This window comes from Allocoprococcus comes (genome assembly GCF_013300725.1).
Classification (GTDB): domain Bacteria; phylum Bacillota; class Clostridia; order Lachnospirales; family Lachnospiraceae; genus Allocoprococcus; species Allocoprococcus comes_A.
Genome location: NZ_JAAIMM010000030.1, coordinates 1 through 42,810 on the forward strand (window position 1 = coordinate 1; position 42,810 = coordinate 42,810).

General features: G+C 42.3%; 39 protein-coding genes, 1 tRNA gene and 1 other annotated feature. Of the genes, 32 read left to right on the plus strand and 8 right to left on the minus strand.

The annotated features are described in order from the left end of the window. Window positions 1-51 precede the first annotated feature (51 nt). Complete coding sequence (locus G4407_RS17190) at window positions 52-537, minus strand: helix-turn-helix domain-containing protein (RefSeq protein ID WP_420315005.1); 486 nt, start codon at window positions 535-537, stop codon at window positions 52-54. A gap of 199 nt (window positions 538-736) precedes the next feature. On the opposite strand from G4407_RS17190, the gene G4407_RS13740 reads away from it, so the two are divergent. The 12 genes from G4407_RS13740 (at window position 737) to G4407_RS13795 (ending at window position 13,041) form a co-directional block, all read left to right on the plus strand. Then, a tRNA-Gly gene (locus tag G4407_RS13740) sits at window positions 737-807 on the plus strand. 245 nt (window positions 808-1,052) lie between these two features. Then, window positions 1,053-1,937 (plus strand): ketopantoate reductase family protein, encoded by an 885-nt coding sequence (locus G4407_RS13745; RefSeq protein ID WP_173689327.1) that lies wholly within the window; start codon window positions 1,053-1,055, stop codon window positions 1,935-1,937. Window positions 1,938-1,982: 45 nt separating this feature from the next. Beyond that, on the plus strand, window positions 1,983-2,783 hold the full coding sequence (locus tag G4407_RS13750) for a class I SAM-dependent methyltransferase (protein ID WP_173689328.1): 801 nt from the start codon (window positions 1,983-1,985) through the stop codon (window positions 2,781-2,783). Between the two features lie 19 nt (window positions 2,784-2,802). Beyond that, on the plus strand, window positions 2,803-3,738 hold the full coding sequence (locus G4407_RS13755; RefSeq protein ID WP_173689329.1) for an acyl-CoA thioester hydrolase/BAAT C-terminal domain-containing protein: 936 nt from the start codon (window positions 2,803-2,805) through the stop codon (window positions 3,736-3,738). Between the two features lie 28 nt (window positions 3,739-3,766). After that, on the plus strand, window positions 3,767-4,537 hold the full coding sequence (locus tag G4407_RS13760) for a hypothetical protein (protein ID WP_173689330.1): 771 nt from the start codon (window positions 3,767-3,769) through the stop codon (window positions 4,535-4,537). A 342-nt stretch (window positions 4,538-4,879) separates the two neighbouring features. Further along, the gene (locus tag G4407_RS13765; protein ID WP_173689331.1) at window positions 4,880-5,305 is read left to right on the plus strand and encodes an Hsp20/alpha crystallin family protein; all 426 of its coding nucleotides are present in this window, start codon (window positions 4,880-4,882) and stop codon (window positions 5,303-5,305) included. A 106-nt stretch (window positions 5,306-5,411) separates the two neighbouring features. Next, complete coding sequence (locus G4407_RS13770; RefSeq protein ID WP_173689332.1) at window positions 5,412-5,873, plus strand: Hsp20/alpha crystallin family protein; 462 nt, start codon at window positions 5,412-5,414, stop codon at window positions 5,871-5,873. A 238-nt stretch (window positions 5,874-6,111) separates the two neighbouring features. Next, window positions 6,112-6,726, plus strand: a complete 615-nt coding sequence (locus G4407_RS13775) for a recombinase family protein (protein WP_173689333.1) — start codon at window positions 6,112-6,114, stop codon at window positions 6,724-6,726. Window positions 6,727-6,816: 90 nt separating this feature from the next. After that, on the plus strand, window positions 6,817-7,143 hold the full coding sequence (locus tag G4407_RS13780; protein WP_173689334.1) for a hypothetical protein: 327 nt from the start codon (window positions 6,817-6,819) through the stop codon (window positions 7,141-7,143). A 32-nt stretch (window positions 7,144-7,175) separates the two neighbouring features. Continuing rightward, window positions 7,176-10,154, plus strand: a complete 2,979-nt coding sequence (gene grpE, locus G4407_RS13785; RefSeq protein ID WP_173689335.1) for a nucleotide exchange factor GrpE — start codon at window positions 7,176-7,178, stop codon at window positions 10,152-10,154. Between the two features lie 449 nt (window positions 10,155-10,603). Further along, on the plus strand, window positions 10,604-11,419 hold the full coding sequence (locus G4407_RS13790) for an Rpn family recombination-promoting nuclease/putative transposase (protein ID WP_173689336.1): 816 nt from the start codon (window positions 10,604-10,606) through the stop codon (window positions 11,417-11,419). Between the two features lie 38 nt (window positions 11,420-11,457). Then, window positions 11,458-13,041: a P-loop NTPase family protein gene (locus G4407_RS13795; protein WP_173689337.1), complete on the plus strand. Its 1,584-nt coding sequence runs from the start codon at window positions 11,458-11,460 to the stop codon at window positions 13,039-13,041. 104 nt (window positions 13,042-13,145) lie between these two features. On the opposite strand, the gene G4407_RS13800 is transcribed toward G4407_RS13795, so the two are convergent. Continuing rightward, window positions 13,146-14,174 carry a YeiH family protein gene (locus G4407_RS13800; RefSeq protein WP_173689338.1) on the minus strand — a complete coding sequence of 343 codons (1,029 nt, stop codon included), beginning with the start codon at window positions 14,172-14,174 and terminating at the stop codon, window positions 13,146-13,148. Between the two features lie 229 nt (window positions 14,175-14,403). Here G4407_RS13800 and G4407_RS13805 point away from each other — a divergent pair, with 229 nt between their 5' ends. Further along, window positions 14,404-16,128, plus strand: a complete 1,725-nt coding sequence (locus G4407_RS13805) for an ABC transporter ATP-binding protein (RefSeq protein WP_173689339.1) — start codon at window positions 14,404-14,406, stop codon at window positions 16,126-16,128. A gap of 166 nt (window positions 16,129-16,294) precedes the next feature. Here the strand turns inward: G4407_RS13805 and sdaAA are convergent, their stop codons facing one another. Continuing rightward, window positions 16,295-17,164, minus strand: coding sequence for an L-serine ammonia-lyase, iron-sulfur-dependent, subunit alpha (sdaAA, locus tag G4407_RS13810; RefSeq protein ID WP_173689340.1), 870 nt, complete (start codon window positions 17,162-17,164; stop codon window positions 16,295-16,297). 20 nt (window positions 17,165-17,184) lie between these two features. Further along, window positions 17,185-17,853, minus strand: coding sequence for an L-serine ammonia-lyase, iron-sulfur-dependent subunit beta (gene sdaAB / locus G4407_RS13815; protein ID WP_173689341.1), 669 nt, complete (start codon window positions 17,851-17,853; stop codon window positions 17,185-17,187). A 143-nt stretch (window positions 17,854-17,996) separates the two neighbouring features. On the opposite strand from sdaAB, the gene G4407_RS13820 reads away from it, so the two are divergent. The 10 genes from G4407_RS13820 to G4407_RS13865 all read left to right on the plus strand — a co-directional run bounded on the left by G4407_RS13820 (window position 17,997) and on the right by G4407_RS13865 (window position 29,453). Then, window positions 17,997-18,878, plus strand: a complete 882-nt coding sequence (locus G4407_RS13820; protein ID WP_173689342.1) for a LysR family transcriptional regulator — start codon at window positions 17,997-17,999, stop codon at window positions 18,876-18,878. A gap of 14 nt (window positions 18,879-18,892) precedes the next feature. Next, a complete protein-coding gene (locus tag G4407_RS13825) occupies window positions 18,893-20,953 on the plus strand; it encodes an ATP-binding protein (protein ID WP_173689343.1) in 2,061 nt (686 codons plus the stop codon). 53 nt (window positions 20,954-21,006) lie between these two features. Next, window positions 21,007-21,264, plus strand: a binding site (T-box leader). Between the two features lie 246 nt (window positions 21,265-21,510). Beyond that, entirely contained in the window at window positions 21,511-22,971 is a 1,461-nt protein-coding gene (gene trpE / locus G4407_RS13830) for an anthranilate synthase component I (RefSeq protein WP_173689360.1), read from the plus strand. Continuing rightward, entirely contained in the window at window positions 22,971-23,537 is a 567-nt protein-coding gene (locus tag G4407_RS13835) for an anthranilate synthase component II (protein ID WP_173689344.1), read from the plus strand. The genes trpE and G4407_RS13835 overlap by 1 nt, the downstream gene beginning before the upstream one ends. Before the next feature lie 141 nt (window positions 23,538-23,678). Then, entirely contained in the window at window positions 23,679-24,701 is a 1,023-nt protein-coding gene (gene trpD / locus G4407_RS13840; RefSeq protein ID WP_173689345.1) for an anthranilate phosphoribosyltransferase, read from the plus strand. Between the two features lie 9 nt (window positions 24,702-24,710). Further along, a complete protein-coding gene (gene trpC / locus G4407_RS13845; RefSeq protein ID WP_173689346.1) occupies window positions 24,711-25,496 on the plus strand; it encodes an indole-3-glycerol phosphate synthase TrpC in 786 nt (261 codons plus the stop codon). Continuing rightward, window positions 25,497-26,120 (plus strand): phosphoribosylanthranilate isomerase, encoded by a 624-nt coding sequence (locus G4407_RS13850; protein ID WP_173689347.1) that lies wholly within the window; start codon window positions 25,497-25,499, stop codon window positions 26,118-26,120. Then, window positions 26,113-27,297, plus strand: coding sequence for a tryptophan synthase subunit beta (gene trpB, locus G4407_RS13855; RefSeq protein ID WP_173689348.1), 1,185 nt, complete (start codon window positions 26,113-26,115; stop codon window positions 27,295-27,297). Before G4407_RS13850 ends, trpB begins: the two co-directional genes overlap by 8 nt. Further along, the gene (trpA, locus tag G4407_RS13860; protein ID WP_173689349.1) at window positions 27,290-28,072 is read left to right on the plus strand and encodes a tryptophan synthase subunit alpha; all 783 of its coding nucleotides are present in this window, start codon (window positions 27,290-27,292) and stop codon (window positions 28,070-28,072) included. The genes trpB and trpA overlap by 8 nt, the downstream gene beginning before the upstream one ends. Window positions 28,073-28,274: 202 nt before the next feature. Continuing rightward, on the plus strand, window positions 28,275-29,453 hold the full coding sequence (locus G4407_RS13865) for an iron-containing alcohol dehydrogenase (protein WP_173689350.1): 1,179 nt from the start codon (window positions 28,275-28,277) through the stop codon (window positions 29,451-29,453). 99 nt (window positions 29,454-29,552) lie between these two features. Here G4407_RS13865 and G4407_RS13870 read toward each other — a convergent pair whose 3' ends face one another. Beyond that, window positions 29,553-30,176: a flavin reductase gene (locus G4407_RS13870; RefSeq protein ID WP_173689351.1), complete on the minus strand. Its 624-nt coding sequence runs from the start codon at window positions 30,174-30,176 to the stop codon at window positions 29,553-29,555. 92 nt (window positions 30,177-30,268) lie between these two features. Then, entirely contained in the window at window positions 30,269-31,543 is a 1,275-nt protein-coding gene (locus G4407_RS13875) for an MATE family efflux transporter (protein ID WP_173689352.1), read from the minus strand. 435 nt (window positions 31,544-31,978) lie between these two features. On the opposite strand from G4407_RS13875, the gene G4407_RS13880 reads away from it, so the two are divergent. Next, the gene (locus G4407_RS13880; protein ID WP_173689353.1) at window positions 31,979-32,158 is read left to right on the plus strand and encodes a DNA-binding protein; all 180 of its coding nucleotides are present in this window, start codon (window positions 31,979-31,981) and stop codon (window positions 32,156-32,158) included. A 170-nt stretch (window positions 32,159-32,328) separates the two neighbouring features. On the opposite strand, the gene nagB is transcribed toward G4407_RS13880, so the two are convergent. After that, window positions 32,329-33,060 (minus strand): glucosamine-6-phosphate deaminase, encoded by a 732-nt coding sequence (gene nagB, locus G4407_RS13885; protein ID WP_173689354.1) that lies wholly within the window; start codon window positions 33,058-33,060, stop codon window positions 32,329-32,331. 278 nt (window positions 33,061-33,338) lie between these two features. On the opposite strand from nagB, the gene G4407_RS13890 reads away from it, so the two are divergent. From G4407_RS13890 to G4407_RS13925, 8 genes are all read left to right on the plus strand, one after another. Continuing rightward, window positions 33,339-34,028, plus strand: coding sequence for an N-acetylmannosamine-6-phosphate 2-epimerase (locus tag G4407_RS13890; RefSeq protein ID WP_015529448.1), 690 nt, complete (start codon window positions 33,339-33,341; stop codon window positions 34,026-34,028). A 62-nt stretch (window positions 34,029-34,090) separates the two neighbouring features. Next, window positions 34,091-35,008: a dihydrodipicolinate synthase family protein gene (locus tag G4407_RS13895; protein ID WP_006427785.1), complete on the plus strand. Its 918-nt coding sequence runs from the start codon at window positions 34,091-34,093 to the stop codon at window positions 35,006-35,008. Between the two features lie 49 nt (window positions 35,009-35,057). Continuing rightward, a complete protein-coding gene (locus G4407_RS13900; RefSeq protein WP_173689355.1) occupies window positions 35,058-36,563 on the plus strand; it encodes a sodium:solute symporter family protein in 1,506 nt (501 codons plus the stop codon). A gap of 18 nt (window positions 36,564-36,581) precedes the next feature. Beyond that, complete coding sequence (locus G4407_RS13905) at window positions 36,582-37,031, plus strand: NanQ anomerase/TabA/YiaL family protein (RefSeq protein ID WP_055284298.1); 450 nt, start codon at window positions 36,582-36,584, stop codon at window positions 37,029-37,031. A 93-nt stretch (window positions 37,032-37,124) separates the two neighbouring features. Further along, the gene (locus tag G4407_RS13910) at window positions 37,125-38,006 is read left to right on the plus strand and encodes an ROK family protein (protein WP_173689356.1); all 882 of its coding nucleotides are present in this window, start codon (window positions 37,125-37,127) and stop codon (window positions 38,004-38,006) included. 38 nt (window positions 38,007-38,044) lie between these two features. Continuing rightward, complete coding sequence (locus G4407_RS13915; RefSeq protein ID WP_173689357.1) at window positions 38,045-38,881, plus strand: MurR/RpiR family transcriptional regulator; 837 nt, start codon at window positions 38,045-38,047, stop codon at window positions 38,879-38,881. Between the two features lie 47 nt (window positions 38,882-38,928). Beyond that, on the plus strand, window positions 38,929-40,080 hold the full coding sequence (gene nagA, locus G4407_RS13920; protein ID WP_118327269.1) for an N-acetylglucosamine-6-phosphate deacetylase: 1,152 nt from the start codon (window positions 38,929-38,931) through the stop codon (window positions 40,078-40,080). Window positions 40,081-40,123: 43 nt separating this feature from the next. Further along, window positions 40,124-40,693 (plus strand): SGNH/GDSL hydrolase family protein, encoded by a 570-nt coding sequence (locus G4407_RS13925; protein ID WP_173689358.1) that lies wholly within the window; start codon window positions 40,124-40,126, stop codon window positions 40,691-40,693. Between the two features lie 144 nt (window positions 40,694-40,837). On the opposite strand, the gene G4407_RS13930 is transcribed toward G4407_RS13925, so the two are convergent. Continuing rightward, window positions 40,838-42,565, minus strand: a complete 1,728-nt coding sequence (locus tag G4407_RS13930; protein ID WP_173689359.1) for an IS1634 family transposase — start codon at window positions 42,563-42,565, stop codon at window positions 40,838-40,840. Window positions 42,566-42,810 lie beyond the last annotated feature (245 nt).

Below are 42,810 nucleotides of genomic sequence, written 5' to 3' on the forward strand. Positions count from 1 at the left end.
ACCATTACTTTAGGATACCTACTATTTTATTCCAATTTTAGCTAACTGGCATTACCCAGAACGGGATTCCCTTCTGACCTGTTCATATTCCTTCTGAGCATAAGAAGCCTTGTAAAGACGTTTTTCGAGAGAACACCTGGTACGCTGCTGACAGCCATTACAGACATAGGGAGGTTTGGAAAGCTTAGGGCAAATATATTTTTCGTAAGAGATGCAGGAGGAAGTACACCTGCCGCAAGTCCAGCACGGTTTGTTATTCGAGTAGGCGCAGTGCTGGCAAAACTTCTGCAGAGAACACTGATGCAGGAAAGCGACACGGCAGTCGTTAAAAGATCTGCCTAAAGTGCCGGTTTTCTCAAAGCAGATATGCGCTTTAATCTCCTTTGAAATCGTAGTGCAGTCTTTGCCGAGTTCTCGGGCAATAGACTTAAAACTATGGTGTTCATTGAGCATGGTTTCAATGAGGATTCTTGCTTCCAGATTTAAATGTTTTTGTTTATTCATAATGGTCTCCTTACCGCTGGGAGGAATCACCATGTTTGTATAAAGAATTATAAGGGAAAAATAGGAAGAATTAAATTCCACCTTTAGAAATGCAACGTTTTGCAGGATTAAATTCCATAGAGGGGTGGAATTTAACTTTGCAATTAAGTTGAGGACAAAAAGTGATCAAAAAATTGAAAAAAAGACTTGCATTTTTTCTGAGATGTGATATTATATTATTTGTCTTTAAGACGCGGGTGTAGTTCAATGGTAGAACACCAGCCTTCCAAGCTGGATACGTGGGTTCGATTCCCATCACCCGCTTTTGTTATGCGTAAAAAGAAGAACCTCAAATGGTTGAAACGACCAGAGCGGTTCTTCTGAAGTTGAGACATAATGACAAAATCTGGTTGATAAACCAGATAAAAGTGATATACTGAATGCATAAGAAAAGAAACCGTGTGGAATTAAAGTTTTGTTTTCACACGGTTTTTTAGAAGATGCGAGTTAGTTACTGCTAACGATAGCGCTACAGGACTATTTGCAAATGAAAAAGAGGGCAGATTTCTATGAGAATATTGATTTATGGTGCAGGTGTGATCGGATCCTTGTATGCGGCTTTATTCGCAGAAGCGGGTTATGATACAAGTATTTATGCCAGAGGTAAAAGACTTGAGTTTTTAAAGAAAAATGGATTGCTTTATAAGAAAAAACAGAACATAAAACGGGCAGAAATCACGATTCTTGGAGAATTGCCAGACAATGATATTTATGATTTTATCTTGCTGACTGTCCGGGAAAACCAGCTGTATGAAGCACTTTCTGAATTAAAAAATAATAAAAGCGATACAATTGTTACAATGGTAAATTCACTGGACAGTTATAAAAAATGGGAAGACATTGTTGGAACAGGAAGAATATTACCGGCTTTTCCGGGAGCCGGCGGAAGTATAAATGATGATGGCATCCTTGATGCGTCCCTTACTCCGAGGATTATCCAACCAACAACATTTGCAGAAATATCAGGAAATAAATCAGAAAGAACAAAGCAATTTTCAAAGATATTGAAGTGTGCTCATGTCCCATATCAGGAAGTAAAGGATATGCATATATGGCAGTTGTGTCATCTTGCCATGGTGGTGCCGATTGCAGATGCATATTATGAAGCTGACTGTCCGGAAAGAGCAGGAATGGACTGGAAGATCATGAAGAAAACAGCAAAAAGATTGAAAAGAAATTTTAACTTTTTGCGGAAACAGTCAGGTAGGTTGTCGCCTGGCAAAATGAATTTTTTTTGTTTTCTACCATTGTCAATTCTTGCGATTATGCTTGCTATTACATTCGAAAGTAGCTTTGGAGATAAATTTATGTATCAACATGCTATGAAAGCACCAGATGAGATGAGAGAACTGCATAAGCAATTTTATGATTATGTGAAAAGGCGGAAGGCATGATGATGCATTGTGTTGCAAGAAAACAATAGTAGAAGGCGACAGATAATGAAAGAAAAAGTGAATGTGACAGGTGTACCGGAAACAATGGTACAGACTTTGTATGCAAGAGCAAAAGAAACAAAAAAGCAAAATGCAAAGATCAAAGATGAGATCGCAGTAAAACTAGTGGAAAAGCTTGATTATGACTTTTCCAAGGCGGATAAGGATAATGCCATGACTTATGGTGTGATTGCAAGAACAATTGTATTAGACCGGATGGTTGAGCAATATTTGAAGAAGCATGAAAATACAGTTGTCGTAAATCTTGCATGCGGACTGGATACCAGATGTTATCGGATGGTGGGGAAATATATGCGCTGGTACAATGTGGATTTGCAGGATACTATGAAGATAAGGCGGCAGTTTCTTACTGAAACAGGTCCGGTGTATCAGATTGCAAAGTCTGCAATGGATGATTCCTATGTGGACGATATCGATTATCATGGTGAAAATATTCTGGTGATAATTGAAGGACTTACTATGTATTTGTGTGAAAAGGACATCAGAAAGATGTTTTCTATTATTGAAAGATCATTTCAGAAAGTAACTGTAATGGTCGAAACCATGTCACCATTTGTTGTAAGACATGTGAAAGAAAAATCTATAGAGGGCAGCAATGCCAAATTCACATGGGGAGTTAAGAACGGAACAGAACTACAAAAGATTGTACCGAATTTTTCTATCCTGCATGAAGTCAGTCTGGTTGAAGGAATGAAGGAACTTATGTCGATTTATCATGTAATTGGGAAGATTCCAGCTGTTCGGAATATCTCGAACAAAATAGTTGTTTTAGAGAAACGCAGCTGATATTAAGGAGATGATACAGATGCAGAAAAGGCATTTTGAAATAAAAACAGACGGATTTTATGGTGCATATTGGAAATGTAAAACCGATGCAGACTGTGCAATGATTGCAATGATAGGAGATGATTCAGAAGATTATCTGGCACGGACATCCGTGAAATGGTTACATAAACTCGGTGTGAATGTGATGACGATGTCACCGGCAAAAAAGGATTATGGACATCATAATTATCCGCTGGAACGTATAGAGAAAGCAATCCGTTGGTTAAAAATACATGGCAATCAGAAGATAGGAATTGTCGGGGCATCTACTACAGGAACACTTGCTTTAACTGCCGCTTCTTATTTTAAAGATATTACATTGACAATCGGTCTGACACCGAGTGACTTTGTCTGGCAGGGATTTATGCAGGGCAAAAAAGATGGATGTAAGGAATGGCCGATTGAGGGAGAATCACTTTTCTCTTACAAAGGAGAACCGCTTCCGTATATGCCGTTTTGTTATAAACATCCAGACTACTGGCATGTGATTGAAGAAGAAACAAAGCGGACCGGTGATATGATTAATTCGAGGAAACTGTTTGATGATTCGGAAGCAGTTTATCCAATTACAGAAGAAGAAATGATTAAGATTGAAAAAATTCATGGGACATTATTGCTAATTGGCGCGGAAGATGATGTGTTATGGGATACTGCAAAATATATCTGCCGCATGAAACAGCGTATGAAAGATCATCCGCACACATGCAGATTGGAGTCTGTTATCTATGAGCATGGAACCCATTTCGTTTTTCCGGAGAGTATGTTAAAGACGATGTTGCCAATTGGTTCTGGAATCTTTATGAAACTGGCATTTCAGGCAGCAAGAAAATATCCGAAAGAATGCCAGAGAGCACGTCTGAATATTGACCAGCGGGTGAGAAATGCTGTTGCTGAATGGAAGAGTGCAGAAAGATAGATTAAAATAGTAGATAGAAGGTATAAGTATGGTATTTAAAACAATAGGAAATAAATCAAATCCAGTCATCTTGTTTTTCCATGCAATGGGAGTAATTGGGGAAAGTAGTATGCCGGTTGCAGAGAAAATGGCGGAAAAATATTATTGTATTATGCCTACATCAACCGTGTATTGCCCTGGACAGAGATATCACAGCAAAAGAGATGAGATACAGCAAATTGTACGATTTCTGGAAAATCATGGAATCAAAAAGATAGAACTTGTAGTTGCATCTTCGATTGGTGCAGATCTTGCCATGGCATTCCTGACAGAGGTAAAAATACCAGTAAAGCATGTTTTTTTTGATGGCGGGCAGTTTGCACAGATTGGAAAGACAACACGCAGAATCATGGTCCCGTTCTTATATATAGCAATGAAAAGTTTATATTGGTCAAAAGGAAAGACGCTAAAGAAAATCATGTGGTGTGACGATAATAAAATCAAGCCCTATTTTATAGAGGCAGGGAAGAACTTGACATATGGGAATCTGAGAAGACAGATGGCAGATAGCCTGGAAGATAAAATATTTCCAGAACTGTCAGAAGAATTGCAGAAACATACATTCTGGGAATTTGGAAGTAAAGAAGAACATTTTAAATATAGGAATGCATTGATGCAGACCTATATACACGGTAACTTTCCCGTTTTTGAGGGATTTAATCATATGCAATATCAAATCCAAAATCCGGAAGGGTTTGCCAGAATGTTGGAAATGATTATTGAGACTGACCGATTACCGGAATTGGCATTTGCGATGTGATATAAAGGAAAATAGCATTACAAATTGACTATCCGAATCCGAACAAATTTACATCTGCATTTCGTGCAGAGTATGGTGTGCCGCCAATGATATACCTAAAGAAAAAGACATAGGAAAGTCTGAATGAATAAAAACGTTCACAAAATCTTCACAAAAGAATTAGCACTCACCTCTTGACAGTGCTAACAATAAGTGTTATATTACAACTAGAACAAAGGAAGGGGAACAAAAAGAGATGATAAAGATTCCACCGACCGGAGGTTCAGATGACAACAACACTTCAGAGTAAATCCGAATGTGCTAAATAAATTAATAAATGTCTTTTGAAAGGAGATATGACTTATGTTAATGCCTAGTATTTTTGGAGAGGACTTATTGGATGATTTCTTTGGAGAACCATTTGGAGGATATGATTACAGCGAGTCCGGACTTATGACAACCGATGTAAAGGATAGCGATAAAGGCTATGAAGTAACGATGAATATGCCTGGAGTTAAAAAGGAAGATGTAAAAGCAGAACTGAAAGATGGTTATCTGACAGTCAGTGCTGAGACGAACACGAGGAAAGATGAAAAAGATGAAGATGGCAAGTACATCCGCCGTGAACGTTACAGTGGATCCTGTAGCAGAAGCTTTTATGTAGGCGATGGTGTCAAACAGGAAGACATCAAAGCCAAATTTGAAGATGGTACGTTGAAACTGTTCGTACCGAAAGAAGCAGCAAAACCTGCTGTAGAGCAGAAAAAATACATTTCCATTGAGGGATAATGAAGAATGCGGATTATAAATGTCCGCGAACATGGCTGCCAGTCAGGGCAGCCGCTTAAAAAGAAAATTCGTAAAGTTCAGATAGATTTTTAAGGAGGAACGACTTATGTTAATGCCTAGTATTTTTAATGATAACTTATTTGATGATTTCTTTAATTTACCATTTTATGATGATAAAGCAGATCGTAAGATCCAGAGAAAACTGTATGGACATCATGCAGGCAATCTGATGAAGACAGATATCAAAGAGAAAAAAGATGGATATGAACTAGAGATTGATCTTCCGGGATTCAAGAAAGATGAAGTTACAGCAGAACTGAATGACGGATATCTGACCGTGAGCGCTGCCAAAGGACTTGATCAGGATGAACAGGAGAAAGAAACTGGTAAGTACATCCGCCGTGAACGTTACGCAGGAGCCTGCCAGCGAAGCTACTATGTAGGTGAAGATATCACGGAAGAAGATATCAAGGCTGAGTTTAAGCATGGTATCCTGAAACTCTTTGTCCCGAAGAAAGAAGTAAAACCGGCAGTAGAAGAGAAGAAATATATCAGTATCGAAGGATAATGACAACACGCTAAAAACTTTCAAATACACCATATAATGAGGGCAGCATACAGGAGCAAAATTCTGTATGCTGCCCTTTTTCTACTATAAATGGGATTTTGAGGAAGTCTGGATAGCATAATGAGTTAGAATTTGATTTGAAAGTGTGAAATTCAAAAACAAGTCAACGCTTTTTGTCATATGCATATATCATGTAGTATGCTTCTTCAGGTAGGAAAGAAAGAGGAGGCAGTTACGAGTGGAAAAAAGATATGGATACATCAGGGTATCGTCAAGAGATCAGAATCCGGACAGGCAGTATCTTGCACTTGAAAATGCTGAGGTCAACCGGAAAAATATTTTTATCGATAAGATCTCGGGGCATGATTTTTCAAGACCATCTTACAGGAAAATGATCCGAAAACTAAAAAAAGGAGATGTACTGGTCGTGAAAAGCATCGACCGTCTCGGGAGAAATTACGGTGAGATTCTGGAACAATGGAGATACCTGACAAAGGAAATAGGAGTGGATATTGAGGTTCTCGATATGCCACTCCTTAATACTGACCTGCACAGAGAAAACCTGATTGGAGTGTTTATCTCAGATCTGGTGCTTCAGATCCTTGCATATGTTGCTGAGACCGAGCGGGATTTTATCAGACAGAGGCAGGCAGAAGGAATCGCGATCGCAAAGGCAAATGGGATTCGGTTTGGACGCAGGAAGAACGAACTTCCTGAAGAATTTAATCTGTATTTTGAGATGTGGAAAAAGGGAGAAATCTCCATCAGAAAAGCAGCAAAGATTTTGGAAATCAGTCCGGCTACTTTTTATCGCAGATGTAAGGAGTTAGATGAAACAAAGCGTAACAAATAGTAGACTTTTTGCGACATGACGAATACGACTATTTTCTCCTGAAAAACTTGGTAAAAACTACTAATTCTAATATACCGCAAATGTTTCTTTATGTATAAAATGGAATACGATGAAAATGGAAATAACATTAAGTCAACGCTTTGTGATGGAACGGGGAAGGTAGAAAGTTATCGTATTTCAGAATATGACTCCGACAATAATCAGGTTAAAAATACGGTGTATGATGAAAAAGGAAATGTTTTGGAATATAGTATTTATGAAAAAGCTGAAGATGGTAAATTTCCTGATTATACAATATATGATGCACAAGGAAATGTTAAAGAATATGGGAAATATGAAGAGGTAGAAACGGAAAGTGGTGCAACAGGACAACAACTTAGAGTATATGATGCGAATGGAAAGTTAATTGAAAGATAAAGATTTCCAATGAAACAGGAGAAACTAAAACGATGAATAATTATGAAAACCAGATTCCATGGAAAGACTGGAAGATCGTGCGCAGGTTAGGCGGAGGCGGTTTTGGAACCGTCTATGAGATTGAGCGGGATTTCTTTGGAGAAGAAGAACTTGCCGCAATGAAGGTTATCCGGATTCCGAAAGAGGAGTCTGATCTGGATGATGATTACAACAGTGGCATGACGGAAGAAGAGGTTCGGGAAAAATATACCTATATCCAGAACTATTTTTCAAAGGAATATCAGCTGATGCTGGAATTTAAGGGGCACAGCAATATTGTAAATTGTCACGATTTTTCGGTTGTACCAAATCCGGACGGGCCGGGATGTGCACTTTATATCCGGATGGAGCTTCTGAAACCACTGAAAGAAGTCCTGAAAACGGAAACATTTTCAGAGGCAAGAATCGTGCAGCTCGGAATCGATATCTGCCGTGCGTTGGAAATCTGTGAGCGGAGAGATGTTATCCACCGTGATATCAAGCCGGACAACATTATGATGTCGGATTTCGGGAATTTCAAGCTGGGGGATTTTGGAATCGCGCGGACGATGGAGAAGACCATGAGTGCGTCCATGGCTGGAACGGACTGGTATATGGCGCCGGAAGTGGCGAAGAAGATGAAATACGGGAAAAGTGTGGATACCTATTCCCTTGGTCTGGTGCTTTACTGGCTGCTGAACGACGGACGCCTGCCATTTGTGCCGGAAAAGGACCGGATTTCAGCAAAGGATATGCAGGCGGCATACAGACTTAGAATGCAGGGTAAAGAGATTCCGGAGCCGAAGAGAGGAAGCAGGCAGCTCAAAGCGGTTGTGTTAAAGGCACTTTCATTTGAACGGGAGAAGCGTTATCATTCCGGAAAAGAAATGCTAGAGGCACTTTTAGAAATCGAAAAGTTGACAAAGGCGGAAAATGCGCGGGCGCAGAAAGTGCAGACACAGAAAAGACAGACTCAGAATGTACAAGTTCAGAATGGACAGGATCAGAAGACGCAGGGGCAGGAGAGTCTGGCAGGAAGAGCGGCAGCGCAAGGACAGAAGACGCAGGGGCAGGAGAGCCTGGCAGGAAGAGCGGCAGCGCAAGGACAGAAGAAAGCACAGGCGCAGAACATTTCGCAAGAACAGGAAATGCAAAGAGGACCGCAGCCGGAGAATCAGATTACGGCAGAGGAAAATGCATGGAGAATTGCATATGCGGAGAATCTTCTGCGACAGTCGGAATGGTACAGACGTTCAGAATTTTCCATACCGCCTGACAGTGTTCTTGGCATTTACCTGGATACGGATATGATTCATGTGCGGATCTGGCTGGATGGAAAGAGCAGACCGGTTCTTTCCATGCCGGCATATTATATCCTGGATGATCTGGGAGAGGTTCTGGTTGGAAGTCGTGCACTTGTCCATGCGAAAATGAATCAGGCGAAAAATCTGCATTCGGTACTTGCGTTTATGCAGGAGGCGGACAGGCTTGTTGATTCGACATTGGAGCCTTGTGGAATACGATACTGCATTGATCTGATGAAGGAACTGAGAAAAGAGCTTGAAAAAACTGCATTTGCACAGATAAAAGACTGTGTGGTGACAATTTCTGTACCGGAAATCGTGACGCAGAAGAATGTAAGAACTGCGATGGAAAAGGCAGGTTTTCAGGTGATGCGGTGCATGAGTATCGTGGAAGCATGTGCATTTTCAAAAGCGCAATTGATGAACTATGACCAGCAATTTCTGGTGCGGGTGATCGCAAATCATGAGAGGCAGAATCTGAAGATTGAATATTCGGACCATTCGGATAAAATCAAGATGCTTGAAGGGTTGGAATATACTTTGGGAGAGAAGTACCCAAAGATGACTGATAAGGCATGTTATGATCTGAGTGATGAGAAATCCAGGAGAGAGCTTGGGCAGGAATCGTCCGGGTATGAAGAACTTTCTGTTGTGGCAGCGGACGGAGCAGCGGCGCAGGGAGCAACTTTCAGGGGAAAGGCATCAAAGCATATCACGTTACTTGCAATTTCGCCGTGGAAGCTTGGGATTGAAATTGAAACGATCAGAGGCGGACGGGAATGTTTTCCTCTGACTTGGTTTAGCGAGGAGCAGGAGCTGATTCCGATTAAAACGGATGAGATAAATATTTCGCTGGATTCTGGAATCGAGGGAAAAAGACTGAATCTGTATCTGGAAAGTGCCGGTTCCAGAAGAAGAGTCCGGACCTGGAAAATGGAAGAGGCATGTCCTGAACTTCCGAAAGACGTAAGCTGGCTGGTGGCATGGATTGATGTGGGACTGGAAGGCGGAGCAGTCACAATTGTATTGCAGGCAGGAGAGAAGACTGCAGAAATTAATCTGAATCGATATCATGAAGAGAAACTGAATCGTTTCTCTAATATGCCGACTTTTGTGCCGGAATCGATTGTGGAAAATGTGCTTCGTGCCGGAAATGAATTTTGCCGGGGCGCAGAACATCTGGATGATGCAAAGACCGATTTGGCACTCGGAAAGGGAATCCGGATGATCGCCGGACAGACGGAAGAAGTATTTGCGGACTGCCAGAGAGGAAATACGTCGATCCGGGTCAGTACATTGATCGAAAAGATGCTGACTGTGAAGGATAACATAGAGTATGGAATTGCCAGTGCAGAAAGAACGACGAAGCGCATGGAGTATATGAAAGAGAAGTTGCTTTTGATTGATTTTCGGAATGCACTGGAGCGGAGTTTGTATCAGCTGAATGTTGTGCCGGTTGAAGCGAATGGGGCGGTATTTGATCCATATATTCATGAGGCGGTACATATAGAGGAGACTGATCTGGTAGAAGAAAACCGGGTTGTCAGTGTAGTGCAGAAAGGGTATTTCTTTGGAGAAAAGCTGTACCGGCCGGCGAGAGTTGTGGTTTCAAAAGAGCCTGTCTTAAGAGAGGTCTGTGAGGACGAGGGATGGGATAGTTATGATGGGGAGACGATTGGCGGTAGGTGATAAAAAATAAAAGAGTTTCGGACTGATGTATAAGTAATGCAATCAGCAGAAAAATCGGCAGAAAGATTGTTAGAATCGGCAGAAAAGTTAGCTGAGCATTATAAACAAATTTTATCTTTCATAGATGAATAGTTGAAGTACATTGCGGAACTCTTTTTTACATAAAGAAATAGTATATATGTTAAATTTCGATATTTTTCGAGATTGTAGATTCAGTGGAATTGTGCTACCGTATTCTCACGCAACAAAAATCTATTTGTTTGCAACCAAGTATCTATTTTAGCCAAATCTCATTTTCGGAGCCAGTTTCAGGCATGAACCCGATGATGAAGCAGAAACGGAAGATAAGTCGGAAAGAGATTTTCTCTTTTACATGATCGGATGGTATGATAATATAATCATAGGTAATCTCTTTTCGGAATATTTTCAAAGTACGAAAGGAGAATTATATGGGAAGAAAACAATTAGCAGAACTGAATCTATTAGACCGATTTCTATTTAATGAGGCAATGGAAGATCCGGAGAATATGAAGGCGGTGCTGGATATTATTTTTGAGCAGGATATATCTTTAAAATCGGCACCTCAATCGGAAAAAGAGGTACGGACGCTTCCGGATAACCGCCAGATTAGGCTGGATGTGTATGCATGGGATGAAGAGAAAAATGTATATGACACAGAGGCACAGAAAGAGGACACGAAAAATCTTTCGAAACGCAGCCGTTTTTATCAGGCATTGTTGGACTGTAATCTGATGGAGCCGGGAAGCATTGATTTTAATGCGTTAAATAATGTGTTTATTATTACAATTGCACCGTTTGATATATTCGGGAAGGGATTGTATAAGTATACGTTTCGGATGAAATGCGAGGAAGATGAAAGTATCAGATTAGAAGATGGAGCGACGCGTATATTTTTAAATTGTCATGGAACACATCCGGAAAGTGTAAATCCAGAACTGATTGAATTGCTCAAATATATGGAGCATTCGACAAATGAAACTGCCAGAAGGTGTCACAGTGAGAAGATTCAGTTACTTCATCAAAAGGTCTGTCAGATCAGGTCAAGTGAAAGAGTGGAGGCAAAATTCATGAAGGCATGGGAAGAAAAGGAAATGGAGCGGCAGAAGGGGATAAAGCTTGGAGAAGAAAAATTGTCGAAATTGATTGTCAAGCTGACAGAAGCCGGGCGAGAGTCGGATGTGATTAAAGCAGCATCTGATGAGAAGTATAGAGAGCAGTTGTTTGAGGAGTTTGAAATTGAGTAACCAGTAAAAATATGGAGAAAGCGAAAGGAGGATTCCTCATGCCGAAGCGATTTTGTGTTACAGGAACCTGTATTCCGGAAAAAAATTATATGGTAGATATCAGCGAAAGGCTTGAACGGATCGTAAAAGATTATATTGAGCAGGGAAACTATTTTACGATGAATCGTGCACGGCAGTACGGGAAGACGACAACGCTTTATTTACTGGAGCGCTGTTTGCAGAAAGACTATCTGGTGTTAAGTCTTAGCTTTGAGGCGGCGGATGAATATTTTCAGTCTCTTGAAAGTCTGGCAGAAGGACTGGTAATGGATATTGGAGAATGTCTGAGAGCACAGAATGTATCGGAAGAAATCATTGCAATGTGGAACAGTCCATTGTCAGAAAAGTTTCCGATGCGCTCATTTGGAGCGAAGATTACGGCTTTATGTAGCGCATGTCAGAAGAAAGTGATTCTGATGATTGATGAGGTGGATAAGAGCTCAGATAATCAGATTTTCCTGTCTTTCTTAGGACTTTTAAGAGAAAAATATTTAAAATGGCAGCAGGGAAAAGATCAGACATTCCAGTCGGTTATTCTTGCCGGAGTTTATGATATTAAGACGCTGAAATTAAAATTACATCCACAGGAAGAGTCAAAATATAACAGCCCATGGAATATAGCGGTTGATTTTCTGGTAGATATGAGTTTCAGTGCAGAGCAGATAGCAGCGATGTTGGATGAATACGAAGAAGATTATCATACAGGGATGAATGTAAATGATGTTGCAGAATTGCTGTACGATTATACATCTGGATATCCATATCTTGTTTCAAGAATCTGTCAGCTGGTAGATGAAAGAGTGGCAGGAACAGAAGAATATCCGACCGGAGCAGAAGCATGGACAAAAGAAGGAGTTCTGTCAGCTGTTAAATTGCTTTTGAAAGAACCAAATACTTTATTCGATGATATGACAAAGAAACTTTTGGATTACCCGCAGTTAAAGGAGATGCTTCAAAATATTCTTTTCAGTGGGATTGATTTTCCATTTAAAAGAGAAACGCCGATGGTTGATCTGGGGGTGACATTTGGATTTCTGAAGGATAAGAATGGGATTGTTGCAGTAGCAAACCGGATTTTTGAGACACAGTTTTATGATATGTTTTTGGCAGAAATGGCTGTGAATAATAAGCTGTATATGGAGACAGCATCAAATCGTAATCAGTTTATTGTGTCGGGAATGCTTCAGATGGATCTGGTGATGAAGAAATTTTATGAATATTATGAAGAGATATATTCAGATAATGATCAGAAATTTATAGAGGAAAATGGAAGAAAATTATTTCTTTTATATTTAAAACCGATCATCAATGGAACCGGAAATTATTATATTGAAGCAAGAACGAGAGACAGCAGACGTACAGATATTATCATTGACTATAAAGGAAAGCAGTTTATTATTGAGCTTAAAATTTGGCGTGGAAACGAATACCATATGCGAGGGGAAGAGCAGCTGTTTGAATATCTGGAATACTATAAGCAGGACAGAGGATATTTGTTAAGCTTCAATTTTAATAAAAATAAGAAGAGCGGAATCCAGGACTTGGAGTATCATGGGAAAAGGATTTTGGAAGTAATTGTGTAAGATATAAGGATAATAAGAGGAACAGCTTGCTGGCATCGGCAAGACGTATTATAGAAAAAGCCTTGCTTTATGCAAGGCTTTTGAAGTATGAGAAAGATTTTCATTTACCAGATTCCCAGCACATGCTGCAAGGAAAGACTGGCGATCGTAATGCCGATCCAACAGCAGAAACCAAGAGCGAGTGGTTTGCCGCCGGTTTTGATCAGCTTGATGATATTTGTATTCAGACCGACTGCACTCATGGCGAGGACGATGAAGAACTTGCTGAGTGTCTTCAGCGGAGTAAATACATCTGCGGATACGCCGGCTGAAGTTGCGATCGTTGTGATCACGGAAGCGAGAACAAAGTAGAGGATGAACATTGGGAAAATCTTCTTAAATTCCACTTTCTTGCCTTCGGCTTTGGAGCTGCGTGTCCGGATAAATGCGAGAACCAGTGTGATCGGGATGATCGCGAGCGTTCTGGTAAGTTTGACCGTAACTGCCTTATCCAGTGTGGCAGAACCGAGCGCGTAGAGCGAATCCCAGGTGGAAGCCGCTGCGGTTACGGAAGAGGTATCGTTGATCGCAGTTCCGGCAAAGATCCCGAAGGCTTCTCCGCTTTTGGTTGAGAATCCAAGCAGTGCACCAAGTGACGGGAAGAACAGTGCGGCGAGCATGTTGAAAAAGAAGATAACAGAGATTGCCTGTGCAACTTCTTCATCATCCGCATCAATGACCGGTGCTGTTGCGGCAATTGCAGAGCCTCCGCAGATGGAAGATCCGACACCGACCAGTGTGGAAATATTTCCCGGTACATGCATAACTTTATGTAACAGATATGCAATGATCAGGGATGTTGAAATCGTCGTTATGATAATTGGCAGTGACTGTTTTCCGGTTTCCAGAATCACGGAGAGATTCAGTCCGAAACCGAGAAGGATTACTGCGTACTGAAGAACCTTCTTTGACACAAAAGTAATACCGTCCTGAAACATGGATTTGTCTTTTAATAATAAAGTGATGATCATTCCGGCAAGGATACCGAATACCGGTCCGCCGATGATCGGAAATGTCTGTCCGAGAAACCAGCATGGAACGGCGATGACCAGACAAAGTAAGATGCCTTTCCAGCTTTTTGTTACAAAATTCATAGAAATACCCCTTTCAAGTAAAATAAATAAGTTACTCTCATAACAATCCGTCCTATCATAGCATAAAAACAGCAGAATAAAAAGATGAAGGAAAGGAAATTCCAAAAGTAATTTGAGAATAAGGTGGAAATAACGAAAGATTCCAGATATAATAACAATATATGATTTTGGGGACAAGGAGGTAAAGTGTGATAAAACGGGGAATCCGGACATTGCACAAAAGAAAGTGATGCATACACTGAAAAAATTTGTAAAATATTATGCGCCGTACAGGACAGTATTCTTTCTGGATCTGATCTGTGCGGCGATCATCAGTCTGGTGGATCTTGCATTTCCACAGATTTTACGATCACTGACAAAGACTTTATTTATAGAGGATCCGTCACAGATTCTTGGAGCACTTTTGCCGATCGGACTGGCTTTGCTTGTGATGTATATCATACAGACGTTTTGTAAATATTATGTCAGTTATCAGGGCCATATGATGGGGGCACATATGGAACGGGATATGCGCCAGAAGTTATTTGATCATTATGAGAGACTTTCTTTTTCTTATTATGACCAGAATAATTCAGGACAGATGATGAGTAAGCTGGTATCGGATCTGTTTGACATTTCCGAGTTTGCACACCATGGACCGGAGAATTTATTTATATCTGTGATCAAAATTGTCGGATCGTTCATATTTTTGTTTCTTATCAACTGGAGGCTGGCGGTTCCGCTGCTTGTGATGGTTGTATTTATGCTGATCTTTTCTTATAAGCAGAACCGTCAGATGCAGGAGACTTTTATGGACAACCGGAGAAAGATCGGGGATGTCAATTCCAGTCTGCAGGATACGCTTGCGGGAATCCGTGTGGTGCAGTCTTTTGCAAATGAAAAGATTGAACGGGAGAAATTCAAGAAAAGCAATGAAGGATTTCTGGTATCCAAAGATGCAAACTATCATTGTATGGGAAGCTTTATGAGCGGCAATCTTTTCTTCCAGGGAATGATGTATCTGATCACATTAGTGTTCGGTGGATGGCTGATCGCACATGGGAAAATGGAAGCTGCAGATCTTGCCATGTATGCGCTTTACATCGGAATTTTTATCAGCCCGATCCAGATTCTTGTGGAGCTTACCGAGATGATGCAGAAAGGTCTTTCCGGTTTCCGGCGCTTTCTGGATGTTGTGGAGACGGAGCCGGAGATTGTAAATGCACCGGATGCGAAGCCGCTTGAAAATGTAAAGGGTGAAGTGGAATATAAAGATGTTTCTTTCCATTACAGCGACGATGATACGCCGGTACTGGATCGGGTATCCTTTAAGATCCCGGCTGGCAGATCCATTGCCCTTGTGGGACCGTCTGGAAGTGGAAAGACGACGATCTGTTCCCTGCTTCCGAGATTTTATGATGTGACCGGAGGTGTGATCACGATCGACGGGCAGGATGTAAGAAAGCTGACACTGGAAAGTCTGAGAAGCCAGATCGGGCTGGTACAGCAGGATGTCTATCTGTTCTGTGGATCGATCAGGGAAAATATTGCTTATGGAAAACCGGGGGCATCGATGGAAGAAATTATCGATGCGGCGAAGAAGGCAAATATCCATGAATTTATCATGTCCCTGCCGGATGGATATGACAGCTTTGTAGGAGAACGAGGAACCCGTCTGTCGGGTGGACAGAAGCAGAGGATTTCGATTGCAAGAGTATTTCTTAAGAACCCACCGATCCTCATTCTGGACGAGGCGACCAGTGCGCTTGACAATGAGAGTGAGCGCTGGATCCAGCAGAGCCTGGAAGAGCTTGCGAAGAACCGGACCACGATCACGATCGCTCACCGGCTTTCTACGATCCGCAATGCAGATGAGATTCTTGTGGTTGCAAATAATGGAATCGCTGAACGGGGAAATCATGATGAATTGCTTGAGCAGGGTGGAATTTATGCACATTATTATGAGATGTCATGATAGTAAGTGAGAAAATCAAAATAAGTAAACAAAAAAGCTTCTTTTCAGAAAAACAGGAGGGCCGTTTCTGAAAAAGAAGCTTTTCATTTATAAAAAGCCAAAGCTTTTTATATCGTAAAATTGCAAGCAGTGTGTGTTGGTCTATATTTGCAAAACATTACACAGCTTAATCACACATATGGCAGGCTGCGCATGCAGAAGGTGTCGTTGCGCATCCGCCGAGGGCTGTCTCGCGAAGCTCTGCCGGAAGACGCTTTCCTACAGTGTACACAGCTTCCAGCATTTCATCGAATGGAATCAGCTGGCGTACTCCGGAAAGGGCGATCTCTGCAGCGATCGTTGCATTTGCCACACCGGCAGCATTACGGTTCTGACAAGGATATTCGACCAGTCCGCCGACCGGGTCGCAGACCAGACCGAGCATGTTCATAAGAACAGTGGATGCTGCGGCAAGGGACTGTTCCGGGGATCCGCCCATCAGTTCAACGGTTGCGGATGCCGCCATTGCAGATGCGATTCCGACTTCTGCCTGACATCCGCCGACTGCTCCGGCGACAGTTGCATTGCGCATAGCAAGATAGCCGATCGCGCTGGCATTATAAAGTCCCTGCTTGATCTGTTCATCGGAAAGATCATAGGTTTCCTGGAGGGCAAGCAGAAGTCCCGGAACGATACCGGCAGATCCGGCAGTCGGGGAGGCTACGATCACACCCATGGAAGCATTGGTTTCCAGAGTTGCCATCGCGTAAATGACAGCTCTTTCCAGAAGATCCCCGCAAAGACTTTTTCCGGCATCTTTGTGATCTGAGATTTTTTTTGCTTCGCCACCGATCAGTCCACCCATGGATTTGACCGGGGTATGGATCGGAGTAGAAGCGGCTGATTTCATGATCTCAAGAACACGGTCCATTTTGCGGTCTGTCTCTTCCGGATCCTGTTCTCCTTCTGTGAGCTCTCTCTGAAGCATTACAGCAGAAATTGAAAGGTTCTGTTCCTGACAGACTTTTAATAATTCTTTTGCATTTCTAAAATCCATAATCTGTATTCTCCTTCCAATTACATCTGAACAACCATAACGTTGTATACATTTTTGTTTCTTCTAATTGTATCTGCGATATCTTCCGGTACCAGATCATCGGATTCTACGATGGTATAAGCGGTATTTCCTTTGGATTCGCGAAACAGACGCATGAATGCGATATTGATTCCAAGTTCGCTGAGGCATTTGGTAATGTAAGCAACAACGCCCGGTGCATCTTTCTGGACAACGACGATCGAGCTGTATTCTCCGGTAAAATCAACCTCTACACCGTTGATCCGGCACAGGCGGGCTTTTCCGCCGCCGAGAGATTCTCCGCGGATCGTCATCTCCTGCCCTTTTTCATTTACCATCAGGATATCAACGGTATTCGGGTGCACGTCGGTTTCTACGTTGTTCGGAATGAAAGAATATTCGATTCCGTTGTCTGTTGCGATCTGGAAGGAATCGCGGATGCGCACGTCATCGGTGGCAAACCCCATAATACCGCCGAGAAGAGCACGGTCCGTACCATGACCATGATAGGTTTTGGCAAAAGATCCATAAAGGGTAAATTCTACTTTTTTAAGAGAACCGGTGAGAAGCTTTCTTGCAAGCAGAGCGATTCTGGCAGCTCCTGCAGTATGGGAGCTGGATGGTCCGATCATATTCGGTCCCATGACATCAAAAACACTGATAAAGGACATAGTAAACCTCCTGTAAAATAATAGTTTCACGTACGTAAAAAGGATTGACGTCTTATTAGTTATATTGTACCATCAACTTATGAGTGAAACAAATTCATAGATTTTATGAAGATGTTGAAAATTTTTCATAATGGAGTTAGAAGATGGAATTACGTCAATTACAGACTTTTATACAGATCGCGCAGATGCAGAGCTTTTCCAGAACGGCAGAGATGCTGGGGTATTCGCAGTCGGCAGTGACGGTTCAGATCCGCCAGCTGGAAAACGAACTTGGGAAAAGGCTGTTCGACAGGACAGGAAAGAAAGTGGTGCTTACTCCGCAGGGGGAAGAATTTCTGGAGCATGCTAACCGGATCCTTTATGATGTTCATCAGGCAAAAGCATCCATGAATGATACGGATGAATTGAAAAATCCACTTCACATCGGGACGATCGAGTCTCTGTGTACGGTGAAATTTCCAAAGATCATAAGGAAATTCAGGGAACAGTATCCCAGGGTTTCTATCCGGATCACGGTAGATTCTCCGGAAAAGCTGATCCAGATGATGGAACATAATGAACTGGATCTGATTTATATTCTGGATACACCAAGATGGGACAGCAACTGGATCAAGGTGATGGAGAAGGCAGAACCGGTTATGTTTGTGACATCGGTCAGTCATCGATTGGCAAAAGAAAGAAATTTATTGCTTGATGATCTGCTGAAAGAGCCTTTTTATCTTACAGAGCGCAATGCCAATTACAGGCAGGCACTTGATGGTCAGCTGGCGTTAAGAAGAAAAGAGCTTTCTCCGATGCTGGAGATCAGTGATACTGCATTTATCAAAAAAATGCTGATGCGTGGGGGAGGCGTTTCATTCCTGCCGCGTTTTGCAGTGGAAGATGATATTGAGAAAAAGAAACTCACACTTTTGGATGTGAAAGATATAGAAATTACGATGTATCGTCAGATTTTCTATCATAAAAACAAGTTCAAAACAAAAGAGATGGAGAAATTTACAGAGTTTGCTCTGGAGGACAACTAAGAGAAAATACAGCTATGGATAAGAAAAAATATACTGGGAGAATCCGGAACAAGACAATACTGGTATTTATTGTTATGTTTATCGGGATAAATTGTGCGGTGCATTTGCAGATAATGAACCGCATAAATGAAGAAAAATTAAAAGCGACGTATACAGCGGAGGCTACAGTCCGGAGAATAGAGGCGCAGATTAATAAATATCTGTCAAAATCCGATCTGCTGAAACAGATCATTGAGTCCGGAAGTACGATATCCGATGAACATTTTACGGAGCTTTCCGGGTTTATGATGGCCGATGATGATGTGATCGATGTGATCGAACTGGCAAAAGGCGGCACCGTATCGTCTGTGTATCCGCTGAGTGGGAATGAAGAAGCAATGGGACTGGACATGCTTACTGACCCGGATCGGAAGACAAGTGCAACAATCGCAAAAAACAGTGGAGAATATACGATCGCAGGTCCGTTTCAGCTGGTGCAGGGCGGAGATGGCGCATTATTATTCGATCCGGTCTATGTGAAAGGAGAAAACGGGCAGGAAGAATTCTGGGGATTTACGATTCTGGTTATTGACTGGGAGAAATTTATAGATGAGGTTAAGCTGGAAAAGCTGGAGGAAGCATCTTATCATTATCAGGTATGGAAAAAGAATCCTGTCACAGGTAAAAAGCTCACGATTGCGCAATGCGAGGAACCGGTGATGGATAATGCCCTGGAAGTCGTATGTGAGGTTCCGAATGATACCTGGTATTTTGAAATATGCCCGAAAGAAGGATGGTATTCCAAATCACAGCTTTGGCTGAACAGTCTGTTAGGTGCACTCCTTGCGGTCCTGATCGCGATGCTGTACTGGCAACGTGGAATGCGGAGTTATAAGGAGGCGCGTTACGCAGAAGAAATCAAAAAGTCGGCAGAGGAAGCGAAGGCGGCGAACACTGCGAAGACAGGATTCCTTTCCCGGATGAGCCACGATATAAGGACACCGTTAAATGGAATTATCGGTTTACTTAAGATTGACGCGAAGCATCCGGACGACAGAGAACAGGTAGATAAAAACCGGGAGAAAATGCTGGTAGCAGCCAATCATCTTCTGGCACTGATCAATGATGTGCTGCAGATGAGCAAACTGGAAAGTGGAGAGATGGTTCTGGCACATGAGGTGGTAAATTTAAATGAGTTATCGCGGGATATTCTGACGATCATGGAGCAACGTGCAGCAGAAGCAGGTGTTAACATAGAGTATGACAGAACATCGGATAAGGTAGAGTTCCCGTATGTGTATGCGAGTGCATTACATGTCCGTCAGCTTTTCCTGAATGTGTATGGGAACTGTGTGAAATATAATCAGGTTGGTGGAAAAGTAAAGATCCGTCTGGAAAATTTAGGGTTAAAGGATGGAATTGTCACCTATCGATGGATCATTTCAGATACGGGAAGAGGGATGAGCCAGGAATTCCTGAAGCATATCTTTGAACCGTTTGCGCAGGAGCATACGGACGCAAGAAGTGTTTATAACGGGACCGGACTTGGAATGGCAATTGTCAATACACTTGTCCACAAAATGAATGGTACAATCGAAGTGAGCAGTACAGAGGGAAAGGGCAGTACATTTATCATCACGCTTCCTTTCGAGGTGGCACAGGAAAAGAAAAAGGTGGAGAGCCTTCCGGAAGAGGAGACTCCGAGTATCTCTGGACTCAGTCTTCTGCTTGCGGAAGACAATGAGCTGAATGCGGAGATTGCAGAGGTATTGCTGAAGGATGAAGGCGCTCACATTACTCTGGTGAAGGATGGACAGCAGGCGGTCGATGCATTTGTCGGAAGTGAACCGGGAACTTTTGATGCGATCCTGATGGATATCATGATGCCAAACATGGATGGAATCACTGCAACGAAAAGGATCCGCACGATGAACCGGCAGGATGCAAAAGATATTCCGATCATTGCAATGACGGCGAATGCATTTGAAGAGGATGCCAGAAGATGTATGGAAGCAGGAATGAATGCACATCTGCCGAAGCCATTTCAGATGAACAAAGTAATTGAGACAATTGCGGAATTTTGCAAAAATAAATAAAAAAATCAGTTGACAAATGGAAAATGTCAGCATATACTACAACTAATTAAAGCAATAAACCGATGAACAAGAGGAGTAAGTAAAGATATTTATTTCCAGAGAGCTGCCGATGGTGGAAAGGCAGTAGTAACAGTTTTTACCGAATGGACTTGTGAGGGCAGCTTGAAACTGCAGAGCAGGAGTAGACGCTGACGGGATGCTCGCCCGTTACCAAGGAGATGTGTATGTCAGTACGCAGTTGAGAGGTCGGCGCAGACCGACAATAAGGGTGGTACCGCAGAAGTAGAATTTCAAGAGCTTTTGTCCCTGTATAAGTGAAAAACTTATACGAGGACAAAGGCTCTTTTTGCGTGCTACAAAGAGGGCGTGCACGTCCGAAAAAGAATCATTTTGTGCTCGCACAAAGAATGATTCTTTACAGGACGTATAAGCAGTCTTCACACGACCGAGATGCAGCGTAGCGTAATCGAGGTGTGTAAAGACGCACGCCCGGTGTAAATCATTCAAAAACAAGCTTACTCAACATAAAAACAACAACGAAAATTCAGGAGGAAAGAATCATGTACCCAGATTGTGATGAAATTTTAAAAATGGCACCGGATTATGACATCATTCCGGTTTGCCGTGAGATTTACGCAGACGTTATTACACCGATCACACTTCTACGGAAGCTCGCAGCAGTCAGCAAACGCTATTATCTGCTGGAGAGTGTAGAGGGAGGCGAAAAGTGGGGACGTTATTCTTTCCTTGGGTTTGATCCGGTGATGCGTGTAAAATGCAGTTGTGGAAAAGTAACGATAGAAAAGGACGGCGAAGAAACGGAAAAGGTGACAGACAAACCGCTTGAAGTGCTGCGGGAGATCCTGAAAGATTATAAAGCGCCGCGGCTTGCCGGACTGCCACCATTTGCCGGAGGATTTGTCGGATATTTTGCTTATGCGATGATCGGATACGCAGAGCCGAAGCTGAAGATCAAAAAAGGAACCTTCAATGATTACGATATGATGCTTTTCGATAAAGTGATTGCCTATGACCACCTGAAACAGAAGATCAGCATTATCGTCAACATGAAAACAGATAAGGTGATGGAGAATTATGGAAAGGCAACCGCACAGATCCAGGATCTGGCAAACCTGATCCGAAGCCAGCAGACAGCAGATATCCCGGTGTCAAAAAGTAAGATTGATTTTACCTGCAACGTCAGTAAAGAAGAGTATTGCAGGCTGGTTGAAAAGACAAAAGAGTATATCGTGGACGGAGATATTTTCCAGGCAGTCATTTCCAGACAGTTTTCCAGTCCGTATGAGGGAAGTCTGATCAATCCTTACCGGGTGCTCAGAACCACGAACCCATCTCCGTACATGGTTTACATGAAGATTGATGACGAAGAGATCATGAGTACCTCGCCGGAGACGCTTGTCCGGCTGGAAAATGGCAGGCTTACCACATTCCCGGTAGCAGGATCCAGACCAAGAGGACTGACAGAAGAAGAGGATCAGGAACTGGAAGCAGATCTTCTTTCCGATGAAAAAGAGCTTTCCGAGCATAACATGCTGGTAGATCTTGGAAGAAATGATCTGGGGCGGATTTCCAAATTCGATTCGGTGGAAGTTACGAAATATATGATGATCCACAAGTATTCAAAGATCATGCACATCTGCTCACAGGTGGAAGGAGATATCCGGGATGACTGTGATGCACTCAGCGCGATCGAGTCTGTACTTCCGGCAGGAACTCTTTCCGGTGCGCCAAAGATCCGTGCATGCGAGATCATCGAGGAGCTGGAAAGCGAAGAGAGAGGTGTCTACGGAGGCGCACTCGGATATCTGGATTTCACCGGCAATATGGATACCTGTATTGCGATCCGGATGGCAGTCAAGAAAGACGGAAGAGTCTATGTACAGGCGGGCGGCGGAATTGTAGCCGACAGTATTCCGGAAAATGAATACCAGGAATCAGCAAACAAAGCAGCAGCTGTGATGAATGCGATCAAGGCAGCAAAGGAGGTACTGGAATAATGATTCTTTTAATTGATAATTACGACAGCTTTTCCTACAATCTGGTGCAGATGGCAGGAAGTATCAACCCGGATATTAAGGTCATCCGAAATGATGAGCTTACGGTAGAAGAAATTGAGAATCTGCATCCGGATAAGATCATCTTATCTCCGGGACCGGGATATCCAAAGGATGCCGGTGTGTGTGAAGAAGTAGTACAGAAGCTGCAGGGCAAGTTTCCGATCATGGGAGTCTGCCTTGGGCATCAGGCGATCTGCGAAGCCTACGGTGGTGAGATCATCCATGCAAAGGAACTGATGCATGGTAAAAAAAGCAACGTAAAAATTGACACAGCAAGTCCGATCTTTCATGGAATGCCGGAAGAAATCGATGCGGCAAGATACCATTCTCTGGCGGCGGATACCGAAAAGATACCGAGAACTTTAAAAGTGATAGCTACTGCAGATGACGGAGAAGTGATGGCAGTCCAGCACAAAGAGTATCCGGTGTACGGATTACAGTTTCATCCGGAATCGATTCTGACACCGAAGGGAAGGAAGATTCTGGAGAATTTCCTGGGGCTGTAGAGAGGAAAGGTGTTGCCTGGATCATATGGTATCGAACAGAAAGAAGAAGTAAGGATTTCAGGTACACGTGAAAATTTAACAAAATACATTTTACATAAAATAGCAGAGACAACAAGGCAGACAAGATGGAGGACAAAAATTATGATCAGAGAAGCAATTGCAAAGTTAACAAGAAAAGAAGATCTTACATACGAAGAGGCAAGAGGTGTCATGGAAGAAATGATGGATGGTACTGCAACTCAGGCGCAGATGGGAGGTCTTTTGATGGCACTTTCCATGCAGGGTGAGACCATTGATGAGATCACCGCATTTGCAGAAGTGATGCGTGAAAAGGGTGTGAAGATCAAACCGGAGAGGGAAGTCATTGATATCGTCGGAACGGGCGGAGACCAGGTGGGAACCTTCAACATTTCCACAACCTCTGCATTTGTAGTGGCAGCAGGCGGCGTGCCGGTTGCAAAGCATGGAAACCGCAGCGTGTCTAGCCGGAGCGGAGCGGCTGATGTTCTTGAAAAGCTTGGTGTGGAAGTTGCACTTACTGCGGAGCAGAATGAAAAAGTATTAAACGAGACTGGTATCTGCTTCATGTTTGCACCGGTTTACCACTCATCGATGAAATATGCGGCACCGGTCAGAAAGGAGCTGGGAGTGAGAACGGTATTCAATATTCTCGGACCTCTTTCCAATCCGGCAGCGGCAACCATGCAGCTTCTCGGTGTATATGATAAAGAGCTTGCAGGAACGATGGCAGAGGTACTTTCCAACCTGGGTGTGACCAGGGGCGTTGCCGTATGTGGCGAGGACGGGCTGGATGAAATTACACTCACCGGAGAAACGGATGTACACGAAATTCGTTTTGGAGAAATTACTTCTTATACGATCACACCGGAACAGTTCGGGCTGTCCAGATGCCCGCTTGCTGATCTGATCGGGGGAACACCGGAAGAAAATGCACAGATCACGATGGATATTTTGACCGGAAAAGAGACTGGGGCAAAGAGAGATGTGGTTCTGATGAATGCAGGTATGGCACTTTACCTTGGAATTGACGGAATCTCGCTTGCCGAAGGCGTGGAAAAAGCAAAAGAACTGATCGAGAGCGGAGCAGCACTTAAGAAGTACGAAGAGTTCCGTGAGGCAACAAAAGCAGTCGCAGCAAAATAGGAGAGGGCAATGATTTTAGAAAAGATTGCAGCAGATACGAAGCTGCGTGTGGAAAAAGCAAAAAGAAAGGTTCCGTATTCGGAAATCTGCAGAAGGGCAATGGCGATGGATGCCAATACCGGATTCCCATTTGAAAAGGCACTTGCAGAGCCGGGGATCCATTATATCTGTGAGGTGAAAAAAGCGTCCCCGTCAAAGGGTGTGATCGCGCAGGATTTCCCGTATCTGGAGATTGCGAGGGAGTATGAAAAAGCAGGGGCAGCCGCGATTTCCTGTCTGACAGAGCCAAAATATTTTCAGGGGAAGGATGCTTACCTGAAAGAGATTACGGAAAATGTATCGATCCCGGTGCTCAGAAAGGATTTTACCATTGATGAGTATATGATCTATGAGGCAAAGACACTGGGGGCTTCGGTGGTGCTTCTGATCTGTGCACTTCTGGATACCGAGACACTGAAAAGATACATAAAAGTTGCGGACCGGCTTGGCCTTTCCGCATTGGTGGAAGTCCATGATGAAGAAGAAATGCAGTCAGCGATTGAAGCGGGAGCAAGGGTAATCGGTGTAAATAACCGGAATCTGAAGGATTTCACCGTGGATATCGGTAACAGCATCCGGCTTCGCGGTCTGGCACCGAAAAATGTTCTTTTTGTGGCAGAAAGTGGGATAAAGACAGCGGAAGATATTGAAAAACTGCGCGAGGCGAAAGTGAACGGGGTATTGATCGGTGAGACACTGATGAGAAGCCCGGATAAGAAAGCGGCGCTTGAAAAACTGAATGGTGGAAGCTTATAAATGGGAAAAACTAAAATTAAAATATGTGGTCTGAAAAGACCGGAAGACATCGGGATCGTGAATCGCCTGAAGCCGGATTTTGTCGGGTTTGTATTTGCGGAAAGCAAGAGAAAAATTGACAAAAAACAGGCGGGAAAACTACGTGAAGCACTGGATCCGGATATTCCGGCAGTTGGAGTTTTTGTAAATGAACCGATTCAAAATGTCACAGAACTTTGCCGGGAAGGGATCATTCAGCTGGTGCAGCTTCACGGGAATGAGGATGACTGTTATATAGAAGAGATCAGGAAGAACCTGCCGGATACTCCGCTTATCAAGGCGGTGCGGGTGCAGTCAAAAGAGCAGATTCTGGAGGCAGAAAAGCTGGATGTGGATTATCTGCTTCTGGATACTTATGTAAAAGGGCAATATGGTGGCAGCGGAACCGGTTTTGACAAAGCACTGATCCCAAAGCTTACAAAGCCATATTTTCTTGCAGGTGGTCTGGATGCAGAAAATGTAAACGAAAATATTTCCAGATGCAATCCGTTTGCGGTGGATGTGAGCAGCGCAGTCGAAACGGATGGCGTGAAGGATGAAACAAAAATAGAGGAATTCATAGAAAGGGTACGAAATCATGAGTAAAGGAAGATATGGAGAATACGGCGGACAGTATGTGCCGGAAACACTGATGAATGCGGTGCATGAGGTAGAAGAAGCCTACGAGAAATATAAAAATGATCCGGAATTTAACCGGGAACTGGATGATCTGTTAAAGAACTATGCAGGTCGCCCGTCACTTTTATATGAGGCAAAGAAGATGACCAGAGATCTTGACGGAGCAAAGATTTATCTGAAACGTGAAGATCTCAATCATACCGGTGCACATAAGATCAACAACGTTTTAGGACAGGTGCTTCTTGCAAAGAAAATGGGAAAAACCCGTGTTATTGCAGAGACCGGAGCCGGACAGCACGGCGTGGCAACAGCAACAGCCGCAGCACTGATGGATATGGAATGTGAAATCTTTATGGGAAAAGAGGATACGGACCGTCAGGCACTGAATGTCTATCGTATGGAACTTCTTGGAGCAAAGGTACACGCAGTTACAAGCGGAACCATGACGCTCAAAGATGCGGTCAACGAAACGATGAGGGAATGGGCAAACCGTATGGATGATACTCTTTATGTATTAGGTTCTGTTATGGGACCACATCCATTTCCAATGATCGTCCGTGATTTCCAGAAGGTCATCGGAGAAGAGATCAAAGCGCAGATGCTGGAAAAAGAAGGACGTCTTCCGGATGCAGTGATTGCCTGTGTCGGAGGCGGAAGCAATGCGATGGGAACATTTTACGAATTTATTCCGGATAAGGAAGTCCGGCTCATCGGATGTGAGGCAGCGGGACTTGGTGTGGATACTGAGAAAAATGCGGCAACGATCGCAAATGGTACAACTGGAATTTTCCATGGTATGAAATCTCTGTTCTGCCAGAACAAAGACGGACAGATCGCACCGGTTTACTCGATTTCAGCAGGACTGGATTATCCGGGAATCGGACCGGAGCATGCAATGCTTGCAGCTGAAGGCAGAGCGGAGTATGTGCCGATCACCGACGAGGAAGCGGTAAATGCATTTGAATATCTGTCAAGAACGGAGGGAATCATCCCGGCAGTAGAAAGTGCACATGCGATCGCCTATGCAATGAAGCTGGCACCGACTATGGACAAGGATAAGATCATCGTTGTAACCGTATCCGGACGTGGAGATAAAGACGTAGCGGCAATTGCTAGATACAGAGGAGTGGAAATCTATGAATAAGATAAGCGAAGCATTTGAAAATAAAAAAGCATTTATCCCATTTATCACAGGAGGGGATCCGTCTCTGGATGTGACGAAAAAACTGATCCTTGCAATGCAGGAGGCAGGAGCAGACCTGATCGAGGTCGGAATCCCATTTTCTGATCCGATCGCAGAAGGACCGGTGATCCAGGAGGCTGATGAACGGGCACTTTCAGCGGGTTGTACTCTGGACAAATTATTTGATGCGATAAAAGAAGTAAAGGATGAGATCCATATTCCGATGGTATTTATGACTTATGTCAATCCAATTTTTACTTACGGAAAAGAGAAGTTCATGCAGCGATGTGTGGAATGCGGTATGGCAGGCGTGATCGTACCGGATGTTCCGTTCGAGGAAAAGGGAGAGCTTTCAGGAGTCTGTAAGGAATATGGGATCGAACTGGTATCGTTGATCGCGCCGACTTCTCATGAAAGAATCAAAATGATTGCAAAAGAAGCGGAAGGATTTCTCTATTGCGTGTCTTCACTTGGTGTTACCGGAGTCAGAAAGCAGATTACAACCAATATCGGTGAGATGATCGAGAAGGTAAGAGAAGTGACAGATATCCCTTGCGCGGTAGGTTTTGGAATTGCCGAGCCGGAGCAGGCAAAGGAGATGGCATCCCTTTCCGATGGTGCGATCGTGGGATCGGCAATCGTGAAGATCGTTGCAAAGTATGGTGAGGATTGTGTGCCGTATGTGGCTGAGTATGTGAAGAAAATGAAAGCGGCTGTAGAAGAAGCCGGAAAATAAAGAGATATGGGAAATGGCTGTCCGGGTGGCAGCCATTTTGTGTGCATATGGAAAAATACTGATTTTGGCTTGGATGTATTATGAAAATTTATTCGAAGAGCAGGGAGAGAATAATATTTTCTACGTCATCTTGCGAAGACCCAAAAAAGGATTTATACTAAAAATTAGCAGAAAATCATAAGAGGAAAGAAGGAAATAAAAGATGGAAAATTTCACATTTTATGCACCGACTTATTTTGCTTTTGGTAAGGATACTGAAAATGATACCGGAAAGTATGTAAAACGTTTTGGCGGCAACCGTGTACTGCTCCATTATGGCGGAGGTTCTGTCATTCATTCCGGACTTTTGGACCGTGTTAAAAAATCTCTGGACGGGGAAGGAATTTCTTATGTAGAATTAGGAGGCGTAAAGCCAAATCCGAGAAGTGGTCTTGTATATGAAGGAATTGATCTGTGCCGGAAAGAAAAAGTAGACTTTGTACTTGCAGTCGGAGGCGGAAGTACCATTGATTCCGCAAAGGCGATTGCGGCAGGTGCGGTTTACGATGGAGATTTCTGGGATTATTATGAAGGAAAGCTTGTCGAAGAAGCACTTCCGATCGGAACAGTTATTACGATTTCAGCAGCAGGAAGCGAAGGATCACCGGACTCTGTTATTACAAAAGAAGAAGGAATGTTCAAAAGAGGGGCAACCGGAGAAGCATTCCGTCCGAAATTCACGATCATGAACCCGGCACTTACACAGACACTTCCGGCATATCAGACAGCTTGCGGAATTACGGATATTATGGCACATCTGTATGAGCGTTATCTGACCAATACCGAAGAAGTAGAAGTGACAGACCGTATGATCGAAGGGCTTCTTCTGACGATGATCCATGAAGGACCGAGAGTCATTGCAGATCCGGATAATTATCAGGCAAGAGCAAACATTATGTGGGCAGGTATGATGGCACACAATAATTCCTGCGGAGTAGGACGTACACAGGACTGGACAAGCCACAACATTGAGCACGAATTATCTGCACTATATGACTGCGCGCACGGTGCAGGGCTTGCGGTTGTTATGCCGGCTGTATTTACTTATACACTGGAACACAATGTGATGCGTTTTGCGCAGGCTGCAGTCCGTGTCTGGGGCTGTCAGATGGATTTTGCAGATCCAAAGAGAACGGCACTGGAAGGAATTGAGGCACTTCGAAACTTTTTAATTTCGATTGGAATGCCAAAGAATTTTGCAGAGCTTGGAGCCAAAGAAGAAGATATTGAAAAGCTGGCACATACCTGTTGTTATGGAGATGTAAATACTGGTACAGTGGAAGGATTTGCAACTCTTGATCAGAAAGATGTGGAAAATATTTATAAACTGATGGTATTTTAGAAAAGAAATATCGGAAAACAGGAGATTTGGAAAAGGGAGTGCGTGACTTAAACTTAAGTCATACACTCCCTCTTTTTGAAACGTCTATTTTCCAACAGGCTATGCATTTTCATAAATCGGTTCGAAATCATCTGCGCCGTGTCCACAGAGCGGGCAGGTGAATTCTTCCGGAAGATTGCTTCCTTCGTATACATAATTGCAGATCTTACAGCGCCATCCGATAATCCTCTTATCCTCTTTTTTCTGTTCCGGTTTTGGCTTTATATGTGCCTGATAATCTGCGTAAGTCAGAGGCGGATTGTCACTTAAAAGTTTCGCATCGGTTACTTCAGCAATAAAAAGGGTATGTGTTCCAAGATCCTGTCTGGAAACTACTCTTGCGCTGAGAACAGAACATGCCTGCCATCCGAGGTAAGGAACTGCATTTTCATCTGCCGGTGCAGTAATATTTGCGAATTTATCAACATCTCTGCCGGACTGGAAACCGAAATGCCGGATCGTTTCAAAAGAGCAGGTCTGGTCAAGCAGGCTTAACGTAAAAATGCCGCTCTCTTTGATCAGATCACAGGTATAGTTGCTATTCAGCACAGAGATTGCGATCCGTACCGGATTATTCGCAACCTGGATGCAGGTGTTGGTAATACATCCGTTTATTACATTCCCAGAGCGTGTTGCGAGCATAAATACTCCATAAGATAAATTGTAAAGTGCTTTTTTATCCATATGACATTCCTCCTGACTTCTAAAACTTGATAATAAGAATAATTACTATAATTAAAATATACATGATAAAAGAAAAATTGTCAATTACAAAATCAGGATTTCCGGAAAATCAGAATCACAAAAAATGTGATGATTTCTGATCCTAAGAAGGAAAGCCAGATTCCATTCAGCCCCAGGATCTGTGAGAACAGGATCGCACAGAAAGCAATTGCGATAATGCCGCGCATGACAGAACCAAGGACGGCAGGACGTGCCCGGTCGATTGCGGAAAAATAGGCAACCAGCACAATATTGATACCGGCAACTAAAAAGCCAAGGAAATAAAGCCTGAGACCGGTATGGGCGTAAGCAAGCAGCTGGAGATTATGTTCGCTGTTAAAGATACTGATAAAGGTATCCGTAAATCCGTAGATCAGTACAACGATCACAAGCTCGATCAGAAGTGCTGCAGCAAGAGACCAGTTGAGAAATTTACGGACTAGATCATGTTTACCCTTTCCGTAACTCTGGCTGATCAGTGGCTGTGCACCCTGAGCAAGTCCGTTTAGGATCGCCATTGCGACCAGTGAAATATTTGCAACTACGCCGTAGGCTGCGATCCCGATATTTCCCGCAATGCGCAGGATCAGCATGTTAAATATAATCGTAATGACAGCGGAAGAAATTTCAGCAAAAAATGCAGAAACACCAAGCTGGCAGCATCCGATGATCCGGCGAAGAGAAGGTGTGCGCCAGTGAAATTCTACATGGTTATTCTTTCCAAGATAATGTGTCGAACATACCAGCATCGTCACAACCGGTGAAAGAGCGGTTGCAAGTGCAGCACCCAGAAATCCAAGATCCATAGGGAACATGAAAATATAGTCAAATAAAATATTAAAGAAGCTTCCGGAAATTGATCCGATCATGGCAGTTGAGGTTGCATGGTCGTTTCTTGCAAATGCCGTAAAGGTATAGTTTGACATAAAAAATGGGGTAAAGAGCAGGACGATACGCATATAATTACGTCCAAGCCGGATGAGCCCGGCATCTGCCCCTAAAAGTGCAAGTGCTTTATGCGGAATGAAGATTCCGGTGAGCATAAAAGGAATGCTGCATATGAGACACCAGAAGATGGACTGGGTAAAATAGTAGTCCGAAGATGCGCCTTTGGCGGTACTGATACTGTAGCGTGTGGCAGAACCGATCCCGATCATTGAACCGATTGCGAAAATCAGTCCGAATACCGGAAGGATCAGATTCAGGGCAGCAAGTCCGTCTGCGCCACATTTGTAAGAGATAAAAAAGGTATCTGCCAGAATGTAGATAGAGACACCGATCATTCCGGAAATACTTTGTGAGATATATTTTAAAAATTTCTTAAACATGTTTTTGAATTCCTCGTCTTTCTTAAAGCCAGATTAAATGAAATAACCATCTGTACCAGCCTGGTAATAAGCGGACTCTGATATCTCCAGATAAGAATAGCATAAACATACTGGTTTGTCGAAAAAATAATCTTGCAATTACTGCGTTAACGTGTTATAGTCTCATCTTTGACAGTTGGTTAGTTAAAAAAGTGCCACAAACCCTTTAAGGGTTTCGGGCTCTTTTTTTACTTTCGTGATACACTTTTTGTAGACAAAAGATATTGTGAAACAAATCTATGAGTAATTTCTTATATCCAAAAAGGATATTTTTATTCCGAAAATATATCCATTTTTCCAAAAAATAAAAAATTTCATAACTGATTTAGTAATACGCAATATTTTATCCCATATGTATTTTGAAAGAAAAAATACAGAACGAGGAGGATAAAAATTATGTATAAAACAGATGTATTTATTTCAGCAGAGGAAATTAAAGAGATAGTTGGTATTTCTAAATCAAAGGCCTACAGTCTTATTCAGGAATTGAATGCAGAGCTTAAAGAGAAAGGTTATTTAACTGTTACCGGAAGAGTGAGCAGAAAATATTTTGAAGAAAGATTTTATGGCTTGTAGTGATATCCGCTATACTGATCATTGCAGGAAGAAAAAAAGCAGCAGCTTTACAAAAATAGTCCGGCTGCCGCAAATATAATCGAATACAGAAAAAGATCCCGGTATGTGAAAGGACAATGAGCTGGATGCTCAAAAATGTCTGATTCACATACCGGGATTTTTTATTCATATTACATATCAATCTTACTGAGTGCTGCTTCATCAGCTACAATCGTAACATCATTATGTAACTGAAGAATAGAAGCAGGAACTTCCGGAGTAATTGGTCCGTATAAGACCTTTTTTAAGATATCTGCCTTATCTTCTCCGCTTACAACAACTAGAATTTTCTTGGCCTGCATGATATTCTTGATTCCCATTGTATAAGCCTGTCTCGGAACATCATCTTCAGATTCGAAGAAACGCTTATTGGCTTCAATTGTACTTTCTGTCAGATCTACGCAGTGTGTCTCTTTCTCAAAAGCGGCACCTGGTTCGTTGAATCCGATATGTCCGTTGTGTCCAAGACCGAGAAGCTGGAGGTCTACACCGCCCTGCTTACGGATGACTGCATTATAATCGTTGCAGGCTTTCGCGGAATCTGCTTCCAGTCCGTCCGGAACGAAAGTACGGGTTTTGTCGATGTTTACATGATCAAAGAGATTGGTATTCATGAAATATCTGTAGCTCTGATCATTTTCAGGACTGAGTCCTTTGTATTCATCGAGGTTTACACTTGTAACCTGGGAAAAATCAAGATCCCCTTTCTTATACCATTCGATCAGCTGTTTATATGTACCGACCGGTGAAGATCCGGTTGCAAGTCCAAGTACACAGTTTGGCTTCATAATAATCTGTGCAGAAATGATGTTTGCGGCCTTACGGCTCATATCCTGATAGTCTTTTGCTTTATAAATTACCATAATAAAATCTCTCCTTATTCTATTGTTTTTTTGTTTCTGAATATTAGTATATACATTATAAATGAATTTTCAAGTAAAATAGCATGAACTGAAACTACTTTCAAAAGTGGAAAGAAATTACCTGAAATTGTGCATATTGCATAAAAAACGGATTTTAAAATAGGCAAAACAGAGAGAAGTGTTGAAAAGGATAAAAGTAGTTTCAAGAACTACAAAGGTACTTGAAAATAAAATCGAACAATACTATACTGATTGCAGAACGAAGGAGGGAACAAAAAATGAATCAGAAAGTTGAAAATCTGAAGGGTAAATTAATTGTATCATGTCAGGCATTACCAGATGAACCACTACATTCTTCATTCATTATGGGAAGAATGGCACTGGCTGCAAAACAGGGAGGTGCAAGCGGAATTCGTGCAAATACAAAAGAAGATATCAAGGAGATCCAGTCACAGGTTGATCTGCCGATCATCGGAATCGTAAAAAGAGATTATGATGACAGTGATATCTACATTACACCAACGATGAAAGAAATCGAAGAACTGATGGAAGTAAAACCTGAAATCATCGCTATGGACGCTACTATTTCAAAGAGACCTGGCGGAAAGACATTAGATGAGTTCTTTAAAGAAGTAAAAGCAAAATATCCGGATCAGTTATTCATGGCAGACTGTTCTACAGTGGAAGAAGCACTGCATGCGGATGAACTTGGATTTGACTTCATCGGAACTACAATGGTTGGTTACACAGAGCAGAGCAAGGGCGATAAGATCGAGGCAAATGATTTCGAAATCTTAAGAAAGATTGTCGCAAAAGCAAAACACAGAGTAATCGCAGAAGGTAACATCAATACACCGGAAAAAGCAAAACATGTGATTGAGCTTGGTGCGTACAGTGTTGTTGTAGGATCTATTATCACAAGACCGCAGCTGATCACAAAATCATTTGTAGAAGAAATGGAAAGATAATTCTGCAAGGAACTTATTAAATTAAATTTATATAAAAAGACAAAGAAAAGGAGAAAGAAACCATGAGAAATCTTGAAAAGTACAAAGGCGTAATCCCTGCATTCTATGCATGCTATGACAACGAAGGAAATGTAAGCCCGGAAGGCGTTCAGGCACTGACAAAATACTTTGTAGAAAAAGGTGTGAAAGGTGTATATGTGAACGGTTCGTCAGGAGAATGTATTTATCAGAGCGTAGAAGACCGTAAGATCATCCTTGAGAACGTTATGAAAGCAGCAGAAGGAAAGCTTACAGTTATCGCACACGTTGCATGCAATAACACAAAAGATAGCCAGGAACTTGCAAGACATGCAGAAAGCCTTGGAGTTGATGCAATCGCAGCAATCCCACCGATCTACTTCCACCTGCCAGAGTATGCAATCGCTCAGTACTGGAATGACATCAGTGCAGCAGCACCAAACACAGACTTCGTAATCTACAACATTCCACAGCTTGCAGGAGTGGCTCTTACACAGGGACTTTTCGCAGAGATGAGAAAGAATCCTAACGTAATTGGTGTTAAGAACTCTTCTATGCCGGTACAGGATATCCAGATGTTCAAACAGGCAGCAGGCCCTGACTACATCATCTTCAACGGACCAGATGAGCAGTTCATGAGTGGACGTGTCATTGGAGCTGAAGGAGCAATCGGTGGTACATACGGAGTTATGCCGGAATTATATCTGAAATTAGACGAGTATGTAAGAGCCGGAAAGATGGAAGAAGCAAGAGAAATCCAGTATGCTTGTGATGAGATTATCTATAAGATGTGCTCTGCACACGGAAATATGTACGCAGTGATCAAAGCTATGTTAAAGATCAACGAAGGTCTGGAACTTGGCGGAGTAAGAGAGCCACTGCCAGCATTAGTAGAAGAAGACATGGCTATCGTTGAAGAAGCAGCTAAGATGGTTCGCGACGCAAAAGCTAAATATCTGTAAGATTATATAAAAAATACGTGAAAGAAAAATATCTGTAAGGAGAGAGACGATGCAAGGGTTTACCGTAGTAGATTTAGTCATTTTAGTAGTTTATCTCGCGGCTGTACTGTTCGCCGGCCTTCATTTCGCAAAGAAAGAAATGAAAGGAAAAGAGTATTTTAAAGGAGACGGAACTGTACCGTGGTGGGTAACTTCCGTATCAATTTTCGCAACACTGTTAAGTCCGATTTCATTCCTGTCATTAGCAGGAAACTCATACGCAGGAACATGGATCATGTGGTTCGCACAGCTTGGTATGCTGTTAGCTATCCCGATCACGATTAAATTCTTCCTGCCAATCTACAGCAAACTGGATATTGATACAGCATATCATTATCTGGAACTGAGATTCGGAAGCAAAGGACTTCGTGTACTTGGAGCTGTAATGTTCATCATTTACCAGATCGGACGTATGTCAATCATCATGTACCTTCCATGTATGGTACTTGGAAGTCTGACTGGAATCAGCGTAAACTTACTGATCATTATCATGGGTATCATTGCTATTATTTACTCATACACAGGAGGTCTTAAATCCGTACTTTGGACAGACTTCATCCAGGGATCTGTACTTCTGATCGGTGTTACATTTGCACTGATCTTCCTGTTAGCACACTTAGATGGTGGATTTGGAGCAATCGCACATGCACTGACAACAGAGCATAAGTTCCTTGCTGTAGATCAGCCAATCTTCAATGCTAATATTTTTAAAGACAGCGTATTCATCATGATCGTTGGTGCCGGATTCAATACAATGGCATCTTACGTATCAAGCCAGGATATTGTACAGCGTTTTACAACAACAACTGATACAAAGAAACTGAACAAAATGATGCTTGCAAACGGAGGATTATCAATCTTCATCGCAACAGTATTCTACCTGATCGGTACAGGATTATACGTATTCTATCAGCAGAATACACTTCCACCGGCAGCAGCTCAGGACCAGATCTTCGCATCTTACATCGCATTTGAGCTTCCGGTTGGTATAACAGGACTTCTGTTAGCAGCTATTTATGCAGCAGCACAGTCTACACTTTCTACAGGTCTGAACTCTGTAGCATCAAGCTGGACACTGGATATCCAGGCAAGACTTTCTAAGAAAGAATTAAGCTTTGAGAAACAGACAAAGATCGGACAGTATGTATCTCTGATTGTTGGTATCTTCGCAATCGTAGTTGCTATGGTACTGGCTAACGGCGGAGTAAAATCTGCATACGAATGGTTCAATGGATTCATGGGACTGGTACTTGGTATCCTGATCGGAACATTTATCCTTGGAGCATTTACAAAGGTTGCCAATACATTTGGTGCAGTATGTGCATTCATCGTTGCATCAGGCGTAATGGTATACATCAAATACTTCGTACCTGCTGATCACGTATCAATCTGGTCATACTCAATCATCTCAATTGTAGTATCACTGGTAATTGGTATCCCGGCAAGTATCATCTGGAGAAAGGCAAAAGGAGACAATTCCGTACCTGCTCCTAACACAACCATTTACAAAAACTAAGAAGGAGTGACGATTTTCGTGATTTTTGGAAATATCAATAATTTATCAGAATTCCCATTCTTAGAAGAACAGGTAAAAGAGTGCTTTGAATATGCAAAGACACACGACCTTGCATCTTATGAAAAGGGAAGTCATGAGATCGATGGTGACAGACTTTTTGTCAATATCGTAGAATATACAACAACAACACCGGAAGAACGTTTCTGGGAAGCACATAAGAATTATCTGGACGTCCATGTAATGATCCATGGAAATGAACAGATCGATCTGAACTTCATTCAGAATATGGAATTAAAAGATTTTGTGGAAAAAGATGATTTTCTTCCGATGGATGGAGAAAAGAATTCTTCCGTAGTCCTGACAGATGGAGATTTCCTGATCTGTTATCCAAGTGACGGACACAGAACAGCGGTTCAGGTTCAGGAACCGGAAACCATCAAAAAGGCAATATTTAAAGTAAAGATTTAATCAGAAAAAGTCGAGGGCAAACCATAAAAGAACGGTTTGCCCTTTTCTGGCTGAACGAGTATAATGAAGGAAAATGAAAGAGGCAAAGCAGAGATGAAAAAATATATTAGTATTGACATCGGCGGCACAGCAATCAAATATGGTATTGTGAGCGAAGATGCAGAAGTATTGTTAAAGAAAGAAATGAAGACAGAAGCGCAGAAAGGCGGACCGGCGATCCTTGATAAAGTCATCGGTATCGTAGAAGCATTAAAAGAAGAGGCAGACGCAGGTGTGTGTATTTCTACAGCCGGTATGGTTGACATTGAGAAAGGTGAAATCTTCTATTCGGCACCGCTGATCCCGAATTATATCGGAACGGCATTCAAAAAGACGGTAGAAGAACGATTCGGAATTCCATGTGAAGTGGAAAATGATGTGAATTGTGCGGGACTTGCTGAGTACAAAGCAGGAGCGGCGGCAGGAAGTAAGGCGACTGTGATGCTGACGATCGGAACCGGAATCGGCGGCTGTATTTTGCTGAATGGCGAGGTGTTCCACGGATTCAGTAACAGCGCATGTGAAGTCGGATATATGCATATGGATGACAGCGATTTTCAGACACTCGGAGCAGCCAGTATTCTGACGAAGAAGGTTGCGGCATGGAAGGGAGAACCGGCAGAAAATTGGAGCGGATATCGCATTTTTGAAGAGGCAAAAAAAGGTGATAAGATCTGTAACCGTGCAATTGATGAGATGACGGATGTACTTGGGAAAGGTATTGCCAATATCTGCTATGTAGTGAATCCGGAAGTTGTTGTACTTGGCGGCGGAATCATGGCGCAGGAAGCATTCCTGAAGGACAAGATTGAAAAAGCAGTGGAAAAATACCTGGTGTCCAGCATGTGGGAGCATACAAGTATCGCATTTGCCAAAAACCAGAACAATGCCGGTATGTTAGGCGCATTCTATCATTTTCAGGGAAGACATGCATAGTCTGGAGTTATAAAATAAAGAAGCAGGAATAGTAAGATATGGAATATTATGCAAAATCAGTCGTTCCGATCATAGAATCGAATTATGATAAATTTACGACAGTGGAACGGAATATCGCAGATTTTTTTATACAGAACAGAAAGAAAGTGGATTTTTCATCAAAATCCATTTCCGAGAGACTCTTCGTATCAGAAGCGTCGTTATCCAGATTTGCGAAGAAATGCGGATATCGCGGATACAGAGAATTCATCTATCAGTATGAAGAGACATTTGTAGAAAAGCAGGAATCCATTACCGGTAATACGCGAATGATCCTGAATGCGTATCAGGAACTTCTGAATAAGACTTACAGTCTGGTGGATGAGGCGCAGATTGCAAGGATCAGCAGATATCTGAATCAGGCGGAGCGTGTGTTCGTGTGCGGAACCGGAAGTTCCGGTCTGGCAGCAAGAGAGATGGAACTGCGTTTTATGCGAATTGGTGTGGATATTGATTCGCTGGTAGAAAGAGATATGATGCGTATGCAGGCGGTATTTCAGGACAGAAGAAGCCTCGTATTCGGAATCAGTATCAGCGGATCCAAGGAAGAGGTCTTGTTTCTTCTGAAAGAAGCATATCGGAAAGGTGCGAAAACGATTCTTTTTACGGCGAACAACCGGGGTGGCTTCGAGCAGTTCTGCACAGAAGTTGTTCTGATTCCATCACTCAGACACCTGAATCATGGGAATGTAATCTCACCGCAGTTCCCGATTTTGGTCATGCTTGATATTATCTATTCTTACTATTTGGAACAGGATAAATATGAAAAAGAAGTTCTGCATGATAATACACTGCGTGCACTGGAAGAAGGAGAAGGGATGCACAGGAGTTTTTAGAATGTTAAGAGGTATGTTGGGAAAAAATAAAATGGAGGATATATAAAATGATAATCAAAAATGTAATTGTCTATACAGAAGACAAAAAATTTACAGCAGGCGGCATTGTTGTTCACGATGACAAGATCGAAAGCATTTACACGACAGAAAACGTACCGGATATGCCGGGGGAAGAAGTCGTTGACGGACAGGGGGCATACGCAATTCCGGGACTGATCGATCTGCATTTCCACGGGTGTATGGGAGATGACTTCTGTGATAACAGTAAAGAGGCTATTGAAAATATTGCAAAATATGAGGCTTCTGTGGGTGTTACAACAATCGCACCAGCAACGATGACACTTCCGGTAGAAGAACTGGAAGATATCTTAAGAACAGCAGCAGAATACAAAAAAGAGCAGAATCCGAAGGGAGCGGATCTTGTAGGCGTGAACATGGAAGGCCCGTTCATCAGCCCGGTGAAAAAAGGAGCGCAGGATGAAAGAAATATCATGCCTTGTGATACGGACATTTGTCAGAGATTCCTTGATGCTTCGGAAGGCCTTGTGAAGTTTGTAGGACTTGCGCCGGAAGAAAGCGAGGACGCAGTTGCATTTGTAGAAGCAATGAAAGATAAAGTGAACATTTCGCTTGCACATACCAATGCGGATTATGCACATGCGAAAGCAGCATTCGATGCCGGAGCAAATCATGCCGTACATCTCTTTAATGCGATGCCTGCATTCACTCATCGTGAACCGGGTGTTGTAGGAGCAGTGTCCGACAGTGCACATGTAATGGCAGAGATTATCTGTGACGGTGTACATATCCATCCATCGATGGTGAGAGCAGCGTTCAAGATGATGGGAGCAGACCGTATGATCCTGATCAGCGACAGTATGCGTGCGACCGGAATGCCGGACGGACAGTATACACTTGGTGGATTGGATGTAAAAGTAGTCGGTAATCATGCAACACTGGTATCTGATGGAGCGCTTGCAGGATCTGTTACAAACCTTGCAGACTGTATGCGTACGGTAGTTAAGAAGATGGAGATCCCGCTTGAGACGGCTGTAGCATGTGCGACGATCAATCCGGCTAAGAGTCTTGGAATTGAAGATACATATGGTTCGATCGCACCGGGAAAGAAAGCGAATATCGTATTATTAGACGAGAATTTGGAGCTTAAGATGGTAATTAAGGACGGACAGGAATTATAATTCATGCAATTTATAGTATAAGGCCATTTGGTGTTAAGGACAGATGAAAAAGATTATATTTTTAGGTGACAGTATTACAGATGCCAGTCATTGCTTTTTAGAAAATCCACTGGGAAACGGTTATGTGAATATGGTGGCTGAGAAGTTGAATGACAGTGACGGCGGAAGGAAGAAGTACGACATTATGAATCGAGGACATGATGGATTCACGATTCATGGAGTGAAACGTATATTGGAGAAGAAATGCATTTTAAAACGACCGGATGTCGTAAGCATTCTGATAGGATGCAATGACGTCGGAGTTATGATGAATACAGGAAAGAGTCTGGAAGAACAGCAGTTTGAAGCCTGTTATGAAGCCATTGTGAAAGAAATTACAGAGCAATCGGATGCAAAGCTTATCTGTATGTCGCCATTTATAGTGCCATATCCCGGAATGTATGAAAACTGGATTCCGGGAATAAAACAGACAGAAAGAATCGAAAAAAAGATTGCAGAAAAATATCATGCGGACTTTCTTACGCTTCAGGACATGATAATATTGAAAGCAGAAAAAGCAGGATATGAGAGTGTTACAACGGATAAAAGCTATACAAAGTGTCAGACAAAATGATTTTTTGCACGATTGGGTTCCAGTTTTTCTGGGGTTGTGATATAATCTCATCTTTGACAGTTGATTAGTTAAAAAAGTGCCACAATCCCTGTAAATACAAGGGGTGTGGCACTTTTGTCTGCATACACGAAATATAGTAATGTTTTATCTCCGCTTACTTTTTTTCTGAATTCCTTTCATTTTACGTTTTGTTATGAATTGATAGTCCGTTCTGAATCCGCAGGTTTCATGGAGATCGTCAGTGATTTCTTGACGTTCATATACCGGCATGAAGCCCTGTTCTTCTATATCCGTAAATTTTATGTCTTTTAAAGTGTGGAGTAATTGTTCTGTGGTATAAGTCCCTTTCAAGGAGCGGTTTAATAACCGGAAATGTAACAGAGCAAGAAAACAGGTAAGGAAATGAGCTTTAATCCGATCTTCACGGTTTAAATAAACGGGTCTATCTTCAAAGTCTGTTTTCATAGTTCTGAAACAGTCTTCAATCTGCCATCTTCCTTCACTGACTTTTAAGATATCTGCAACGTCATCATCAAGCAGATCGGTACATACCGCATAAAGACCGTCATACATTTCTTCTTCGGCAATCTTATCCGTATCAAGATAATAGTGAATCTTAGCTTTTTCTCCTTCGTTGGTTACAGCTATCTTATTTACAAATCTTGCAGGATCATTTGGATTTTTACGCTGTTTTTTTAGAGAGCCATTTGCAACCATTTTTTCTGCCCGACTGATCTGCTCTGCACGGATGGCTTTCTGGTAAGCAGCATATTTAGGGGAGTAGGTTATGATCAATCTTTGATCCAGTTTTTTTGTTGTAAATGGTTCGTCTTTATAATAAAGCTGGTTCTTGTCATCATCTGTCAGTTTTGTGAGGTCAACAGGTTTATCATCTGAGAGGCGTTTGAAGCCTGTTTTCTTTAAAGCCCATGTCCGGTCTTCGGCAGGCAGCTTTTTGATGGACTGAGTGACAATAAAGGCCCGCCGTCCCATGTGATTAAGAACACGGTTATCCTCAGAAGCAAGTCCGGCGTCACTGCAATAGATAAACTTATCACAGCCGAATTGCTGGAGAATCTTTGTTTCTAAAGGTTTTAAGGATTTCTGCTCATTTTGGTTTCCAGGAAAGAGTGAGAAAGCCAAAGGTATTCCGTCACCATCTGTAAAAAGTCCCATTTGAATAATGGGATTCGGACGGTGCTCTTTGCTTTTTCCGTATTTTTTATCTCCATCTTCCTGTTCGATTTCAAAGTAGTAGTTCGTGCAATCATAGAAAAGGATCCGATCCATTCTGTCACCGAGGAAAAAACTGTTTTTATAAACTTCTGATTGAATAAAATCCATTTCAGAAGCAAGAACAGAAAGAGCTCGGTACACATCATGAAGTTCATAAGTAGGAGGCTCAAGGAACTGTTTTGCTGCTCGGAAGGAAGAACTTTTGCTGGAAGGTTCCAGAACCCTTGTATAAATTAAATCAGATAAAATCGCATTAAGATCATACTCGAATTTATGTCGGCTTTTGATTTTTCTGCAGACAGAATCGAGCTTAAGCCCATAGTAAATCGATTGAAGGAAAAGATATCCGCCAGAAAAAAGTTTCTGCTTATTATAGTCCATGAGTCTGTTGGAATGAAATGGGATCATGACAGTAGCATCCTCTTTTTCACTTTTATATTTCAGTGTTTCAAGACGAGCCTGTTCATTTGCCCATTCAACAACTCCGTCACGATCCGTGTGGAGCTGCGCTGATAATTCAGCTAACGTACCTAATTTTCGGATGGTTTTGGAAGTACTTTTCCCATTGGCATTTGTATAGGACTGAGTGATGTAAAAGGACTCGGAATTTTTTGATTTTGATGTTGTTATACGCACAATAATCACCTCTGTCACTATTATACCATACATCACTAAATATTACTATATAATAAAAATAAAAATTTGACAAAAAAATAAGCCTATTTCAAGGCTTTGAAGTACTTTTTGGGATTTCAATGTGTCAAACTCCCGTGTACCAGCCTGGTAATAAGCGGACTCTGATATCTCCAGATAAGAATAGCATAAACATACTGGTTTGTCGAAAAAATAATCTTGCAATTACTGCGTTAACGTGTTATAGT

Bases quoted from the DNA above. Each gene is read 5' to 3' on its own strand.
- G4407_RS13850 (WP_173689347.1), top strand. From the start codon at position 25,497: ATGGGAAAAACTAAAATTAAAATATGTGGTCTGAAAAGACCGGAAGAC.
- G4407_RS13770 (WP_173689332.1), top strand. From the start codon at position 5,412: ATGTTAATGCCTAGTATTTTTAATGATAACTTATTTGATGATTTCTTT.
- G4407_RS13755 (WP_173689329.1), top strand. From the start codon at position 2,803: ATGCAGAAAAGGCATTTTGAAATAAAAACAGACGGATTTTATGGTGCA.
- G4407_RS13875 (WP_173689352.1), bottom strand. From the start codon at position 31,543: ATGTTTAAGAAATTTTTAAAATATATCTCACAAAGTATTTCCGGAATG.
- G4407_RS13765 (WP_173689331.1), top strand. From the start codon at position 4,880: ATGTTAATGCCTAGTATTTTTGGAGAGGACTTATTGGATGATTTCTTT.
- grpE (WP_173689335.1), top strand. From the start codon at position 7,176: ATGAATAATTATGAAAACCAGATTCCATGGAAAGACTGGAAGATCGTG.
- G4407_RS13865 (WP_173689350.1), top strand. From the start codon at position 28,275: ATGGAAAATTTCACATTTTATGCACCGACTTATTTTGCTTTTGGTAAG.
- G4407_RS13835 (WP_173689344.1), top strand. From the start codon at position 22,971: ATGATTCTTTTAATTGATAATTACGACAGCTTTTCCTACAATCTGGTG.
- G4407_RS13825 (WP_173689343.1), top strand. From the start codon at position 18,893: ATGGATAAGAAAAAATATACTGGGAGAATCCGGAACAAGACAATACTG.
- G4407_RS13790 (WP_173689336.1), top strand. From the start codon at position 10,604: ATGGGAAGAAAACAATTAGCAGAACTGAATCTATTAGACCGATTTCTA.
- trpA (WP_173689349.1), top strand. From the start codon at position 27,290: ATGAATAAGATAAGCGAAGCATTTGAAAATAAAAAAGCATTTATCCCA.
- trpB (WP_173689348.1), top strand. From the start codon at position 26,113: ATGAGTAAAGGAAGATATGGAGAATACGGCGGACAGTATGTGCCGGAA.
- G4407_RS13915 (WP_173689357.1), top strand. From the start codon at position 38,045: ATGGAATATTATGCAAAATCAGTCGTTCCGATCATAGAATCGAATTAT.
- G4407_RS13760 (WP_173689330.1), top strand. From the start codon at position 3,767: ATGGTATTTAAAACAATAGGAAATAAATCAAATCCAGTCATCTTGTTT.
- G4407_RS17190 (WP_420315005.1), bottom strand. From the start codon at position 537: ATGGTGATTCCTCCCAGCGGTAAGGAGACCATTATGAATAAACAAAAA.
- G4407_RS13780 (WP_173689334.1), top strand. From the start codon at position 6,817: ATGTATAAAATGGAATACGATGAAAATGGAAATAACATTAAGTCAACG.
- G4407_RS13925 (WP_173689358.1), top strand. From the start codon at position 40,124: ATGAAAAAGATTATATTTTTAGGTGACAGTATTACAGATGCCAGTCAT.
- G4407_RS13800 (WP_173689338.1), bottom strand. From the start codon at position 14,174: ATGAATTTTGTAACAAAAAGCTGGAAAGGCATCTTACTTTGTCTGGTC.
- nagB (WP_173689354.1), bottom strand. From the start codon at position 33,060: ATGGTAATTTATAAAGCAAAAGACTATCAGGATATGAGCCGTAAGGCC.
- G4407_RS13880 (WP_173689353.1), top strand. From the start codon at position 31,979: ATGTATAAAACAGATGTATTTATTTCAGCAGAGGAAATTAAAGAGATA.
- G4407_RS13910 (WP_173689356.1), top strand. From the start codon at position 37,125: ATGAAAAAATATATTAGTATTGACATCGGCGGCACAGCAATCAAATAT.
- G4407_RS13820 (WP_173689342.1), top strand. From the start codon at position 17,997: ATGGAATTACGTCAATTACAGACTTTTATACAGATCGCGCAGATGCAG.
- G4407_RS13890 (WP_015529448.1), top strand. From the start codon at position 33,339: ATGAATCAGAAAGTTGAAAATCTGAAGGGTAAATTAATTGTATCATGT.
- G4407_RS13750 (WP_173689328.1), top strand. From the start codon at position 1,983: ATGAAAGAAAAAGTGAATGTGACAGGTGTACCGGAAACAATGGTACAG.
- sdaAA (WP_173689340.1), bottom strand. From the start codon at position 17,164: ATGGATTTTAGAAATGCAAAAGAATTATTAAAAGTCTGTCAGGAACAG.
- G4407_RS13805 (WP_173689339.1), top strand. From the start codon at position 14,404: ATGCATACACTGAAAAAATTTGTAAAATATTATGCGCCGTACAGGACA.
- G4407_RS13795 (WP_173689337.1), top strand. From the start codon at position 11,458: ATGCCGAAGCGATTTTGTGTTACAGGAACCTGTATTCCGGAAAAAAAT.
- G4407_RS13745 (WP_173689327.1), top strand. From the start codon at position 1,053: ATGAGAATATTGATTTATGGTGCAGGTGTGATCGGATCCTTGTATGCG.
- sdaAB (WP_173689341.1), bottom strand. From the start codon at position 17,853: ATGTCCTTTATCAGTGTTTTTGATGTCATGGGACCGAATATGATCGGA.
- trpD (WP_173689345.1), top strand. From the start codon at position 23,679: ATGATCAGAGAAGCAATTGCAAAGTTAACAAGAAAAGAAGATCTTACA.
- G4407_RS13870 (WP_173689351.1), bottom strand. From the start codon at position 30,176: ATGGATAAAAAAGCACTTTACAATTTATCTTATGGAGTATTTATGCTC.
- nagA (WP_118327269.1), top strand. From the start codon at position 38,929: ATGATAATCAAAAATGTAATTGTCTATACAGAAGACAAAAAATTTACA.
- G4407_RS13895 (WP_006427785.1), top strand. From the start codon at position 34,091: ATGAGAAATCTTGAAAAGTACAAAGGCGTAATCCCTGCATTCTATGCA.
- G4407_RS13900 (WP_173689355.1), top strand. From the start codon at position 35,058: ATGCAAGGGTTTACCGTAGTAGATTTAGTCATTTTAGTAGTTTATCTC.
- trpC (WP_173689346.1), top strand. From the start codon at position 24,711: ATGATTTTAGAAAAGATTGCAGCAGATACGAAGCTGCGTGTGGAAAAA.